Origin of the sequence: Glaciecola sp. 1036 (genome assembly GCF_050306235.1) — a bacterium.
Taxonomy (GTDB): Bacteria; Pseudomonadota; Gammaproteobacteria; order Enterobacterales; family Alteromonadaceae; genus Glaciecola.
This window is the reverse complement of the sequence record NZ_JBLWFH010000004.1, coordinates 230,687-288,357: the sequence shown is the minus strand read 5'-3', so window position 1 is coordinate 288,357 and position 57,671 is coordinate 230,687. Positions and strand designations below refer to the sequence as shown.

Below are 57,671 nucleotides of genomic sequence, written 5' to 3'. Positions count from 1 at the left end.
CTTTTGGGGTGGGCAAGAAGGTGTTGAAGACTTAGATCAGCTCTTCAGCTATGGGGTGGTAGATATTACCTTTGAGCAAAATGGTGAGATATTACAACTTGCCGACGGGGCGACTGCTGATCTTAAGTTGCCTTTGTTTGCCACCCAACGTATCGATGATCAACCTTTGGTTGAAGGCGATACTATGCCTGTTTGGTATCTAGATGAGGATACCGGAATTTGGATGTACGAAAGTCTAGGAACTGTTGTCGCCGATGCACTAGCACCTAACGGGTTAGCGCTACAAGGCACCACCTCACACTTCACCTCTTTTAATGCCGATATCAATCCTCCTGGATTAGGTTCTGGTGGCGGCGGTGGTAGCGGTGTCGGTAATGGTAACAATTTCCAAAACAGAACCTGTGTGGTCAATATCGATTTATTAGGCGCCGAGCCAGGTGAGCAGTACCTTTATATTTTGCGTTATTTCTTTGGCTCCATGCCCAGTTCTTCAAGACCTAGAATCTGGGATTATGATGGGTCAACATTGACTCATCCAATTCTCCGTGGAATGCCGATCAACGCAACCGTAATAGGACTCCAGAGTGGTTTGCAAGGTGACACCAATTTCATGTGTACAAATCAGGATGAAGTGAGTGCCCTTATTAACCTTGGTGATGCTCCTGCTGAAATTAAGCACATGGATTTTCAGATAGAACCTGTATTTACACGAAACGCGAATAATCTTTACGAAATAACAAGCAATATTGTCTATATTGGCGCCTACTTCCTTGGCGCGGACACCGCGTTATTTACTTCAGAAATTTTTGAGGAACCTTATATTTTGGGTTCAAGTATATACGTTGAATTTGATTATACTCCAGAACTGGCTACTCCTGCTGATATTACCGCACATGTAAGCAATGAATTTGGCGGTGATGAACAAACTCAAACCATCAATTATTTACATGAAAGCCCGCCGATTTTAGGTTACACCTACGGATATTTTAGCGAAACAACTTTCGAAACTATCATCGGCTGGGATAATCTTGAGGGGGCTGATTCTGTAAGAGTATATTTTCTTGGGGAAGATATAAACGCAGAAGGGCAATTCATAGGTGAAGTACAAACTATTAATCTGCTGGAACCTCAAGTACAAATGGCTGGAGAAAATTATGGTTTGTTTAGGGTGGAGTATTCCAATCAGTATGGCACAGTGGTTGAATATATCAGAATAGGCGAAGAATCTTGCCCACCCTTCTCTGATTTATGTGTTGTACCGGTTTAAATTGGGCAGTGTGCTTGAGTTTCATACTCAAGCACACTTTATTCGATGGTTTGTCTTCGTTTGTGTTTATCTAATAACTTTATGACACGATAGTCTAAGTCTTTTGGGGTAAAAGGTTTGGCAAGGTAATCATCAACGCCATGAGATAAAGCCTGCTTCACTCTAGATTTTTCGGTTGAAGAGGTTACTAACAGAAACGGCGTTGCTTTATGTTCGGTTGAACCTCTGACCTTTTTTAGCAACTCAAGCCCATTAAGTTTGGGCATATCCCAATCGCTGATAATTATATCAATATTCTTACTGGTAAGTAGATTCCAAGCATCATAGCCGTCTCGGCACTGAAGAATTTTTTCTGCTCCGAGTTTGCGCAAACAACTTACAATAACGCTGCGCAATGATTCCATATCATCAGCTATTAAAAAAGTTACTTTTTTAATTAAATCACTGTTTGGCAAAACTACACTACCTTATAAACCAAAAAGAACGGAATTAAGCATCCAGTTTTTCTATAAAATATGTACCCCAACCGTCGTAATGCACCTTGTGCTTAGAAGCTACGGCAACTAATTTTTCTGTATCGGTATTAAAGGTTGCAACATCCAATTTTTTTTCGACAACGGCGTCAAAACAAAACAGTACACCGCCATCATCAAGGACGAGTTCTTCGGCATCGCCAACTTCAAAACCTAATTTGAACACATCGACAGCTGCTTTCTCTAATCTATCAAAATCTTGGCTAGCAAAATGATGTTCTATTTGATGGGGTTTATTACTGTCTGTACCATCTTCAATAAGAGCATTGATGGTTTCTTCATTAAAGGCAAACCAATCTTGTAATTCGTCAGACACTTAAACCTCACTTGTCATTTGGCTGATTTCGTCGTTTAATTCTTTATACTTGATTTTCATTAATTCTTCAAAATAGTTCGCCATTTGACGAGGGTTTTGTTGTCCCTCCATTTCGATGGGATCTAAAATGCTCACTAGCACCACACCATTGTCCCATTTGTTCATTTTTATCTGGCTTAAATCACTGCAAATAACGGGTACTATCGGTTGCTTAGTTTGCTGAGCTAATCGAAAAGCCCCTGTTTTAAATGGCAATATCCCGCGACCTCTGCTACGAGTACCTTCTGGGAACATGAAAATCGATAAGCCGCTTCTTTTTACTTTTTCTGCTGTAATATCTAAGGTGTCTTTGGCTCGCGATGTGTTTTTTCGATCGATCATTATATTGCCGGATAACCAATAAATTAGCCCGAAGACCGGTATCCATTTTAGGCTCTTCTTACCAATAGTTACTACGCCGGGCCTAGCAGCTGCAGCAACTGTCATTAAGTCATAACTGTTTTGATGATTGGCAATGTAAAGATAGGATTTTTTAAAATCTAATTTATCTGTAGCTCTTACTTCAAGTGAAATACCCATAATTTTGGCCATAGTTGAATACACTTGCCCGCCTAAATACACGTTATTTTTATGCATTGGGCGCAGGATAAACACCAGCAATAACCCAGTATTAATTAAAATAAAATAGACAAGCAGTACAACAAATCGAGCGGCGGCTAACACTAAATTTCCCAGATAAATATAAATTCGCACGATTATACCTGACTGCATTTAAAGTCATAGAGTAAGTGTAAATTAATTCTGTAATTGGTCGATATAATTTTACCTAAGCAAATAACACAATAGGCATTATGGCTGTATTTACTCCAGATGATATTGATGGTGATATTCTTCATGATTTACGCGAAGAAATTGTTGAGCTGTATGAAGCCAGTGAACAATACTTAGTTGAACTTGAATTAACACCAAACGACAATGAGTTACAACGGGCTTTGTTCCGTTCTGTGCATACCATAAAAGGCGATTTGGGCCTCGTGGGTTTTATCCCTATGATACAGGTATTGCAACATTTAGAAGATATTTTAGACTTGATGCGAAAAGGCGAGGCCGATTATTCAAGTCAATTAAGTGATCTCGTCCTAAAGTTACTAGACACTGTTAGTAAGTTCGTTGAAACCTGTATCAGCACGGGCAGTGCTGAATATGATAAAGAAGCTATAGATGCAACCATTGAAGTTATCAAACAAATCAATGGTGGGAATAGAGAAGATCACGAACAGCTACTTAAAAAAGCACTGAATAAGCTATGTCATAAAGAAGATGACGTGCCACAAGTGCAACTTGCTAAAACGGGTATTCCCAAGAATCTATCAGCAGAAAAACAGGTTGATCTGCTGTTTTTCCGCGAACTTATGCGACCAATTGAAAAAAGAGCTGGATACAAAGAAGGTCGCGGCGACCGTCTTGCCATCTTAGCATTCTATATTAATGGATTAAGTGACAATCCATTGCCAGAAGAACAGTTGGCTGTGGCTTGTTACGTCCATGACTTCGGCATGGCATTTATGCCACATGAAGTGGTCAGTAAACAAGGTAAATTATCGGCATTGGAATCCAATCTTCTGCGCTCTCATGTATACAAAAGTACTCGTCTAATTGAACATTTGAAAGAATGGGATATGGCAAGAAAAATCGTGATGCAACATCACGAAAATATAGATGGTAGTGGATATCCTTTGGGTATTAAAGGAGATGAAATTTGTGAGGGTGCTAAATTATTAGCAATACTCGATCGCTACGACAATTTAACCAACAAGTCACAAAATGGTGAGGAACCACTTTCACCGAAGGATGCGGTAATTGCACTTAATAGGGATTATAAAGGTCAATTAAGTGGGCATTGGCTACGTCATTTCAATCAAGGAATGACCCAATACTTAATGCAATAGGACTTTTATCTCGTGGCTAAATTGGCTATGAGACATCCAAAGGGTTGTCATTTACATGTAGATGATAGCCAAACAGAATCAATTACTGGAGTAGCTGTAGAATGTACGAGTTTACCCTTAAAGGCTCATTAAACGCAGATATTCAATCAATCTATCAAGCGTTTGTAAATCCTACGCTGATTAAAAAATGGTGCGCTCCCAATAATTTGGTGGCTACCCAATTTGTCGGGCAAGTGCTACCGGGAGAGCATTTTAGATTACATTTAGAAAGCGAAGATGGGTTTCAACAAACCGTCTTTGGCGCTTATCAAGAAGTCATTCCTAATCAGAAGATTAGTTTTACTTGGCGCTGGGAAGATACCAATGATATTTCTATGGTAGAAGTATGCTTAGAAAATACCCACAATGACAACACTAAGTTTCTATTGTCGCAAAAAGGGTTTCGCCAAAAGTCAGATATGTTGCAACAACAATTTGCTTGGATTGACTGTTTAGAAAATTTAAGTCTTTATTTACCAGACTTTCCTAAACCCGTTCAACCTGACCCAAAAACCATGTCTTCAGTGGCGGCTTAACGCCACTGTGATTGGCTTAACGCATTGCAAGCATAATCCGTTTATTGTTTTCCAGCATAGCGGTATGTTCTTGAGCAATCAGCATGAATGCCGATTTTTCTTTAGCATCAATAGGTTTAGCTTTTGGTAACGAGACTGTTCTAGGGTTGCGATGTACGCCATCTACTAAGAATTCATAATGCAGATGGGCACCAGTCACCATGCCTGAACTTCCCAAAGTACCAACGGTTTGTCCTTGTTTTACCCATTGTCCGCGTTTTACTGATTTGCGTTTAAGATGCAAATACTTGGTGGTATAGCGCTCACCATGTTGGATAAACACATAATTACCATTGAATTTGTTATAGCCTGATTCCGTTACTTTACCATCTCCAGCGGCAACTACAGGCGTTCCTGTCGGCGCAACATAGTCAACGCCACGATGGGGTTTGATACGTTTTTGCACAGGGTGGAAACGTTTAGGATTAAAATTAGAACTTACATATCTAAAGTTAATAGGCGCACGAAGAAAGCTTTTGCGCATACTTCGACCTTCAGGGGTGTAGTAATTCCCATCGGTATAGCGAATCGCCGTAAAGGCTTCGCCTTGGTTAACAAATTCTGCAGCCAAGATATCACCGTACCCAATAAATTCACCGTCAACATAGAGTTCCTCGAACGCCATATTGAATGAATCACCAGACCGAATTTCTTGAGCGAAGTCGATATCCCAACCAAAAATGCCCGCTAAGCGCATAATTTGGTTATCAGTTAAGCCTGCAGACATGCCTGCATTCCAAAAACTACTGGTAATAGTGCCTTGAGCAAAATTAATCAGTTTTTCGACCTGCTTGGTACTTACTGAACTTACCAGCTTGTCATCTTGCTGGGTAATTTCTAATGTTTCAGTGGACGATAAAGGGTATTTTAAAGACGCTAATTGACCAGCTTCATCCAATTGTAAATAAAGCACATCGCCCGGCTTAATCTTTTTTAATGTTTGATTGAAGTTTTCAAGTTTACTTACTCGATACGTCAATTGTGGTGAAAGCTTATGTTTAGAAAAAATTTGAGCAATTGTATCGCCGTTTCTCACCTTGTGAGTGATAAAATCTTCAGCTTCAAATAACGAAGGATGAACTTCTGAAGTACTGACTAACTTTGGTACAGGCAGGTCGTACTGGATACCAGGTTGCAGTACCATAACTTGAATATTTCGCGAGGCTTTTACTTCATCTGTCGGTACAATGAGTAGCACTAGCATCAAAACGATTATGGACGCTAGGGTAACGCGATGAGCTTTTGGCATTTGTTTTATTGTATTGTGTATCATAGGCTCGTAAAATAGCGACAACATTGAGCAGAATATAATGCTTTTAGTCTAATTTCCAGTACAAAGGTTCAGTACTACCATTAATGTATTATCGACCTTAGCATTAATAAGCATTAAAAAGTTATATAAAATCGCATTCTGTTAATGAAATAAATCACTTAAGAATAAACGTCACACACAAAATAACACTAGTAGGAAAACATTAATGAGCAGTTGGGAGTCAGCTTTCGCTGAAATTAAGCGCGGTTCAGACGAGATTTTAATAGAAGAAGAACTCATTGAACGGCTAAAAACAAATAAACCGCTAAAAATCAAAGCTGGGTTTGATCCTACTGCACCTGATTTACATTTGGGCCATACGGTACTTATTAATAAACTGAGAACTTTTCAACAACTTGGGCACGAAGTTATCTTTTTGATTGGTGACTTTACTGGGTTAATCGGCGATCCCACAGGTAAAAATGTCACAAGAAAGCCATTGACTAGAGAACAAGTGCTAGAAAATGCTAAAACTTATCAGGAGCAGGTATTTAAAATTCTTGAACCTGAAAAAACCACAATTCGCTTTAATTCCGAGTGGATGGAAAAATTAGGCGCGTCTGGCATGATTAAATTAGCGGCAAGTCAAACCGTAGCTAGAATGTTAGAGCGTGACGACTTTAAAAAGCGCTATGCCAATGGACAGCCAATTGCGATTCATGAATTTTTATACCCGTTAGTGCAAGGTTGGGACTCGGTTGCTTTAGAAGCTGACGTAGAGCTCGGTGGAACGGATCAGCGCTTTAACCTTCTCATGGGAAGAGAATTACAAAAATCTCAAGGGCAATCTCAGCAAACGGTATTGATGATGCCATTATTAGAAGGTTTAGATGGCGTCCAAAAGATGTCAAAGTCTTTGAATAATTATATCGGCATTACCGATGCGCCAAATGACATGTTTGGTAAAGTGATGTCTATTTCAGACGAGTTAATGTGGCGCTACTATGATCTGTTAAGTTTCAGACCTCTTGAAGAAATAGCGCAACTGAAGCAGAAAGTAGCTGATGGTACTAATCCACGAGATGTAAAAATCGAACTAGCAAAAGAGCTTATTGCTCGTTTTCATGATGATGACGCTGCCCAAAAAGCCCATGAAGATTTCATTCAGCGTTTCCAGAAAAACGCCATACCTGATGACATGCCAGAAGTTACAGTGGCACTAGAAGATGGCGGTATTGGCATAGCGAATTTGTTAAAAGAAGCTGATTTAGTAGCCTCAACTTCTGATGCTATGCGAATGATTAAACAAGGCGCTGTTAAAGTTGACGGAGAAAAAATCTCTGATACTAAACTGCGCCTAACCGAAAGCTCTACTGCGGTTTATCAGGTGGGTAAACGTAAATTTGCCAAAGTAACCTTGAAGTAATAGTTATTGGCTTGCCTGTGTTTTAGCAGGCATAGCCACTGGCATATCCGCTTTAATCCAGCCTTGCATATCCCCGTCTAGGTGGTACAAATCACTGAAACCATTTTGTTGCAAAATATCCAGCGCCTTGCCTGCACGTTTACCCGAACGGCAATACATCAAAATGGGTTTATCCTTATCTTCAAACATTGAAATGTCGTTCTGAATAGTCCCTAAAGGAATATTTACGGCACCTGGGACATGACCTTCTGCGTATTCTTCAGGCGTTCTTACATCTACGATAAGCAAAGATGATTTTTCCATTTTTTGAAAGCTAACGGGATCTACATCTTTAACATCCTTGGCGGAAGCGGCCCCGGACAGAAGTACACTAAACAGGATTAAGAAGAATAGGGGTAAACGATGCATATAGGTATCAATTTTCATTTTTATATTGTCCTTGGTCGATGATCGAAGCACATAGATTGATAGTTGCATATACGGCTCTAGGCGTAAATCGGTGCATTTCGTCAGGATTTAAAATGATTATAGAAGATTTCAAATAACTTGCATGATCAGACCAAAACGATTGGTGAAAGGCTTTATCACGACCATCAGCAGCAAGTAATAGTTGCGGTTGCCGACGCAAAATTTCAGACAAGGACAACTGTGGATAAGGACTTGAGGATTCTTGAAACAGATTTTGAATATTGCAGGTAGATAACAGACTATTTAGCCATGGATCACTGCCTAATCCTACAAGCGGGGAGGTATTTAGGTAATAAACTGCCGACACTGGGGATGATGGGGTGTCTACTCCAGCTAATGCCTTTTTAAGCTTAGAGGTTAAAGCCCTAGCCTTATCTTTTGCCTCTATAAATTTACCAATTTGGTTAATTTCCGAGAACAAATTATCGATGGTTAATATCGAGGACTGATAAACATTCAATCCCAAAGATTCAAGTTTGGCAATATCCGCACTTTTATTGCCGCCTTGCCATACCAGGACATGGGTGGGGGCTAATCGTACTATTTCGGCGATATCAGCACCTTGATAACCTGCGACCTGGGGCAAATTCAACAAACTTTTTGGATAGTCGCTATAGGCGCTGACAGCAACTAAAGCGTCAGATTTATCCAGTTCAAACACAATTTCAGCCAAATGGGGTGACAAGGTCACTATTCTTTGAGTTTCGTTGGAAGCATAAAGCTTAGAACTAAAGCCTAAGCATATAAAAGTCCAAATCAATAAGCGATGGAGAAAAACTGAAAACACCGATGAAAAATCCTTGTTTAATATCCAATTAGCCAAACAGACATGGCAAGCATTAAGAATAACATAATAGTGTTTAGGTGGCAGAGGGTTACAACCCTTTGGATGTCTTCTACATTAGGTTCTGATGCGCCGATAAATTTTGAGCGACGATATTTAATGCCATCTCGGAAAACCGCGCCGCTTAGATGTCGATTTAGCGCCAGTCCCATTGAAAATAAAATACTTACGCCACCGAAGCTCCAAGCTTTTGCACTAAACCAAAATGTTATTACCGCTTTTAAACCGGACGAGGTTAATGCTAGCAATGACAAAGGCACTAATGAGAGTTTAACAGGAAAATACTGGATTATTTGAGTGACAAAGAATGCGGGCTTACCAAAAGCAGTGTAAGTATTTTTTTTAATATTCCATGCATGACTTGCTTCATACACTAATCGATAGCAAAAAGCGCCAATGGGCCCTAGAACCAGGAAGCAAAACATGACCACATACTGTTGGTAAAAAATTCGCAACACATAGGTTTCAATGAGCGCCTTGCATATACCTACGTCAGATAACTTCTCGGTTTCTCGCTGCACCAGTTTATCAAGGGTTTGTCTGGCGAGTTGTTTCTTATTATTTTGCAGTGCAATGGCGATTTTTTTCCGCCACTGGTCTATATGGCTAAATTGCAAAGATAGATACAACAACATGATATCAATAAGAGATTGGTAATAAGCCAGTTCATATATCAGGTATAAGATAATCAGAAACGGCAATGCCAACACGATAAAGGCGAGGCTGCCTGAAATATAAAACTGGGTGCTATCTTCGTGTCGCGGCATGACCTTTTGCCCAATGCGAAGACAAAGCAGTCGCCAAATACTTAAGGGATCTACCTTTGGCGGTAAAGGAAAAAAACGCTCCAGAAGGAGCGCTATTAGAAGAATGATTAAAGGTATGAAGGCTTGAGGAATATTAAGGCTTTCAGATATCATTAAGCTTCTATCTTTTCGAGCATTTTCATTACTAGCGTCGCTGAATTCTTAGCGGCTTTTTCTAAATACTGTTCAAATGAAACGGTCGAGGTTTTACCCGCAATATCAGATAAGCTTCTGATCACTACTATAGGCGTATTTAACATGTGACAACATTGGGCTATTGCAGCGCCTTCCATTTCTACGGCCTTCATTGCTGGAAACTTTTCTTTTATTAGTAGCGCTTGTTCATCACTGCCAATAAAACTGTCACCACTACAAATTAACCCGGTTTTTACTTTGATATCTGGCAAATCGTTGGCTGCATTAAACGCCAACTGGCTAATTTCAGCTTGGGTAACATATTGCGCTGGCATTGAGGGGACTTGTCCAAGGGCATAGCCAAAATGGGTAACATCAACGTCATGATGGACTAAGGCATCGGCGATGACCACATCTCCCACATTCAAATCGGGGTCAAATCCACCCGCAGAGCCAGTGTTGATTACCAAATCAGGGGCAAATTTCTGAATGATAAGGGCGCAAGCAACGCTAGATGCAACTTTGCCAATACCGCTTTGAATTAGTAATACCTGATGTTTTCCATAGTCTCCGGAGACCAAGTCAAAGTCAAAAAGATCCTGAGGTTGAGGGTTAGCCAATTGACTTTTCAATAAGGCGACTTCCTCTTGCATGGCGCCAATAATCGCAATTTTCATGTAGGTAAGGTTCTCATTAATTGAATCTATTGCGCCATGATAGCGGTTCAAGCATCAAACGCAATAGCTTAGGCAGCAATTGCGTTTCTGCTTGGAGATAATGGTCGAGTAGGTTTGTTAGTGCGTTTAATAAGTTCAGGTTTGTCTTGGGAGGTGCCAAAAGGAATTTTGCCTTGCTTTCTGCGTAAGGGGACGAGTTTAGTTTCGATACACTCGCGAATTTCAGTTACCGTATAACCCGCTTTCGCTTTAATTCTTGCATGAGGGATGGCAACTGTATCCAGTGCGCCACTGACAAAATAGTCTCGTTTTAGTTTATGTCCGTCTTTGCCTTGACCATAGACTAAATCAATCGCCAGAACAGGGGTGAAGTCTTTGCGGTCACACAAAACAAAATCTACATGCTTTTTACCCGCTTGTAGCAACGCTGAGTTGGCCATTTTTTTACTCGTGTTGTTCTTCAAACTAAGTAGATCGATAAGTTTGATTCGACACATGACACGAAATTCATCGCCTACGGCTGTTTCGATTAAGTGTAAAAACTGACGTTCAGCTTCTGTGAATAGTTGTTTCTTTGATGCAAATGGAAAGGTAATGCTCGTATCGCTAAGTTTAATCGCGACGACTGCAACTGTGATTAACAATACCATTAAAACGATTGCGATTTCCATGATGACTCCGCTCAAGGTTAAATAATTGACACTCAAGGGAGGGATAGCAATCCATGTGCCAAGCATTAAATTTTTAATACCTGGCAGGGGGAGAAAAGAAATTAAGCTTGGCTTTTAACTAAGATGTCTACTTGGGTGCCGCCGCCGTCTTTAGAGATAATTAGGGTGGTGTTCTTATCTTCAGACTGGAGCATAAATCGATCTTTAACCTGAGTTGCATTTTTAAATGATTCGTTTTGCTGGTAATAAGAGACCACTTCTTCAGGCGTTTTAGGGACAAAAAATATCATAGATGCCGGGTAATCGGCGGCAAAAACCTGACAAAGTTTGCCGTCTTGGGGGATATTTACCGCATTAAACACTGACGGACAATGGGCAGTTTCAACCTCAGGCATTTTTGCTTCTTGTGCACATACCTTAGCGGCGATAAAAATTAGCGCAATGAGTAATAAGTGTTTACCAAATTCAAAACCACTTTTAAGCATTTTGATCAATCCAACACCTGGTGCTTTAACTTTCGCAGAAATTTGATTAGTACTTTGCATAAAACCCCCTCAACAATGGTATTTAAGGAACAGCCAATTCAATTAGCTTGATTGCTTCCTATGACCTTAGCCTATAGCTATATAGCGGGTCTTACAATGATTTAAGGGTCTTGCTAATTCATCTTAGTTATTAAAATTAAGACGTAAAAAAACGCCTTCTAATCAATAAGGTTTGCTAGATCTTTCAACAAATCACTTACTTTTCAAAGACGTTTACTTTTCAGTTGAGTTTAGACTTCTAAGAAATCAAGTATACCTTCAGCTGCCTTTCTACCTTCGTCAATCGCGGTAACGACTAAATCAGAACCTCTTACCATATCACCGCCAGAGAATATTTTGGGGTTACTGGTTTGAAATGCAAATTTGCCGTTCGCTGGCGCTCTTACACGACCTTTTTCGTCCAAGATAATGCCGTAGTCTGCAAACCAGTTTGCAGGGCTTGGAGAGAATCCAAACGCAATAATAACTGCATCCGCTTCTAGTACATGGGCTGAGCCAGGCACTTCGACTGGACGTCTTCGGCCAGCGGCATCAGGTTCACCCATTTCGGTTTTCACCATGCGAACGCCAATGGCTTTACCATTTTCATCCACCGCAATATCGATAGGTTGCATGTTGAATTTGAAGTCTACACCTTCTTCTTTGGCATTAATGACTTCTCTGCGTGATCCTGGCATGCTTTCTTCATCACGACGATAAGCACAAACCACAGAATCAGCACCTTGACGAATAGAGGTTCGCACGCAGTCCATGGTTGTGTCACCACCACCAAGTACCACAACACGCTTTCCTTTCATGTCGATAAACTCGCCGTCAGCTTGTTCTGTGCCCATCACTTTTCGTGTATTGGCAATTAAGAAAGGCAAAGCATCATAAACCCCTGGTGCTTCTTCATTAGCAAACCCACCTTTCATCGAGGTATAGGTGCCCATGCCTAAAAATACCGCGTCGTAGTTATCTAACAACTCTTTAAAGTCGACATCTTTGCCGATTTCAGTATTTAGCTTAAATTCAATGCCCATTTCAGTGAAAATTTGACGGCGCAATTGCACAATCTCTTTTTCCAACTTAAAAGACGGAATACCAAAGGTAAGCAATCCACCAATTTCTTCGTATTTATCAAATACGACAGGTTTTATTCCATTGCGAACCAAAATATCAGCACAAGCAAGACCTGCAGGTCCAGCGCCTACTATGGCGACTTTCTTATCTGTCCAATCAACATCAGACATATCCGGACGCCAGCCCATTTTAAATGCTGTATCGGTAATATATTTTTCGATACTGCCAATGGTTACCGCACCAAAATCATCGTTCAGGGTACAAGCGCCTTCACACAATCTATCTTGGGGGCACACTCTGCCGCATACTTCAGGTAAGCTATTGGTTTTGTGACACAAATCTGCTGCTTCAAGAATTTTCCCTTCGTTGGCTAAGGCTAGCCACTGGGGAATATAATTGTGCACTGGGCATTTCCATTCACAATAAGGGTTACCACAATCCAGACATCTGTCTGCTTGACCTTCTGCTTGCGATGCTGTCATTGGCTGATAAATTTCGCCAAACTCTTCTCTTCGCATCACAATTGGCTTTTTAGGTGGATCTATACGGGCTACATCCACAAATTGATAAACATTCTTTGCCATAAATACTGCTTCTCCCTCTTACTGTGCCTGAATTCTTAACTCTGCACTGGAACGGCTTATGTGGCCGAGCAAGTTTTTCACATCAGAGGTTTTTGGTTTAATCAGTTTAAAGCGTTTGATTTCTTCTGAGAAGTTAGTCAAAAGCGCTAATGAATGCGCACTGCCGGTGGACTCATAATGTTCGTTAATAAGGCCACGTAAATGCTCTGATAAAATAACTTTATCATCAATGTTCAATGCTTCAACAAGCTCGAAGTTCACTCTGTGCTCTAAGTCGTCAAACTCATCATACAGATAAGCGAAACCACCTGTCATACCGGCACCGAAATTCACTCCGACACTTCCTAATACAGCAACAATACCGCCGGTCATGTATTCACAGCCATTGTCGCCCATGCCTTCGATCACAGCGATTGCGCCTGAGTTACGTACTGCAAAACGTTCACCAGCGCGACCTGCCGCCAATAATTTTCCGCCAGTAGCACCATACAAACAAGTGTTACCCATAATGGCACTGTTGTGAGCGTCAAAGCTGACGCCAAGTGGTGGATGAATTACCAGCTTACCACCAGTCATTCCTTTACCAACGTAATCGTTGGCGTCACCGACTAAGGTCATTTCTACGCCGCCTGCATTCCAAACGCCGAAGCTTTGACCTATGGTACCTTTAAGGAAAATTTCGATGGGTGTATCAGATACGCCTGGGTTACCGTAAAGTGACGCAATATAACCAGATAAAGTAGCACCTATAGAGCGATGAGTATTACGCACTTCATAAGCTAACTTAATCGATTTTTCATTGTCCACAGCGTACTTAGCATCTTTTAAAATTTGTCGGTTTAACTCACCTTTATCAATAGGAGAATTTGTGGTCTCTGAACAGAATAATTGCGTATGCGAACCCGCTTTAGGTCTTTCCAATAAGGGGGAAAGATCTAATTTAGTTTGCTTAGCTGTTAAACCATCGACTAACTCAAGTAAATCCGTTCGACCAATTAGCTCGTCGAACTTGCGGATCCCCATGGCGGCCATAATTTCGCGTACTTCTTCGGCTACAAATCTGAAGTAGTTCATTACCATTTCAGGCAAGCCAATAAAATACTCGTCTCTTAGCTTGGCATCTTGAGTTGCAACACCTGTTGCGCAATTGTTCAAATGACATATTCGTAGATATTTACAGCCAAGTGCTACCATTGGGCCTGTACCGAAACCAAAGGATTCAGCACCTAAAAGCGCAGCTTTGATTACATCTAAGCCAGTTTTTAAGCCACCGTCAGTCTGGACTCTAACTTTATGTCGTAAACCATTTTCAACTAATGCTTGCTGAGTCTCTGCCAAGCCGAGTTCAAAAGGGCTACCCGCATACTTAACAGATGTTAATGGGCTTGCACCTGTGCCGCCGTCATAACCAGAAATAGTGATTAAATCGGCATAAGCTTTTGCCACACCCGTTGCGATGGTGCCTACACCAGGCTCTGAAACCAGTTTTACTGAGATTAAGGCGGTTGGGTTGACTTCTTTTAAGTCAAATATCAACTGGGCTAAATCTTCAATAGAATAAATATCATGGTGCGGTGGTGGTGAAATTAAGGTTACGCCAGGTACAGAGAATCTAAGTTCAGCGATGTATTTATTCACTTTATCACCGGGTAGCTGACCACCTTCGCCAGGCTTAGCACCTTGTGCTACTTTGATCTGAATTACCTTAGCATTCACCAAATAATGAGGCGTAACACCAAAACGACCCGAAGCAACTTGTTTAATTTTGGAGTTTTTCTCGGTGTTAAAGCGTTTAGGATCTTCACCACCTTCACCCGAATTTGATTGACCGCCAAGTCGGTTCATCGCAATTGCTAGGGCTTCATGCGCTTCTGGGCTTAATGCACCAATTGACATGGCTGCTGTATCAAAGCGAGGAAATAGGTGGGTTGCATCTTCCACTTCGTCAATATCAATCGCTTTATCAGCTAACTTAATGCGCATAAGGTCACGAAGGTGACTAGGCGCTCTGTCATTAACCAAATCAGCATAAACCATGTAATCGTCTTTGTTCCCACTAACCACGGCTTTTTGCAGTGATTTAACCACATCTGGATTATAAGCGTGATATTCGCCACCGTGAACGTACTTCAATAGTCCACCATGACCCAAAGATTTACGTTTTAACCATGCAACCCGAGCAAGGTTAATCAGGTCTTGATGGAAATCATCGAATCCTGCACCTTGAATACGGCTTGGTACGCCGGAAAAACATAGGTCCATGATGTCTTTGCTGATACCAATAGCTTCAAACAGTTTTGAGCTACGATAACTGGCAACGGTACTGATACCCATCTTAGACATGATTTTATATAAGCCTTTGTTTATCCCTTTGCGGTAATTCAACATGGCTTGTGTTGGCGAAATATCTAGGTCACCTTTTTCAACCAACTGCTCAATAGTTTCATAGGCTAAGAATGGATATATAGCTGTTGCACCTAATCCAATAAGCACAGCAAAATGATGTGGGTCACGGGCAGACGCTGTTTCAATTACTATATTAGCGTCACAGCGCAAATGCTCATCCACAAGGCGTTTTTGCACCGCACCTACAGCCATAGCCGCAGGAATAGGTAGCTTACCTTTTTCAATATGGCGGTCTGATAAAATCAAGAAAGCCGCATTTTTTTCTTTTACCGCGATCACAGCATCGTCACAAATTCGACGAATGGCCGACTCTAAATCTTCCTCAGCAGGATAGTTTAGATTGATGGTTTCGTGATGATAATACTTAGGATCATACTCGCGCAGCTGTTTTAAATCTGTATATACCAAAATAGGGGATTCAAAAAGTACCCGATGAGCATAACCACTGGTTTCATTGAACACGTTTTGTTCACGGCCGATACAGGTTGCCAGCGACATCACGTGATTTTCTCTTAAGGGATCAATCGGTGGATTGGTGACCTGAGCAAACTGCTGACGGAAATAATCGTACAAGGTGCGATGACGAGATGACAAAACTGCCATTGGGGTATCATCACCCATAGAGCCAACAGCTTCTTGTCCATCTTTCGCTAAGACTTTGACTACTTGCTGAATTTCTTCATAACTGTAGTTAAACATCTTGTGCATGATGGCCATTTTATCGTCATCAAATGCACGAACGCCGATCAAACTTGAATCGCATTCCTCGATGGGCTTTAAACGTTTAATGTATTCACCAATCCATTCTGAGTAAGGATGACGAGCCATTAAATCTTCATCAATTTCAGTTGAGCGCCAAATTTTCCCAGTATGAGTATCTACCGCTAACATTTCGCCAGGACCTACACGTCCTTTTTCCACCACATCATGTTGAGAATAGTCCCATATGCCAATCTCTGACGCTAAAGTAATGGTACCGTCATTGGTGAGTACATAACGAGCAGGGCGAAGACCATTTCTATCAAGGTTACAGGCTACATGACGACCATTGGTCATTACTATGCCTGCAGGGCCATCCCAAGGTTCCATGTGCATGGAGTTAAACTCATAAAATGCACGTAGTTTAGGATCCATGGTTTTGTTGTTTTGATAAGCGGGTGGCACTAATAAACGCATAGCACGGAATAAGTCCATGCCGCCGGCCAAGAACAATTCCAACATGTTATCTAGTGAGCTAGAGTCTGAGCCTTCTGTATTCACATAAGGTGCAGCATCTTTCATATCTGGAATTAGCGGAGTAGCAAATTTGCTTGTTCGAGCAATAGCCCATTCTCGGTTGCCTTTGATGGTGTTAATTTCACCATTATGCGCCAAGAATCTAAATGGCTGCGCTAGTGGCCATTTAGGTAATGTATTGGTTGAGAATCGTTGGTGGAATACACAAATAGACGATTTTAATTCTGGGTCCGCTAAATCAAGATAAAAAGCAGGCAAGTCTTTCGGCATTACCAAGCCTTTATAAATATGTACAAAGGCAGATAAGCAAGCAACATAAAAGTCAGGATCTTCAGCGACTACTTTTTCAGCGCGACGGCGCGCCATATATAGCCGACGTTCAACGTCAGGTAAAATCCAACCGTTGGGTGCGTTGACAAACACCTGTTCAATCTGCGGCACACCTTCTAATGCTAAGTCACCCAAAATGTCTTTATTTACTGGCACTTTTCGCCAGCCAATAACATTCAGAGTTTCTCTTTGCAGTTCTTTGTTTAGTGCTTTTCTTGCTTGCTCAGCTAGCGTTTCATCCTGACTTAAAAACACCATGCCAACGGCATAGTTGTTATTCAAGGTCCAACCGTTTTCGGCTGCAACTTTGCGAAAGAAACTATCAGGCTTTTGCAATAATAACCCGCAACCGTCGCCAGTCTTGCCGTCAGATGCAACACCACCACGATGCTGCATACGGTCAAGACCTATAATAGCGGTTTTAACGAGTTCATGACTTGACTTACCATGGATGTTTGCAATTAAGCCAAATCCACAGTTGTCTTTAGAATCAGTTTGGTGATACAAACCCATATAATACTCCTATCCACCAAGCCTAGTTACAGCTAGCTTAGTGACTATGTTGAGCTGTTGTCAGCAACAATATATTCCCAATCGGAAACGATGTCCGAGGCACAATTTTATTTTTATTTTGTCGTCAGCGTGCAATCTGAGAGTATTTTGCTCAATGCATAAGCATCGAATTATTATTCATTCCTCTAAGCGGGAAGTTGAAAATACCGATTTCACCAAAAGAAATCAATTATCACTCTGTATAATATTATCATTGATTTTATGAATAATAGCTATCCTTTTGTTTTGCATGATAATATTTTAATGCTGTTTTATTTGAAGATTTTGTAAATAAAACGAAACAAAGTTAATTACTTGTGAAAATTAGTTGTCGCTACAACTTTATGCGCTACATATTTATTCACTTTGATTTTTTTAATTTTCCATTTCCTCAATAGCACTATGTTAAAAGTTGAATTCTTGTTAGCATTTGAGATCTTGTATCTGGAGTAGAAAGCGTTATGTTAATCAAACAACCAGCCAATTCCTGGGCTATCAAATTCGCAAAGTTTGTAGATAAATGGGGCACCATTAAGGTCAGTGTTCTATTTGTGCTATTGCTACTGGTATTTTCATTGGTTGGAAGTTATATCATTAGAACGGCGATGGGCAGTGACATTGAAACCGCCGACTTTATTAGTGCATTTGTATTAACGCTCGTAAGCGCACCATTGTTGGTTTATTTCTTTAGTAAATTGATTAAGCAATTAGAACATTCGCGCATTAATTTAGAAGAAGCAGTGTCGCAACTGGAACGTTTACGCCGCCACGATGTAATTTTGAATCGTGAACTTCAAAACAATATTCGCCAATTGAATTATGAAATTGAACAGCGAAAAAATGCTCAGCTCGAACGGGAAAAAATGTTTACCGAGCTAGAAAGGCAAATTAAAGAAAAATCGGATCAGGAATTACAAGCAAGACGCCTTTCAACACTCACACGCTCTATAATAGACGCATCGCCTGATTTAATATACTACCGCAACGAAGAGGGACGGTTTGCTGGCTGTAATAAGGTAGCCGAAGCCTTAACAGGTAAAACTGAAGAGGAATTATTTGGGTTAACCCCCCACGAGGTTTATGACGAAGACTTAGCCAGCCAAGTAGTAGCTTCAGATCATGAAGTATTAGAAAAAAATACCAGTATTACAGAAGAGCTTTGGTTGCGATTCGCTGACGGTAAAAAACGCTATTACGAAATGCGCAAAGTGCCTTTTTACGATGCCGATGGCCATCGATTAGGACTCTTAGCTTTTGGGCGAGATATGACCGACCGCATGCGTTCTCAACAAGCTATCGAGCGTGCTAGCCAAGATAAAACCAAGTTCATTGCCACCATTTCCCATGAATTGCGTACTCCCTTAAACGGCATTGTTGGGTTAAGTCGAATGCTCAGAGACACAGAACTCAGCAATGAGCAATTTGAGTGGGTCAGCACCATTTATGCTAGTGCCATCACCTTGGGTAACATTTTCAACGATATTATTGATCTTGATAAGTTAGATAGAGATAAAGTCGAAATTCAACTTAAATCCGTTAATACTAAGAATTTTGTCAATGAAATAGCCAGCATTATCAAGTTATTGGCAGTTGATAAAAATCTTAAATTCCATCACGAAATCGTTGAGCCTGTGCCCGTAGGTTTTGAAGCTGATGGCACTCGCTTACGCCAAGTATTATGGAACATGCTTTACAATGCTGTGAAGTTTACCCCAAAAGGTTCGGTGTCTTTAACCATGAAGTCAGAGATGACGAGTGATACAACGGCTGACATCACCTTTACCATTCAGGATACGGGAATAGGCATTGCGAAAAGCGAATTAGATAAAATTTTCGCTATGTATTACCAAGTGCAAAGAGACGATTTTCAAGCTGCCACAGGCACAGGTATTGGATTGGCTATCTGTAAGCAAATGGTGGATAAAATGGGTGGTCGTATCCAAGTTAACAGTGAATTGAATAAAGGTACTGTATTTGAGATTACTCTACCGGTAAAAATATCTACCTCTCACATGAATTTGGAAGAACTAAGAGTATCAGGATTAAATATTCTTTTGGTTGAAGACATTGAACTCAATGTCATGGTGGCCAAAGCCTTACTTGAAAAGTTAGGACAGCATGTAAGTGTGGCAATGACAGGGCAGGAGGCGATTGATCAAGTAAAAGAGCATGATTTTGATTTGATATTACTCGACATTCAATTACCTGATATGACAGGCTTCGACGTGGCCAGAACCTTGTTAGAAGAAGATTTGGTGTTACATACACCTATAGTTGCGTTAACGGCTAACGTAATAAAAACCCGCGAAGAGTATCTGAAAAATGGCATGGATGATGTCATTGCCAAACCTATAAAGAAAAGTCGCGTCATACAAGTATTCAACGAGTTGTTTGCCTCAGACGATTTATTAGATGGACCTGATTCTGTAGTGGATAGAATCGAAATTAAACAGTCTTCACCGAAAGTCATTGATTCTGAAATGTTGACCATGTTGCTCGATACCATTGGCGAGTCAATGGTGTTTACCAGCTTGCAAGTATTCAACGAAAAAATTCCAGAGTACATGGAGCACTTGAAAGATTCTTTAGCCGCTGAAGATAAAGACGAAGTATGCTCACAAGCACATAAAATTAAAGGTGCTGCAGGTTCAGTTGGGCTTAGTCGTGTACAGGCAAGTGCTAATCAGATACAGCAGGGCGACCATCCAACTTGGTGGGAAAACGTCCATGACTGGGTTGAGCAACTCGATATGGCCATAGAGCAGGATACAAAAGTTTTATCCAAGTGGTTAAACGAACAGCAGATTGATGATTAAAAGATAACCAAGCTTTAATCTTGTTAAACCAAGAATAAAGTTGCTGTACCAAGGAAGGTGAAAATCCCCACAACATCTGTGATTGTGGTCAAAATGACGCTTCCAGCTAAGGCCGGATCGATTTTTAGTTTCTTCATGATGATGGGCAAGGTCGCACCAGATAAACCTGCGGCTAACATGTTCATCATCATGGCAAAAGCAATCACACCACCAAGAGCGAAATCTTGCTTCCATATGGCTATTACTCCGGCTATTAAAACGGCCCAAATTAAACCGTTCAAAAAGCCTATAGCAAGCTCTTTGCGTACTAACCATAAGGAGTTAGATGCGCTAACATGGCCTAACGCCATACCACGGATTACCAAGGTTAATGTTTGATTTCCTGCCACGCCGCCCATGCTTGGTACTATGGTGTTAAGTATAGCCAAAACGGCTAATTGGCTTAAGGTAGATTCAAACAAATCACTCACGGCCGCAGCCAATAACGCGGTAAGTAGATTAACGCCTAACCATACCGAACGGCGTTTGGTACTTTGACCAACTGGTGCAAAGGTATCTTCTTCATCATCAAGACCGGCCATACTCATCATGGAGTGTTCAGCGTCTTCACGAATAATGTCGACCACGTCATCAATGGTTATACGTCCAACGAGTATATTTTCATCATCGACAACGGGCGCAGAAAGCCAATTGTAACGCTCGAACATACTGGCTACTTCACTCTCTGGCATATCCACTAGGATTGCTTCAGCTTCATCATCCATTATCTCCTCGACAGTGACGTCAGGGTGGGTGGTTAGCAAACGAGAAAGTGGCACTGTACCTAACAAGTGGTCTTGTCGACTGACTACATAGAGTGTATCTGTGTTTTCGGGTAATTCGGATTTCAATCGTAAATAGCGAAGCACCACGTCAATGGTAACGTCTGAGCGCAACGTAATGGTGTCGGTATTCATGATGAAACCGGCAGTATCTTCGCCGTAAGATAGGGCCTTCTCAGCGCGCAGACGATCTTGAGCGTCCATAGACGCCAAAATGGATTGTAAGACGTCTTCTGGCAAGGTACTTAAAGTTTCTGCCAGATCATCGGTGTCCATGTCTTCTAGTGCGTCCACTACACTAGCAGGCATCATTTTCGAAATGATACCGTTACGAACATCCTCGGAAAGCTCTTCTAATACTTCACCATGAAAGTCAGCATCAATTAATTGCCATAAGTCATCACGGGTTTTGGTTGGACTAGATTCTAATAAGTGAGCAACATCACTGGCGGGTAATTCAAGGAGTACTCTGCGTACGCGAACAAAAGCGCCAGCAGATAAGGCTTGAGATATGTAGTCGAGTCGTTCTTGCGTATTTGACAACGCTTCTACTGTCTCAGACATACAATCTCCCCTTGATTATTTTTCCAAGATTATACCATTAATTATTAAAAATGTGCTGTGAATCTTTGATTTCTTTAGATTTATTCTTGTTCGTCAAATTTATTCTGAATAAGCGAAACTATGGCTTCCATAGCCTCTTCAGCGTCATCTCCGTCACATAAAACTTCGACCGTTTTACCTTGACTACTTTCAAGCATCATGAGCGCTAGAACACTGTCAGCAGGCGCTGTATTATCGCCTTGTGTCAGGGTGATCTGTGATTGATGTTGATTAGCAAGTTGCACCAACTTAGTGGCGGCTCTTGCGTGCAGACCTAGTTTATTGACAATGGTGACGTTGCGTCGAATCTGCATATGTAATCCTTATACCAATTTCATGGGGTTAGTTTCACCCTTAACGCGCTTTAGTTCTCGGTGCTTTATTTGCACATCGCCATGACTGGCACTGAATGCATCAGCCAAAGATTGCGCCACAAATACGGAACGATGTTGACCACCTGTACAGCCGATAGAAATGGTTACATAACTTCTATTATTTCGCTCTAAGTGTGGTAGCCAAGTGGTGATCAAGTTTTGAACTTGCCAGATGAATTTCATCACTAAGGGTTGCCCGGCTAAAAACACTTCCACAGGACCGTCTAATCCAGTTAGCGGGCGTAAATCGGGGTCCCAATGAGGGTTAGGCAGAAATCTTACGTCGAATACATAATCTGAGTCTTTGGGTAAACCATATTTAAAGCCAAAGGATTCAAATACAATGACTAAATCTGTGGTTTTTTTACCAAGTACTCTTTCTCTGACTAATTCAGCCAGTTCATGCACCGACAAATGGTCTGTATTAATGGTTAAATCTGCACTTTCAGCAACAGGGGCTAATATTTCTCGTTCTGTTTGAATAGCTTCGGTCAAACTGTTACTGAGTTTAAACAATGGATGTAAACGACGAGTCTCGCTGTAACGTTTAATCAATACGTCATCACTGGCATCTAAAAAGATTATGGTGACTTCCCAAAAAGACGGTAAGTAATCAAGTACGTCGCCAACCTCTTCTTGTACTCTAGGAAGGTTGCGCACATCAATACTCACTGCGACCTGGTCATATTCGTCGGTGATGGCGTTTACTAATGTTGGGAGAAGGTTGACGGGAATATTGTCAACACAGTAGTAACCCAAATCTTCGAGCGCTCGCAGCGCGATTGATTTTCCTGACCCTGAGCGGCCACTGATGATAAGTAATTTCATTACTGCTAGTCCACTTTGCCAGTTGCAACTTTTTCCTAGCTTACCACAAAGAAATGAAATGTTAGGCTAATGCGGCAATTATTTGATTTTTATTTTCAGCACTGCGTATCGCTTTAACAATATCTTTATTACCTAATTTTCTAGCAATAGCGGCTAAAGATGCGAGGTGTTTTTCGGCTTGTTCCTTGGGGACTAAAATAGCGAAGAAAATATCCACCGGGCGATTATCGATAGCATCAAAGTCTATGCCTGAATCACTGGTCACAATAATGGCCATTACATTGTCGATTCCGCTTATGCGACCATGAGGAATTGCAATGCCGTTGCCAATGCCTGTGCTGCCCATTTTTTCGCGGCTTAATAAACTATTAAGCACATCAACTTGATCGAGTGAGGGATTTTGTTTTACCGCAATCTCGCTGATGATTTCTAAAATTCGTTTTTTGCTTTGGCACTCAACCGCACATTTGGTGCGGTCAAGTGAAATTATGTCTGAAATTATCATACAACACTTAGTGGCGTTTTAGTTTCTCTTTGTGTTTGATGACTTGTCGATCCAATTTATCTATCAGCGAGTCAATGGCTGCATACATGTCGGTATGCTCTGAATCAGCAAATATTTGACCACCGTTCAAGTGTAACGTGGCTTCTGCTTTTTGATTCAACTTTTCCACATTTAAAATCACATGAACATTATTGATGTGATCAAAATGACGTTCCAACTTTTCAAACTTAGTATCTACATAATTACGAAGAGAATCAGTGATTTCAACGTGATGACCAGTTAGGTTAATTTGCATAATGCTAGGCCCTCTTTTGTTGTATAAGTCTTAGATCAGACTCTTACGTTGGTTTGATGGGGGAATGTTTAACGATTCCCGGTATTTTGCAATGGTTCGCCGAGCAACTTGAATTCCTTGCTCTGCGAGCAACTGCGCAATTTTGCTATCACTCAGTGGCTTAGCCGCAGGCTCTGCAGCCACTAATTTCTTAATCAAAGCTCTAATTGCAGTAGATGAGGCGTTTTCGCCAGAGTCCGTTGCAACATGACTTGAGAAGAAATATTTCAGTTCGAAAATACCTCTAGGTGTATGCATATATTTCTGGGTGGTAACACGTGAAATTGTCGATTCATGCATATCCACCATCTCTGCTACATCGTTGAGTACCATGGGCACCATTTTTTCAGGTCCCTTTTCGAAAAACTCTTTTTGTCTTGTCACTATACAATGTGACACTTTTAATAAGGTTTCGTTTCGTGATTCTAAACTTTTTATAAACCACTTTGCTTCTTGCAGGTGGGATTTTATAAATTGAGACTCAGTTGGGTTTTTTGTGGTTTTCGCTAAACTGGCGTAAGTGTCATTGACCGAAAGGGCAGGAAGGGCGTCGTTGTTTAATTCAACCATCCACACGCCTTTGCTTTTGTACACATTTACATCAGGGATGACATATTCTGGTTCTTTGGTTGAAATGGCTGTACCAGGTCGCGGATTTAGCGTTTTAAGCAACTTCATAACTTCACGCAGTTGCTCCTCTTTCAATTTAGTTTTTCGCATTAAGGTGCGATAGTCTTTACCACCAAGCAAGTCTGAATATTCTTGAATTAAGTCTCTTGCTTCTTTCAACCAAGGTGTGTCCACAGGAAATTGATTTAGCTGTATCAGCAAACATTCTTGTACGTTTCTGGCACCTGAGCCTACAGGGTCACAGTGTTGAATGCGTTTTAATACACATTCAACTTCATCAAGTTCAATTTCTTCGTTGTCTAACGATTCTAAAATCTCTTCACAACTTACGGTGAGGTAGCCAGCTTCGTCAATGGAATCAATGATAGCGATAGCGATACTTTTGTCGTTATCTGAAAAATGACTCATTTCAATTTGCCAAAGCAGGTGGTCTTGAATGGAGTCGCTGGTTTCACCTTGATATACGTAATCATCGTCAGGATTTGAACCCACCATTTTGATAGGAGCCGAACTAGAACCTAAATACTCATCCCAAGAAGTATCCACGGGTAAATCATCAGGAATATCACCTTTCTCTAGGGCATCATGGCTATCAAGGGTTTCTTCCCTGGCAGAAGCTGATTCAGTGAGCTTTTCTCCATTGTTATCAACATTTTTGTCGATATTGTTATCTAGCTGTTGTTTGCCGTCTTGCTCGGGATTGTGTTCGGTAAGTTCTAAAAGCGGGTTAGATTCTAATGCTTCTTGAATTTCTTGTTGAAGATCCAAAGTGGATAACTGCAATAACTTAATTGCCTGCTGCAATTGCGGCGTCATGGTGAGCTGCTGACTGAATTTAAGCTGTAACGAAGGTTTCATTACTATTTTACACTTCCACTAAAAATTGCGATTTCATTAAGTTCGCTAAAAAGTTGTTAACCACTTTATCACAAAGAGAACTGCTCTCCTAGATAAACGTCTCTAACTTCTTGATTTGCTAATACTTCTTCTGCTGTACCAGCAGCAATCAAAGAGCCATGGCTTACAATGTATGCAGTTTCACACACATCTAAGGTTTCTTTTACATTATGATCGGTGATTAAGACACCAATCCCTCTTTCTTTCAACTGATAAATTATTTTCTTTATATCACTAACAGAAATAGGATCAACACCTGCGAAGGGCTCATCTAATAAAATAAACTTGGGGTTTGCGGCTAAAGCTCTTGCTATTTCTACTCTGCGGCGCTCGCCACCGGATAAACTCATGCCTAAATTATTTCGGATATGATTGATGTTAAAATCGTCTAAAAGCTCATCGGCTTTCTGTTCTCGCTGCTCAGCACTAAGCTCTTTTCTAGTTTGCAAAATCGCCATGATATTTTCAAACACAGAAAGTTTTCTAAAAATGGATGCTTCTTGGGGAAGATAACCAATGCCATGTCTGGCTCTTTCATGCATAGGTTGATAAGTGAGCTCATTTTGGTCGATGGAAATTTCGCCTTTGTCTAGCGGGACTAGGCCGACAATCATATAGAAGGTAGTGGTTTTTCCTGCGCCGTTAGGGCCCAAGAGACCAACAATCTGCCCCGTGGACACTTCCAAACTAACGTCTCTAACAACCTGTCTAGACTTATAGGATTTCGCTAAATGTTTTGCACACAGGGTACTACTCAATTTACACCTTCGTCGTTTTCGTCTTGGTCACCAAAGCTTATAACAGTATTTACTTTGCCTTCATTGTTACCATCAGAGCTTGCATTGATTTTATCATTTAACATGTCGTAAGTTATAGAAGAGGCTGTTACTTTTGATTGATCTTTGGTTATCTCAGCATTGCCGGTTAAAGTTATGGTCTTGGTCGCGACATTGTATACAATAGCATTTGCCAGCGCACTTACATAGGAGCCATCTTCAAGCCTTTGACGATAGCTGGCTGGTTTGCCGGTGGCGGTAATAACCTCGTTACCTTTAGATGCATCGGCTTCTACTCGGTCTGCTTTGATTTCCAGACTACCTTGTTGAATCACCACGTTATCGATCAAAATAGAGGTTTTTGCTTTACCATCCAGTTCTTGATCATCCGAGCGAATATTCATGTCTTTTTGAAAATCTGTCACTATGGAATCAAAGCTAGTGCTATCTTGCTGCTCTTGACTGGTCTCTTGGGCATTCAGCATAAAACTAAGACAAAGCCCAAGACAGATCACTGGTACGCATTTGACCAAGCGTTTACCACTAGCTTTGAGGAGAATAAAAAGTGCGTACATGTTGTTTAAGCTCATATTTTTGAGTTGCTAGATTACCTATAATGCCAATGCTCTTAACGTTAAAATTTTCACCAACAATTTCAACAGGTTCGTCAGATAATAAGGTTTTGTCATTTAAATTAATTTCAATGTATTGAGTATTAATTTCTTTGACATACTCTTGCTCATTGAGATTTAGTATTTTGACGTTGCGTTCTAGTTGAATGCGACTGTTCTCGTATAAGGTACCTTGTTCAGCGGTGACTTGCCAAGGCTCACCAGTTTCCATGTATACAGTGTAAGTCGGGTTATCAAATACCATAAATCCCAAAGGCTGGTAGTGCTCCATTTTGGTTGCTGCTACCTGATGACTCAAAATACCATTATCATCAAATATTTTACTATTCAAATTGACGACTTGATAGGTTGGGACAACGATTAAATCTTCATTCGCTTTGGTTTTTGCTTCTTCTTCATCAAAAAGAATCACTAGATACAGACCAATAACAGCTGAAAATATTAACGCTATGCTCCAGCCAATTCTGTTCATATACTAGCACCATGTATTTTATCAAGCAGCCCTTTCGATTGTAACACTAAATCACAAAACTCTCTCACAGCACCTTTACCGCCCGGCAGAGAGGTTACGAAGTTTGCTTGCTGTTTAACACTAGGGTGAGCATCTGCTACGGCTACTTTAATTGCGCTACAAGAAAACAAACCAAGATCTGGTACATCATCACCTATACTGGCTATTTCATGTTGCGAAATTCCGTGAGTTTGCATCAATGATTGTAGTGCCTGATATTTTTCTTCTTCGCCTTGTATAATAAATCTGGCGCGCAGTGATGTCATTCTTTTTTCGACGATTTGTGACTGACGGCCGGTAATGACAGCAATATCTACTCCGTTATTTGCAAGTGCTTTTACGCCGTAACCATCCTTGCTATTAAAGGCTTTCAATTCTTCGTTTTGGTTACCCAAATAGATAAAGCCGTCAGACAGAACTCCATCCACATCTAGCACAAGTAGTCGAATATCCTTACACATCGCAAAGATATCAGCATCAACTGGGCCATAAAGTGTATCAACAGTGTTTTTAGAAAACTGTGCCATTTACACTACTCCCGCTCTCAACAACATATTGATGTTGAGTGCGCCAACGGGTTGATGATTTTCATTCACAACAATGAGCGCGTTAACTTTTTTCTCTTGCATAATATTTAAGGCGTCCACTGCAAGTGCATCTGGGGTAGTTGTTATGCCTTTGGCGGTCATAACTTGATTGACGTTAGCAACTCGAATATCAATATTTTTATCCAGGGCTCGCCTTAAATCGCCGTCCGTGAAAACACCAATCATAACGTCATTTTCAACGATTGTGGTTAAGCCTAAACCTTTTGAAGATATCTCTAACAGCGCGTCACTTAACAGGTCTTGAGGATTCGATTTGGGCACGTCTTCAGGACCGACCATAATATCTTCGACTGTCAATAACAAGCGCTTACCCAGAGCGCCACCAGGATGAGAAAAGGCAAAGTCTTCAGCCGTAAACCCTTTAGCTTCGAGCAAAGCGATAGCTAGTGCATCGCCCAAAACTAAGGTTGCTGTAGTACTGGTAGTCGGCGCTAATCCTAACGCACAGGCTTCTTGCTTTACATGCAGTGCCAGCGTAGTTTGTGCAAATTTAGACAGTGTTGAAGAGGGATTGTTCGTAATGGCGACTATGGGCACCTTGATGCGTTTAATCGCGGGTAACAATGCTATGAGTTCAGAGGTTTCTCCGCTATTGGATATCGCAATAAGAACATCATTTTCAGCCAACATACCAAAATCGCCATGGTTAGCTTCACCTGGGTGCATAAAAAAAGCAGGTGAACCTGTGCTGGCCAACGTAGCTGCAATTTTATTGGCGATATGCCCGGATTTCCCCATTCCAGTGACAACAATTTTTCCAGCACATGAAAGTAAAAGATCACAGGCTTGGTTGAAAGGCGCTCCTAGATGTTGGGAAAGGTGAGTAAGCGCCTCTATTTGATTTTCAAATGTTCGTTTAGCAGATTCTAAATATGGCATTTTTACATAAACAACATATATTGATAAGCAAGGAAGAATAAAAGGAAAACGCCTCCCTCTATTCGATTTATTTGGCTCGTACCGCGCAATTTAAAGCTAAACACAAATAGCAATATAGTAAGCCCTAACATGACTAAAGAGTCTCTATTGGCAGCGGAACCATCCAACTCAGATGGCATTATTAAACCTGGCATAGCTAAAACAGCCAAAATGTTAAATATATTAGATCCGATAATATTGCCTAATGCAAGATCATCTTCACCCTTAGCGACACCTGCAATACTTGCTGCGAGTTCTGGTAAGCTCGTGCCAATAGCAATAATGGTTAAGCCTATAACCAAGTCACTGATGCCAAAATATTTTGCGATATAAACCGCTGAATCAACTAAAAAACTAGCACTTGTAGGTAACAAAATTAATCCTACGACGACCCAAAATACGGCGGTTGATGTAGGTACATTGTTGGGGATTTCAGCATCCGTTTCAGCTACCAAAGGGTCGCCTTTATCCACTTTAAATGATAAGACACCCATGCAAGCTATGACCAAAACGAAAAGCGTAATTAAAACAATCCCTTCTATTCTAGTTAAATGGCTGTCGGCGACGAAATACACGGCTAACAAGGTCACAAGTAGCAGAACAGGTAATTCTCTTTTGAGTGTGGTTGAAGAAACCAACAAGGGTTTAATTATCGCAGTTAGACCAAGTACCAAAGCGATATTGGTAATGTTGGAGCCTAACGCGTTACCCACTGCGGTGTCCGGTTTTCCAACCATGGATGAGGTTGCACTTACTACGATTTCTGGGGCTGATGAGCCCATAGCAACGATAGTTAAGCCTATCATCATTGGCGATACACCAATATTTTTTGCTAAAGCTGAGGCGCCATAAACGAAGCGATCTGCACTCCAGCTTAATATCGCTAATCCAATAATAAAAATAGTTATGTTTAGTAACACGAGACCTCTAGTGTCAGAATTGCTTGGTTATTCGATAAATTAATTCAATCAAATATTCGTTGTTAGTTATTGTTTTGCGGTGTTTTTAACCCGCACACATAGTATGTATACTAGCATAAGTTGAAAAACGATGATTAAATTTTGACATTTCTTCTATCCCTAGGTTCATTTGATTTCAACCCTATTGCGGGTGCGAATTTTTACATACAAGTTAGAAAATCCCTAATGGTTTCAAAAAATCGAACATTCTCTTACAAAAATTAACAATTAATTTTAACTTTAGTTCATTGAAATAAGGTAAAATAGCGTTATATTGAAACTTTGTGATTAAGCGCATTGGGTACCAAAACGTTGTCTATAAAATAGTCAATGTTGAACTTCCTTCTCAGTAAAGACTCATTCTAGGCACAAAAGTTAAGATTTTTGAGATTCCCTTTTTTATTAATTTAAGGACTTCGCAAGCAACATGGCAGAATCAATAGTCACCGTCGATAAAATGCACTTCTCTCGGGGAGAGCGCGTGATTTATGACGATATTTCACTGAATGTGCGAAAGGGGGCTATCACTGCAATCATGGGGCCGAGTGGAATAGGCAAGACGACACTTCTAAAACTTATTGGTGGTCAGCTTGCTCCAGATAGCGGTTCGGTGCTTTTTCAGGGTAGCAATGTGCATAAAGTCTCCCGACATAAACTCTACGAATTGCGTAGGCGCATGAGCATGTTGTTTCAAAGTGGTGCTCTTTTCACCAATATGACGGTGTTTGATAATGTTGCTTTTCCATTACGCGAGCATACTCATCTAAATGAAGATATTATACGTACAATAGTGTATCTAAAGTTAGAAGCTGTGGGTTTACGTGGTGCTTATGATTTAATGCCGAGTGAACTTTCAGGTGGTATGGCGAGAAGAGCAGCTTTAGCAAGAGCTATCGCATTAGATCCAGATTTGATCATGTACGATGAGCCTTTTGCTGGACAAGACCCAATATCTATGGGGGTTCTTGTGTCTTTGATTAAGTCGTTAAATAAAGCGCTTAATTTGACCAGCATAGTGGTAACGCACGATGTGACAGAAGTATTGAGTATTGCTGACTATGTGTATATTTTGGCGAACAAAAAAATCATTGGTGAGGGTACGCCTAATGAAATTCGCCAATCTGATTCGGATTTAGTACAACAGTTTTTGGAAGGAAAAGCGGACGGGCCCGTTCCATTTCATTATCCAGCGCAAGATTTACGTACTGCATTAATTGGTGAGTAAGGAACAAATAATTCGATATGCAAAAATTGATTAATCTAGGGCGCGGAACACTTGATTACATTGCCGCTATAGGCAGCGCCAGCATGATGTTGTTTGGCGCATTATTTGCCTTTCCCACCTGGAAAAACACCAGATTGATGGTGCACCAAATGTATGTGGTAGGCGTACAGTCCTTGCTTATTATTATAGTGTCAGGTTTGTTTATTGGTATGGTAATGGCGCTTCAAGGCTACACTATCTTGGTGAGTTATGGAGCAGAAGGCAGTTTGGGGCCCATGGTTGCTTTATCTCTGCTTAGAGAATTAGGACCTGTGGTTACTGCATTATTATTTGCAGGCAGAGCTGGTTCAGCCCTTACCGCAGAAATCGGGTTGATGAAAGCCACTGAACAGCTAAGCAGTTTAGAAATGATGGCAGTAGATCCTCTTAGACGGGTATTGTCACCTCGCTTTTGGGCGGGTGTTTACAGTATGCCTATGCTGGCGCTGATATTTTCAGCGGTAGGTATACTAGGTGGCCATCTGGTTGGGGTCGATTGGCTAGGCGTTGATAGCGGAAGTTACTGGTCAATCATGCAATCTACAGTGGAATGGAATGAAGATGTGGTTAACGGCGTAATCAAAGCGTTGGTATTTGCTTTGGTGGTTGTTTGGATAGCGCTTTATAAAGGATACCATTGTATCCCTACATCGGAAGGAATAAGTAAAGCGACGACTGAGACGGTAGTGTACTCATCGTTGACAATTTTAGGGTTAGATTTTGTGTTAACAGCGTTAATGTTTGGAATAAGTTAGGAAAGCCATGACCAGCAGAAAAACAGAATTATTAGTCGGAATCTTTGTTGCGTTAGCCATAGCAGCAACGTTACTTTTGGCGCTTAGAGTTGCCAATCAAGGTATGGCTGGTGGTGGTGAAACTTATACACTTACTGCTCGCTTTGATAACATTGGTGGTCTAAAAGCTCGTTCATCGGTGAAAGTTGGTGGCGTTATTGTCGGTCGTGTAAGTCGAATTTATTTAAACGAAAGAGACTTAGTACCCATGGTTGAGATGGAAATTTCTACTGAATATGCAAATACTTTTCCTGATACCAGTTCGTTATCTATCTTAACTTCTGGTTTGTTGGGTGAACAGTTTATTGGTTTGAAGCCGGGGTTTATTTTCCCAGAAGATTTGGAAATGATTGAAGAAGATAAAGTTTGTGAAACTAGTCCTTATGAAAATTGTCCATACCTCACAGAAGGTGAAGAAATTATGGATACTAAGTCGGCACTAGTATTGGAAGATTTAATCGGACAGTTTTTATTTAACCAAGGAAACGAATAGCTATGAGAACCCTAATGATAAAAGTACATAAACAATTGGCAAGTTTGGTCGTTGTACTATTGTTGTCGGTTGGTGTTTCTGGGCTGGCAAACGCGGCTGAAGTTGATAAAACTGATCCCTATAAAATGGTGCAAGATGTAGCTTCTGTTACTTTTGAGCGAATCAAAAATGAAAAACAGGACATTAAGAATGATCCTGAACGTTTAAGAGTGATCATGGAAGAAGAGTTACTTCCCTTTATTGATTACCGTTTTTCAGCCTATAAAGTACTTGGAAAATACGTTAACACAGTAGAAAGAAAAGATTTGCTCGAATTTATCAGTGTATTTCGTCAATATCTAATCACCAGCTATGCTGTAGCTATGGGTTATTATGATGATCAAACGGTTGAATTTGAACCCGGTAGAGATTTTTCAGATCGAAGCGATGTAACAGTACGTGCTGTCATTAAAGACGATGATCGTCCAGACATTAAAGTTGCTTTTAAAGTCCGTAAAAACAGAAAAACCAACGAGTGGGAAGCTTACGATATGATTGCCGAAGGCATTAGTTTGTTATCTAGCAAACAAACTGAATTCGAAGCGATTATTCGTAAAAACGGTATTCAAGAAGCAATATCACTTATGCGTGATAGCATTGAGCAACCGATTCAACTTCAACAAAGTGAAGAGCAAGCAAATAACAGTGAAAATTGATATTTCAACTGACGGCGCTAACAAGACCGTTCATATTCTAGAAAACTTGACACAACAGACGCTGAACGTTAACTTTTTCGAAATGGCTCAAGGCCGAGATTTAAAAAAGCAGGGCGTTCAGCATCTAGATATCTCTCTAGCCAAAGTAGATCGCGCTGATACAGCTGGTTTAGCTTGGTTGCTTAACCTCAAACGAGACGCAAAAGCGAATGGAATAGACGTTTTATTGCACGACATGCCGAGTAAATTGGTTGATCTTGCAAGACTTAGTGGCGTCGAAACGCTTTTAGAGGCAGAACATAATAATGACAAATGAAGAAGTTGCAGATCTAGTTAAATCCTCCCTCGAACTTTTTGACGTAAAAGTGAAAAGTGAAGGCACTCACTACCAAATCATCGCCATAGATGACAGGTTCGAGTCCATGACCCGAGTAAAAAAACAGCAAATGATATATGCGCCGTTGTCAGATAAGATTGCAGATGGCACTATACACGCGATTTCTATAAAAACATTCACACAGTCTCAATGGCAACGCGAAAAGCTGTTTAATTAAAAGGTTAAAAATGGACAAACTGGTCATCAAAAAAAGCCCGCCTCTGTCGGGCTCAGTTGTAATTTCTGGTGCAAAAAACGCTGCATTACCCCTATTGATTGCAAGTTTGTTAGCTGAAGATGCCTGTACCTTTAGTAATGTCCCAAACCTAAGAGATATTAAAACCACACTTCTATTGCTCAAAGATTTAGGTGCTACAACGAGTCATATTGATCAAAGCACTGTGGTCATTGACGCCAGTGAGCTTGAAAGTGTGACAGCGACCTATGAGCTTGTGAAAACTATGCGCGCGTCTATTTTGGTGTTAGGGCCTTTATTGGCAAAACACGGAAGAGCGAATGTGTCATTACCTGGTGGATGTGCTATCGGCGCTCGACCAGTCAATCTGCACCTTTCTGGTTTAGAAAAAATGGGCGCAACTATCGATGTTGAAGAAGGCTATGTTAGAGCTTCTGTAAACGGCCGCTTAAAAGGCGCACGTATATTTATGGATATCGTAAGTGTAGGTGCTACAGAAAACCTCATGATGGCAGCTGCTCTTGCTGATGGTATCACTGTTATTGAAAATGCCGCCAGAGAACCTGAAATTGTTGATTTAGCAAACTGCTTAAACAGTATGGGCGCCAAAGTTTCGGGTGCTGGTACTGATAATGTCACCATCGAAGGCGTTGAAAAATTACATGGCTGTGATTACAGCATTTTGCCTGACCGAATAGAAACCGGCACATTTTTAGTCGCAGCGGCGGTAAGTCGTGGAAAAATTCGTTGTGAAAAAGCCGCGCCTCACACCCTTGATGCAGTGTTAAGTAAACTAGAGCAGGCGGGGGCTAAAATCACTTTGGGTGATGATTGGATTGAGCTTGATATGCAAGGCCAAGCACCAAAAGCTGTTAATGTAAAAACAGTGCCACACCCAGGCTTCCCAACAGATATGCAAGCGCAGTTCCTCACCTTAAATACGGTAGCTGAAGGTGCAGGTGTAGTCACTGAAACCATTTTCGAAAATCGATTTATGCATGTGCCTGAATTACAGCGCATGGGAGCAGAAATAGAACTTCAGGGTAATTCAGCGATGACCACAGGCGAATCTAAGTTAAAGGGCGCTCAAGTCATGGCGACCGACTTACGTGCGTCAGCTAGCTTGGTTATCGCAGGTTTGGTAGCCGAAGGAGCAACCACAGTGTCTAGAATTTACCATCTAGATAGAGGCTATGAAAATATTGAAACTAAGCTGAGTAATTTAGGGGCAAATATTGAACGGTTAGCGGAGTAAGCTAACCTCTGATATCAGATTGAGGTGAGCGGTTAAGGTCAAGCTTTCCAATAACGACGTCCACTTCAAATATTCTGCCGTTTCTATTTACTTGCACAGTGACCACTGAGCCGGGCTTTGTTTCAGCTACCATATCGAGCATTTCGGAAGCCGTAGAGGAAGTGCCTAGCTCACCGTCAATGGAGAGTAAAATATCATATTCTCTGATACCGGCTCTTTCTGCAGGCCCCTCATTGGTAACAGATGTGACGATTAACCCGGGTCCATGAAGATTTTCACCGCCACCAACGCCTAATTGACCTCTTGTGACTGTGCCACTGTCGATAATTTCATTCATTACGCGTTTAGCGAGTTCATAAGGCACCGCAAAGTTTACCCCATCGACTGGCTGTAGTTGACGTCTAGAATAATCAACTGTACTAAAACGAGCATTTGTAATGCCGACCAAATATCCATTGCTGTCGATTAATGCACCACCAGAATTACCTTGGTTTAATGCGGCATCTGTTTGAATGAAATCAAAATAGTTGGCTAATCCTGTTCGACCTGTTCGACTTACAATACCCGATGTAATGGTTTGTCCTAGGCCTAAGGGATTACCCACTGCCATGACAATATCACCGATACGTAAGTTGGAGTTTTCCATTTGTGGGATCACAGGGAGGTCGGTGGCGTCGATTTTTAATACTGCTAAATCTGTAACGTTATCAAAGCCAACGAGTTCAGCACTATAAATTCTGTCATCTTGTAACTGCACAGAAATACTAGTGGCATCTTTAATAACGTGATAACAGGTAATGATGTAACCTTCAGAGGACATAACAACCCCTGAACCTAGTGAACGCCTTTCTGTTGAGCGATTTCTGAAAACGCCGGTACCAGTATCGATACTGATGCTATAAATATTCGCTACGGCGGGTGCACTTTGTGCTAATGCTTCGTAGTGAGACAAGCGAGGAGGTACTTTATTCTCGCGGGTTAACCAATCGAAGCTTAACCCTTCACCTTGACGAAATTCTGGAAAAAACAATAGCAAAACCCCCGCAACGGTCACACCGAGCAAAACGGGTTTTAAAATGGCTATAAATATTTTTCCGAAAAGTGACATCTGTTTGATTTCTAGTTGAATGAAACAAAAGTATACCAAGATTTGTATTTTATATGTAGTTCTAGCTACTTAAGTCAAGGAATAAACATAAAAAATAACCCAACACATTGCTGCATTGGGTTATTTCTTTAGTGTAAAAGACTATCTTATTACAATAAACAGGTTGCTTGATCCGCGTTGAATGCTAAGTGCAATCACACCTTCGCTGTCTTCAATTTCTTTCCCTAGCTCGACTGTGGTGTTAACGCGTTTACGGTTAACTGCTAGTAGGATATCGCCTTCGCGAAGCCCTGTTCTGGCTGCAGGAGATCGTTCAATGACTTCTTCAACCAAAACACCTCTAATGCCTTCGCGATCGTAATTTTGTAAGCTAGCGCCTTCTAGGGCAGGGTGCATGTCTTTGGCTTCTGCTACAAGATCATCAGCTGCACCTAAGACTACGTCAACCGACATTTCTTCACCGTTTCTAAACAGCGTTAGGTTAACTTTAGTGCCGGCACCCAAACTACCAATCTTACCTCGAAGTTCTGAGAAGCTATTAATACTGTTACCGTCGATAGCAGTAATAATATCACCTGACTGAATACCTGCTTTTTCAGCCGCAGAATCAGCAGTAACTTCATTTACAAAGGCACCTTGATTGGTTGGAGAATTCATTGCTTCCGCTAAACCTGCGTCCAGGTCACCGCCGAGAATGCCTAATAACCCACGTCTAACTTCACCAAACTCAATAATCTGATCAACCAAGTTTTTCATCATATTGCTTGGAATGGCAAAGCCTATGCCCACGTTGCCGCCGTTCGGACCGAAGATGGCAGTATTAATTCCCACTAACTCGCCTTTTAGATTTACTAGTGCACCACCAGAGTTACCGCGGTTGATGGCAGCATCGGTTTGGATGAAATCCTCGTAACCACCTATATTTAAACCACTGCGACCAAGGGCACTTACAATCCCAGAAGTAACCGTTTGGCTAAGACCAAAAGGATTGCCTATAGCAACTACGAAATCGCCTACACGAATCGTGTCGGAATTAGCCAATGGTAATTCTGCCAGCCCTTTAGGCTCAACTTTTAATAAAGCAATATCACTTTGCGCGTCAGCACCGAGTTTTTCTGCTTCAAGTTCACGACCATCGGTTAATTTAACGATAATTTTGTCAGCATTATCAACCACGTGATTGTTAGTAACTACATAACCCTTTTCTGCATCAATAATAACGCCCGAACCTAAACCTCTAAACGGTCGTTCACGTACCTGCTCTTCAGGCATACCAAAGAAGTACTTAAACATTTCTGGTACTTGTTGCCTTGAAGATTGTGTCCCCTCAACTGCAATGCTGACAACTGCGGGAGTTGCTTTTTCCAGCATTGGTGCGAGCGATGGGGTTTCTTCTTTTGAAAAGAACGGGATACCTGCATGTGCAGATGCAATTACAAAACAAGAAACTGCCACTGAAAACGTGATCGTAATACGTTTAAGCATTTTATTCATTTAATCTCTTACTCCTGATATTAACTACCCCTTACAGACCTAAAGTAGGGGTCATTAGTTCAGAATCCAAGTGCTTATTTTGTTAATTTTTCTTCATTTGAGTTGCCAACAAACAAACCCGAGCCAGAATTAGAAAAATCTAAGGGTTGGGCTTCTGTAGTTTGGGCAGAACGTTCAACGGCACTCAAGTCTTTACTGTTACGCAAAAATAAGCTTGTGTGCTCACCGAAAAAGGCGTTTGAAGAATCAGCGTTGTTGCTTTCTTGAAGGTTGGCTTCAAATGCATTTAGTTTATTTTGCATGTTTTGTAACTGCACTTGCATGCTTTCAATCGCTTCTCTGCTAGATGCAATGTGTACCTGTGCTTTTTGCGCAACTAATTGTTTTATTTCGGTTTCAGTTTCTGCAATTTGTGCAGATTTGTTATTTGCTTTACCGGCTGCTACTTTATATCCTGCGATACCGCCCACAGCTAAACCAACCAAAATACCAACAACAATACTTATGGGTTCCATTTTTTACTCCGGAAAATCTTTATGGCTAGATCATTGAACAATAACGGGGACTATGCAAGCCAATATTGCTTAATTTTGTGTTAAGTGAGTATAATCTGGCATCTTTCGCAACGCCAGAATTAGAAAACAAGGTTTACTTAATGACCCCGTGGGAAAAGTATCAAGATGACTTGACACTTATCGAGTTTCAACACGATCCAGCGCAAGAATACGCAGTTAAAGAGCTTCAGCGTTTATACGACGAGTTGACTCAGCCAAGAAAAAAAATCACATGGCGAGTGAAATTAGCTGAAAAGTTTGGAAAAGGTATGACGCGTCCAAGTATTCAAGGGATATACTTCTATGGCGGCGTTGGTAGAGGCAAAACTTACTTGGTAGACACTTTCTATGAATGTTTACCATTTAAGAAAAAAATGCGCGTGCATTTCCATCGATTTATGCACCGAATTCATCAAGAATTGAAAGCCCTTGATAAGCAATCTGATCCGTTAAAAATAATCGCTAGAAAAATAGCCTCAGAAACTAAAATAATTTGTTTCGATGAATTCTTCGTGTCGGATATTACCGATGCCATGATTTTAGGTACTTTGCTGCAAGAGCTTTTTGCACAAGGCATAGTGTTGGTGGCGACTTCTAACATAGTACCAGATGATTTGTATAAAAACGGATTACAACGAGCCAGATTTCTTCCGGCGATTGAGCTAATTAACCAAAATACCCGAGTGATTAATGTCGACAGCGGTGTTGATTATCGCTTGAGAACCTTAGAACAGGCTGAGATTTATCACTATCCATTAGACGATGATGCTCAAAAGAATCTGGACAAATATTTCGAATTGTTGGCCGCTGAAAAGTGCTCAGATGAAAACCATATTGAAGTAGAAGGACGTAAAATTCCGGTTATAAAAAAATCGGAAAATGTCATTATGTTTGAGTTCAGGGCGTTATGTGACGGTCCTAGAAGTCAAACTGATTATATTGAGCTAAGTCGAGAGTTTAATACTGTATTAGTGGCCAATGTTGAGCAGATGAGCGAAAACATTGATGATGTGGCTCGCCGATTTATTGCCATGGTAGATGAGTTCTACGAACGAAAAGTAAAGTTGATTATCTCCAGTGAAGTACCTATGGAAAAACTGTATAGCAAGGGACGATTGAATTTTGAATTTCAGCGTTGTTTAAGCCGTCTTCAAGAAATGCAATCGCACGCATATTTAGCATTACCGCATTTAGCATGATAATCACTTCATAGTATTCAAACTAATTTGTATAATACGCGCAACTAAAGGTGAATTAGCACCTTACCGCTTTAAAAAGAAAAGAAGAGAATAAGATGGGACGAAGTTTCGAAGTAAGAAAGGTAGCGATGGCCAAGACGGCTGCGCAGAAAACCAAAGTTTATTCCAAATATGGAAAAGAAATTTATGTGATTGCCAAGAATGGCGGACCAGATCCTGAAGCAAATTTGTCATTAAAACGTATGATAGAGAAAGCGAAAAAAGATCAGGTACCAAGTCACGTTATTGATAAGGCAATTGATAAAGCAGTGGGCGGTGCCGGTGAAGACTTTACCCCGAGCCGCTATGAAGGCTTTGGACCTGGTGGTTGTATGGTTATTGTCGACTGTTTAACTGACAATGCTAACCGCACAATTACCGATGTACGTAATTGTTTTACTAAAACTGATAGTAAATTAGGTGCACCTGGCTCAGCCTCTCACATGTTTGATCATTTGGCTATCTTCCGCTTTGCTGGCGATGATGATGAAGAAGTACTAGAAGCGCTTATGGAAGCCGATGTAGATGTGCAAGACGTCGAAGTAGAAGACGGAGCTGTAACTGTATTTGTTCCACATACTGAATTTTTCAAAGCGAAAACCGCATTAACAGATGCCTTTGAAGGTATTGAGTTCGACGTAGAAGAAATCAGTTTCGTGCCACAAACCCAAACCGAAATCTCAGAAGAAGATAGACCAACCTTCGATAAATTTATGGATATGCTAGAAGATTGTGACGACGTACAAAACGTCTACCACAACGCAATTTTATCCGAATAATGGAGCCGTAGTTCATTCTCCAAAAACAATGGAGCCGTAGTTCATTTTTTCAACTTCTTCGGCGCCCCCGGCGTAAGCTTGCCAAACTTGATCCCAAGTTTGGCACTTATCCGAGCGATAAAATCATCACTCCCAATGGGATAATTGTGTTTTGTAAACAAAGTAAACTTTTTAATTTCCTCAGATGATAAGCCCTCTGTAAACAAGGCTTTGTAATTGTTTAACCTAGTTTCTTGGCTTTTACCCAAAGCTAAATACTTTTCATGCGGCGTAATGCACTTTATCTCTTTACCTAGAGCGTTGGCGTGATAGCTAGACCAGGTGTAATTTGCTGGATTCCCAACTATATTTGCCCGCACAGGGTTTAGCTCAATATATCTGTAGCAGTTCAACAGATATAATTCAGAATCGATAAGACTTGCAAAGTGTCGGCCTCCCCATAGCGCGCCAGTTCTTTCGTATTTTTGATTAAAATAGTAGACATACTTTTTACCCATAAGCTGCATTACTCTTGAAATGCCAATTTTTGTTGATGGCGTCATGAGAAAATGCACATGATTTCCCATTAGAACATAGGCATTTAACGCTACTTCGTATCTTTCTATAGCTTCCGATAACAATGACATGTAATAGGCACAATCGCTATTATCTAAAAAAACGCGTTGTTTATTATTTCCCCTTTGCACTACGTGTGTTGGGACGTCCGGTACATAAACCCTTTGTCTTCTTGGCATAACTTTCTCCTTATTAAAGCCTTAAGCGTACTGGAACTAAAGGAGGTAATCTCATGTACTTTGATACAGAAAATGAACTACGGCTCCATTATTTTTGGAAAATGTACTACGACTCCATTGTTGTTGGGTGGTATACTGTCAGGGAAGTCAGCCAGACAATCGCTGCTTAGATAGCTTGCTAGATAAGGGGAGGAAAGTCCGGGCTCCATAGGGCAGAGTGCCAGATAACGTCTGGGCGGCGTGAGCCGACGACAAGTGCAGCAGAGAGAAGACCGCCAAGCTTGCTTGGTAAGGGTGAAAGGGTGCGGTAAGAGCGCACCGCGTCACTGGTAACAGTTGATGGCGAGGTAAACTCCACTCGGAGCAAGACCAAATAGGTTTCCATAAGGTGCGGCCCGCATTGGAAACGGGTAGGTTGCTTGAACAAATCAGCGATGATTTGTCTAGAGGAATGATTGTCCGCGACAGAACCCGGCTTACCGGCTGACTTCAATTTTCCCTTTTATCTTTAAATCGCAAGCCCCCATCCGTTAATCTCATACAAGATTGCATTCTACCTGTTAATATTGCATAAATTAGAACTGTAACAGCATTTCCAACGTTTACTGTTAAGTAATCTTTTAAAGCTATAAAACATATATGAGGTTTGTAAGTGGGATACGACAAAAATAACGAAGATGGCGAACATTTACTCGAGCTTAGGCATTTAACGCTTGATGATTTCCAACAAATTAAACAACTAATGAACATTGTTTATGAAAAAGACGGAGGCGCGTTTAGTAAGCGCAACTATCATTCGCAAATCAATACGTTTCCCGACGGCCAAATCTGCATTGAAGATAAGGGAACGATTGTAGCGGCTGCCTTCGCCGTTATCGTCGATTACGACAAATTTGGTGATAAGCACACGTATGAAGAAATCACTGGAGATGCCTACATCACAACTCACGATCCAAATGGAGATGTTTTATACGGTGTAGATTTCTTTGTACATCCTGATTATCGAGGCTTGCGACTGGGTCGAAGGCTTTATGAGGCGAGAAAAGAACTCTGCCGAAATCTTAATCTGAAATCTATTATGGCAGGTGGAAGAATTCCCAATTATTCAAAATATGCGGATGAAATGACGCCATACGAATATATTCAGCAGGTGAGAGAAAAAGAAATTTACGATCCAACGTTGTCATTTCAAATGGCTAATGGATTTGAAGTGAAACAGGTATTAAAAGGTTATTTGCCCGAAGACAAAGCGTCCTTGGGGTTTGCAACCTTGTTGCAGTGGCACAATATTTATTACGAGGCGGAAAAACCGGATTTGTTAGGAGGGGACAAATCCACGGCTCGAATCGGCTGTATTCAATGGCAAATGCGATATTTCCATGATGTAGAAGAATTGCTGCAACAGGTTGAGTATTTCATAGATGCATTATCAGATTATAAATGTGATCTTGCAATCTTCCCTGAGTTCTTTAACGCGCCGCTGATGGGGCTGCGTCCGACAGAATCTTCCATTGACGCAATTTGGCATTTAGCTGAATACACTGAAGAAATTCTAAGCGCAATGTCCAAATTGGCAGTGAGTTACAACATTAACATAGTAGCAGGCTCTATGCCGGTTATCGAAGAGAACGATGATCTGACCAATGTCGCTTATCTTTGTCACCGCGATGGTCGAATTGAAAGCCAACATAAGCTGCACCCAACGCCACATGAAAAGCAAGAGTGGCTTATGAAAGGGGGCGATAAACTTACTGCTTTTGATACAGACTTCGGCAAAATAGGTATTCTAATTTGTTACGACGTTGAATTCCCAGAATTGGGGCGTCTTCTATCAGAAGAAGAAATTCAAATACTCTGTGTGCCCTTCTGGACTGATACTAAAAATGGCTATTTGCGTGTTCGCCGATGTGCGCAGGCTAGAGCGATTGAAAATGAGTGTTACGTGGCAATTGCAGGAAGTGTGGGGAATTTGCCAAAAGTTGACAACGTCGATATTCAATATGGTCATAGCGCAGTATTTTCTCCATCTGATTTTTCATTTCCGCATGATGCCATAGTGTCTGAAACCACGCCTAACACTGAAATGACACTTATCGTAGATTTAGATTTTGATAAGTTGAAAAAGCTCCAGAATGAAGGGTCTGTGCGCAACTATTTAGATAAAAGACGTGATTTGTATAGAGTGCAGTGGATAGGTGAGCGGGAAACCAAGTTAGTTTGATTAAGTTGGTTGGATAATGAACTACGGCTCCATTGTTGGTGGGGGTGTGGAGGCTAATGGATACGTGGGGTGTGTGGGCATGGAAAAATGAACTACGGCTCCATTATTTTTTTTAGATGATGCCGAGTTCTATGGCTTTTAGGACAGCTCGGGTGCGGTCACGCACGCCGAGTTTGGCTAAAATACTAGAGACTTGATTTTTAATCGTCCCTTCTGAGCGAAATAGGCTTTCCGCCATCTCTTTGTTGCTGCAACCTGCGGCCATAAGCCGTAATATTTCGGTTTCTCGTTTACTTAAGGCTTCTGGCATTTCTGCAGATTCAAAATTGGACGTTTTGCCTTGTAACCCTTGCAGTAATCGTTCAGTAATCGCCGGTTGTATTAAGGTGTTACCAGCATGAACGGTTTCAATGCTTTCAACCAAGGTTTCCAAGGAAACATCTTTAAGTAAATAGCCTTTTGCTCCGGCTTTAATGGCTTGCATCACTGACTCATGGTCATCAAAGGTGGTAAGCATAATCACTGGGATGTCTAAGCCTTTTTGATTCATTGCTACTACGGTTTCTATGCCATTTTTTACTGGCATACGAATATCCATTAATACAATGTCTATCTCCGGTGTTTGTTCAATGAGATCTAGGGCTAACTGGCCGTTTTCGGCTTCTCCGACGATTTCAATTTTATCGGAAAGGCTTAAAAGACTGTTAATGCCCTGACGCACCAACATTTGATCGTCAACGAGAAGTACTTTAATCATTTTGTACCTTAGGAATTTGGATGCTCGTTAAAAAATGGTCATTTTCTAGATGGAAACTGACGTTACCCGCGAGGGCTTTGATACGTTCTTGGATTCCCTTCAAACCATTGCCTAGATGGATTTTATCCGGCAAATTACCGTCATTCGTAATCACAACTTCAAGGCCGGAATTCATCTTGGTTATTTTAACCTTGAGGTGCTTACCATGTGCATGCTTTAAGGTATTGGTAATCGATTCTTGAATGCACTTGATTAAGGCATCGGCAACTTCCATATCATTTATTTTAATCTCTTCTTCAATATCAATGTCTATTTCAATTTGAGGCAATTTGTTACGGATTGTCTCAATGGTGGATGCTAGATCAATACTGCCTTTTGTACGAATATCGCTCACCGCTTCTCTTACGTCGCTTAACAAAAGTTTTGATAATTGGTGGCATTTTTCAATAGTTTCTTTGACTTCTCCTTGAGATTGGCGACTTGCTACTTGCAAGTGAATACTCAAGGCCGTTAAGTGATGACCTAATAAATCATGAATATTACGTGCGATTCTTACTCGTTCGCCTTGTTTTACTGCCTGTTCTAACAAAGACTGTGTGCTGACCAAACGCAAATTTGCAGCTTCGGCTTCTTCTCTAGCTTCTTGCTCCTTGCGAACGGAACTCACCATAATGAAAGCGAAAATATTGAAGGTCCAAAATAGCAATGAAGACACCATAGTAGAATTTTGGTGCCAATAAAATTCGTAAACAAAATAGAGGGGTAAAGAGCACAATGAAACAAAGACTAACCCCGTTTTCTTGGGAAAATAATAAGCAAAGATGCCACAAGCAATGCCCATGAGAATGCTTGCAAATGAAAATGGCGATACGAAGTAAATACCTATCACAATTGAAATTAATACAGCGACCGAAATTATTTTCCCTTTTAGGCTGGCTAATAATTTATTTTTGGAGGTGCTTAACAACCATACAATTATGTAAACGACAAATAGCACTGTCGCAATGATGATATGTAATGTTGGACTATTAGCAACATCAATCATCAAATAAATAGTAAGCGCGGCCACTACGAACCAAGTGATAACGGCTGATATGTTGTCAGCTCTAAAAAAAGATTTCACGGATGCACTACCTGATGTTTTTTATTAAGCCTAGCATGGAAAAAATTTTCTTGGCATAGGTAAAAAGTCATAAAAATAATCGTGACTTTTGCCACTGATGCGAACCCTTTCGTTTTATTACTATGATAACTCGAATCAAATGTCACGAGGACAATATCATGGTTTTCTTACACACGGGTTTATTTTGGATGCACATAACCGCTGGTGCAATTGCGCTAATACTCTTTTGGGTGCCTTTATTTACCCAAAAAGGAAAACTCAATCACGTACGTTACGGGCATTATTTTAAAACCTGTATGTACATAGTCGCGGTAGCTGGATTTCTCATGGCCGCGTTAGTCATTTATGACCCTCTGGCAATAAAGTACGAATATGCGAATAGGGAAAACGCCCAAGACATAGCGGCATACCTGCGGGTATTTTGGGGATTTCTTGGTCTGCTGGCGATTCTAACCTTTGTGACAACTCGCCATGGAATAAAAGTGCTAGAAGTCAAAGACGACAGAAGTTCTTTAAAAGCAATTAATTACTTAATCGCACCTGTTTTTCTATTTATCGGCGGTGTCATTTATTTTTATTTTGGTATTAGCAAAAGCTTCCCTTTGTACACAGTGTTTGGTGTTATCAGTATATTACTGGCGATAAACGTGCTTAGATACTGCTTAAAAAAACAGGTAGCAAAGCGTAGCTGGATTCTAGAACACATAGGTTCACTTTTGGGCTCAGGTATAGGTGCTTACACCGCATTTTTAACCTTCGGTAGCCGCAGATTACTCGACCTAGGAGAGTATCAACTTGTGGTCTGGATTGCACCAGGCGTTATAGGAAGCATAGCTTCGTACATCTTATGCAAAAAATACAAGGGATTGTTCAGAGTTCAAGTGGCTACTTAAACACCAAGAAGCATATTTATGGGCTAGCTCTCTGCGACTAGCCCTCTTGCTAATATCTTGTTTGATAACAAGGACAAGAGTTCTAACTCCTCATCACTTCGTTTGCCATCCACCGCTGTAATCGACATAGCAACTTCAAATGCGGTTGCCGCGTCAATATTAAGTTCATTGGCTAACCCTTTTAAATAGTCTGCACCTAATTGACTATCCAGGGCTTGGCGGGCGTCATGAATGACTTGGTTAATAAATGCAGGTAGGGCAATACCACTGTACCAGTGCATTTCTTCAATTGTGTCATTAAAAAAATCTTGTTCCGTTAATGTGACCTTTCCGTCTGCTTGATACAAAAGCACCATCATGCGGATAAGTGCTTCGTTGAACTGTTGTTGACTAACTAAATCTCTTAAAATCGAGTTTTCTACTTCCACTGTTCGATCTCCTAAAATATCGACTACTGCGACTCGGCTTATGCATAATAGTTCAAAAGTTAACAAATTGTTAATTTATTTTGCGCCGGGGGCGAGCATGGGGTTTTCAATATCCTGTAAAACCGAATGATTTTTTAATGCCAGTTGGCAACCTTGGTTGAGTATTCTGTGGCCTTCCGAGCAATCTACTTGCCATTGGCGAAGCACATAAGCAGCTAAGGCAGCTCGTACACGCATAACTTTTTGTCCATTTTGCATAGCAAAATCCATTTCTATTGCTCTAGAATTAGTAACACTAGGGTGGGGAATAAGCACCAAATCGACCATTTTGTTGAATTGTTGATCTGCAGACGCCAATTCGTGCTTTTCGCAAGGTAATCCAAGTTCCTTCACTTCAGTAAACCGTGTGCACACAAAATCTCTAAAACTTTTGGTTTTTCCATCAAAACCGCGTACATGCCATCTATGCCCATTATTTATAATGGCGTGGGGCACTAATCGACGCTGGCTTTCACCTGACGAAATTGACACGTATTTAACTGAACAGGCTTGTCGATTATGAATAGCACGCATAAGCGAAGCAATAATATTAATGTCTGGATGTATCAACTTCACCGCTTCAAAACAATGCTCGGAGGGCACGACCTCTGCAGTTATACCGTCACTAAAGCCTTTACTAACAGACTGTAAAATAGCATCAGCCGAGAAGCGAAAAATAGGTTTGAAAATAGCGGTTCTTAAATACTGCTTAGTAGAATGATCCAATATCAAATTATCAGGCGCTAACTCTTTATAGCTGGCGAAATCTCGCGTACTAGCTGCTAAGCCAGTCTGGAATCGATTAATCAGATCATTTCGTGAAAGACGACCAAAAAATTGCAGATTAAAATCGATAAAGGCCAGCCTTTCTCGTTGGGCACTAGAAAGCTCGGATAATCGCTGTTCTATTAAATGATGTGATGCTTTGGTACTCATTATGATTTTCTGTGCTGTATAAATAACAATGTGTATTTGTACAGATTCTAGAAGACCTTTGCCAGCATTTCAAATAAATTTAGCAAAATTAGCAATATAAAAAGCTGCTAAAACAGGTCGTTTCATTAATGGTGAATTTAAAGCAATGAAGAAGGAGGCAGTTAGCAAAGTAAAATAATAAAGAAGTGTTAACTCACGACAAAACACCAGCCGCTTTAAATAATTGAAAATGCACTTCTACCAAGGCATCAATGTCTCTTTGATAGCCACCACCAATTACCGCTGCAACTGGCAAACCTAATTTATCACACTGATCAAATACAAAGGCATCTCTGTCGTAAACACCTGCAGTACTTATGTCCAGGTGACCTAAATCATCATCAACATGAATGTCGACGCCAGCGTCGTAAATAACAGCGTCTGGATTGGCTACGTTTACCGCTAGTTGAAAGGCTTGCTCAAGGGTTTCTATATATTCATCATCCTGAGTCCCTTTTGCTAAGGGGAAATCCATGTCAGAAACTTGCTTACGGTGGGGAAAGTTTTTTTCACCATGCAAAGAAACGGTAAAGACCCTTGGGTTGTTCTCTGCCAATTTTGCTGTGCCATCGCCCTGATGCACATCACAATCAAATATAAGTACTTTATCAATCCCAGAGGCTTGCAGCATTTGCAATGCGGCGAGATAAAGGTCGTTAATCATGCAAAAGCCAGAGCCAAAATTTGCAAAGGCATGGTGATAGCCGCCAGTTAAGTTGATCGCCTTGCCGTGCTGTAAAGCCAATTCGGCGGTCAATACAGTGCCGCCAGCTGCTGTTAAGGTACGTTTCACCAATTGTTCAGACCAAGGAAAGCCTATCCGACGCATTGCTTTAGGATCTAAGGCGCCAGAGGTCAATAAATCAATATAACTAGGATCTAATACGCTAACTAATTGCGTTCTGGTTAAAGAGCAAGGGGTAACAAAGCGATTCTCCACAACACCTTCTTTCAACAATCTATCTTTGATTGCTTGGTATTTTTGAATAGGAAATCTGTGCCGCACGGGCAAGTCAAGCTGACTATAAATAGGGTGAAATACCAGTGGAAACTCGCGCATATTAAAATAAATTAATATGCGTTTTTACCGATAAAACCTTTAAAAACAGTAGCAAATATGATTTTAACATCTAGCCAAACCGACCATCTATGGATGTAATCTAAATCATATTCTACACGTTTTACCATTTTATTGATGGTTTCAGTTTCGCCTCTAAAGCCGTTAATTTGCGCCCAGCCGGTAATGCCAGGTTTTACTTTATGGCGCAACATGTAACCTTCAATCAATTTACGATACTGCTCGTTGTGAGCCACGGCGTGCGGGCGAGGACCAACAATTGACATGCGGCCTTGTAGAACATTAATAAACTGTGGTAACTCATCCAAAGAAGTGCGTCTTAAAAATGCACCAAAAGGTGTGATGCGTGCATCGTTCTTTGTGGCTTGCTTAACTTCTGGCCCATTATCTTCAACTGTCATACTTCTAAATTTGTAGACTTTTATTTTGCGTCCATCTAGCCCATAACGGAACTGTTTAAATATGACAGGACCTTTCGAAGTTAACTTAATGCCAATAGCGATACCTAACATAATAGGCGCTATCATAGTCAAAATAATGGTCGAAAAAACTAAATCTTCGGTGCGTTTCAATACGTTGTTAGCACCTTGGAATGGTGTATCAAACACACTCAGGGTTTGCACGGCACCTATCGTCTGCCAGCGAGCGTTAAGTAGGTTGTAAATAAAGAAGTTTGGAATAATATACACATTACAAGTTGTATCGCTGCACTGATTGAGAATTTCCATAATGCGGCTTTCAGCACTCATGGGCATTGCCACATAGATATAATCGATTTTTCCTGCTTTTGCAGCAATGATGGCATCTTCAATGGTGCCTGCCACTTGATTTTGCCATTCATGGGTTAATCGTTTTTCGTCGCGATCATCATAAACACCGTACAATTGAATACCCAATTGCTCGTTATTAATAATTTGTGTCATCAGGTTATAACCTGAAGCGGTTGCTCCAATGATGGCTGCAGAACGGCTATTGCGTCCTTGTTTACGGACAGTAAATAACACTTCTCTAAAAATTAAGCGCCAGATGGTGAGTGCAGGAAGACATAAAAATTGCCAAATAAAAACAATGTTCTCTGGTACTTCAAAGTTGTCACCGAAGAAATAAGCAAAAAGAATCAAGGCAAGTAAGGTGATGACCCAAGTAACAGCGGTCATTCTAATTAATGCAGTGGTACTTTGAGTACGCCAAGAACGATAGAGATCTAAGCCTTCAGCACTGATATTGAATACAATAATACCGACCAGCAAAATGATAGAGTTTTCGGTATTGATGGCAATGTCGTTGGCATGCAATACGAAGTAGAATAAAAAGGTAATAGCCACTAAATCGATCAACCGATAAACGGTTGCAAAGCTACTTTTGTTGGATTGAATAATGCCACCGCGATTATTCTTGTTAACCTTTTCTTTCATAAATTCCTTAAATAAGTCTTCCCTGAACTAAAAATTGCACCTTTTAGGTGAAACTTTTTCCACCTTTTTAACTACTAACATTAGAAACGCAATAAAAATGCCATTTTTAATAATTGTATAGGTGATGCGATCTAAAAATAAAGCAGTATCTGACAAGATTCACAAAACTTTTATACTTTTTACAAATCTGTTGCTAATCATAGACACTTAATATGAATTTATAATGAAACTTTTGAAATCAATTGGTTAACTTGCTTTACCTAGGATATACTTGGACAATTGTTCAATTTGCAATGCACTGGCATGTAAACTGCAACCTACTTTTTAATATTCACCACCTCATTATTTTAGTGGTGGTAAATTTTAAATTTATAGTTGGATTGGTCAAGACGACATGCAGTAATCCAATTAACTTCAAGATGAAAGGAAATCATGAAAAATTTACCCAAAAAAATCATACTTACATCTACCTTGGTCGCTTGTACAACGGCGTACGCACAGCAATTTGAAGATGCAGCCAGCATGGAATTTGGCGGGTTTGACTTCACTCCAACAGTAGATCTTGGTCTGGAATATGATGATAACGTAACCCAATCTAACACTGACGAGATTGATAGTTGGTCTCGTACTATTGCACCACAATTGAACTTATTTACCACCTATGGTGCAAGTGATGTTGAGTTTTCATATCGTTTAGTAAACAGAGATTATTTTAGCAGCGACACTGATAATTTTACCGACCATTTTCTGCGTGCGGCAACAAACTTGGAATTAAATGCTAGAAACCGAATTCGCGCTTCTTTGAATTATGAAGATGGTCATGATGCTCGTGGTACAAACTTTTCGATTGGTCAAGGGCAAACGTTAAGCGAACCGGACCAATATAAGCAGAGCGAGCTAGATTTTGAGTATTCTTATGGTGCGTTTAACGCTGATGGACGTCTTGATCTAAATGTTAATCTGTTAGACAAAAACTATGATTCCGATAGCATTATTTATCAGGCTAGAGACCGCAAATACTCAACGCTTGGCGGTACATTCTATTACCGAGTTGGCGCAAATACAGATTTAACCTTTGACGCATACAGAACCTATGTCGATTATGATATAGCTTTAGATAACGCCAACCCTTTAGACAGTGTTCAAGACTCATTCTTAGTAGGTGTGGATTGGGAAGCAACAGCAAAAACTTCAGGTTTTGCTAAAATCGGTTATCAGACGAAGGATTTTGACTCCGCTTTTAGAGAAGATTTTAGTGGTGTTGATTGGGCGCTCGGAGTTCAATGGGAACCTCTTGAATATTCTAGTATCGAAGTCAGTACCGAATCGAATACAAATGAAACCAATGGGGAAGGTAACTTTATTCGCGGTAACGTACATTCAATTGAGTGGAGGCATGATTGGTTGGAGAGAGTGAGATCCACAGTTGGATTTGCATATTTGAATAATAGATATGAAGGACAAATAGTAGATGGATTTGATGTCCGATCAGATAACGATGTCAGATTTAATGCCTCGGTATATTATCAGTTTCGCCGATGGTTGAATTTTGAACTAACATACAGACATAACGAAAGAGACAGTAATAGAGAACAAGTTGAGTTTGATCGAAATCGATTATTGTTAAATGCCTTCATAACGTTGTGATTTTTATAAAAGGTGGTACCAAAATTATGCGCAAATACGCTGCAAGTTTTATTTGGTGTTTTATGACACTGCTGTGTTTAGCCTCCGGTTTTGCTCAAGCTCAAGAACCGGCACAAGATGCATATTCTCTAGGCTCTGGTGACGTGATTAAAATAACAGTTTTCGGCCAGGAAGATTTAACCCTAGAAACTCGTCTATCAAATATTGGCAATATTAAATATCCTTTTCTTGGAGAAATTAAGCTTATTGGGCGAACAGTAGATGAAGTTGAACAACTAATAGACCAAGGATTGAGGGGTGACTATTTAGTCGATCCATCTGTTTCTGTGACTGTAATTGAATATCGCCCTTTCTTTATTGATGGTGAGGTTAAAAAGCCCGGTGGCTATCCTTATCAACCTGGTTTGTCATTCGATCGTGCTGTGGCATTGGCAGGTGGCTATACCGAAAGAGCCAATAAGTCGCTAGTATTTGCAAAACGAGTCGTAAACGGACAGGAAACAACGCTAGAACTTGATAGCAACTATATTGTTTATCCTGGTGATATTATCACTATCCCATCCCGGTTTTTTTAATTCATTTCGAGCCAATTAATGTCAAAGCAATCTCAAGAACAACTAGAAGCCAAGCTGTTTGACAGCGATGTAATTGACTTCGGTCAATACGTACAAACTATCAAGCGCTATTTATGGAGAATAATAGGGTTAGCGGTGTTTTTAACACTTCTAGTAGGGTTAATAGTGTTGTCTATGACACCAATTTACTCGGCAAAGGTATCGCTACTTATTGAATCCGAACAAACTAACATTTCGCCCGTTCAGGAACTTATTGGGCTCGACTCGAGTAGAAAAGAATATTTCGAAACCCAATACCAAATTCTTCGTTCGCGTCAAATCGCAAGTAGAGTCGTGGAACGCATGCAACTGCAGGATAACCCGCATTTCGACAAAGACGTGTATGAAGCGAATAAAGGTACTTTCGAACAATTAACCAGCTCTATTAAAGAGTCTGTTCGAGAAAGTCTACCTTTCTTACCGCAAAAGGAAGAGTCAGTAAAAACTGAAGAAGAGTTATTGGAATCTAGAAAGAGTTTTGCAATTTCGAAACTTATGCAAAGTACTAGTGTTTCACCAATAAAAAATACTCAAGTGGTTGAAGTTACTGTTGAGTCGCCTAGTGCGTCATTAAGTGCTGAAATCGCAAACAATATAGCAGACGTGTACATTGAAAATTATCTTGAAGCCAAGTTAGAAATGACGGAAAAGGCTACATCTTGGTTAAACGAAAGCTTGCAAGGTCTGCGAGATAAACTTGACGAAGCGGAAGGCAAGTTGTCTGAGTTCTATGAGAAAAATCAAGTGGTTAATATTGACGGTGTCGTAGGCTTAACATCTGATCAAGTGCAGCAGTTAAGTGACCAACTACTGGATGCACAGATTAAATTACAACGAGATAGAGCCGTATTTGAACAAATTAATCGAGGGGACGTTTCTCTCAATGAGTTGGCAACATTACCAGAAATTCTAAATCATCCTTCTATTCAGAATGTGAAAAGAGAAGAAGTTGTAATGCAGTCGAAGGTGTCTGAATTACGAGAAGTTTACGGTCCTAAACACCCTAAAATGATTTCTGCTAATGCTGAACTAAGTTCTTTAAGAAGCAGCCTAAGACAACAGATTGATAACTTAGTGTCCGGTATTAATAGCGAATTTAGAACTACTCAAGGTAAGGTTGAAGCCTTACAGCGAGATTTGGAAACAGCAAAAAGCGAATTAAGAAAGTTATCAAGTTTGGATAACCAAAGAAGAGCGCTTCAACGCGATGTTGATATCAATCAGCAACTTTATGATTCCTTTTTTACTCGATTAAAAGAAACAGATCAAATCGGCGGTTTCGAAACAGCTAATGCTCGTATTTTAGATGAAGCGAAACCACCAATTGCACCGTCTAAGCCCAAAAAGGCACTGATAATTGCTGCTGCATTTGTTCTTAGTTTTGGATTTGGAGCCTTCATGGCCCTTGTTCTAGAAGCACTGAACAGTGGGATAAGATCTACAGATGACGTTGAAAGAAAATTATCTCAACGCATGTTGGGAATTATTCCTTGGGAACCCCATAAACGTAAAGAGAACCTACCTGTAAAGCACTTTTTCGATCCTGCACATCACATGTTCAGCGAATCAGTTAGAACGCTTAGAACCAGTTTGCAATTACTTAATCTCGATAAGCCTTCTAAATCGATATTGGTTACCTCAAGCGTGCCAAAAGAGGGCAAAAGTACAGTTTCAATTAACCTCGCCTTTGCGTTAGGACAATTAAACAAAGTACTGCTATTAGATACTGATTTAAGAAAACCCTCCATTGGAAAACTATTCAAATTGCCAGGATTTCAGCCTGGTTTAGCGAACGTGGTTGCGGGTACGCACAAGCTTGAAGAATGTATTGTACATGACGAAGATGCCAATATTGATATTCTAGCGGCCGGTACTTTACCACCTAATCCTCAAGAACTTTTGGCCTCTGAAAAATTCAGCGCGCTTATGGATCACTTGAAACGCAAATACGATCATATCGTTATTGATAGTGCACCTACACAAGCTGTCAGTGACGCTATTGTGGTATCAAAACAGTGTGATTCACTTGTGTACGTGGTAAAAGCTGATAGTACTAGTTCTAAGATAATCAACAATGGTTTGTCTCGGTTTATTGAAATCGGTCATCGAATTGACGGTGTGGTGCTTAACCAAGTGGATTTGAAAAAGGCGCGTAAAACAGGCGAATATGCAGGGTTTTACGACCAGTACGGATACAATAGTTATCAGCAAAACGACGCTAAAACTTGATAGATTTACACAGTCATATATTGCCAGGGATCGATGATGGCGCTAGTTCAATTGAGGAAACCTTAGCGCTAGCTAGACAATCAGTAGACGCTGGCGTTACTCATATGATGTGCACGCCACATGTCAATCTAGGCATATTCGACAATGATAAGTCATCAATTGAAGCTGCTTTTGAAGTAGCCTGTAGAGAAATAGCAGCAGCTAAAATTCCGTTGAAACTAGCATATGCAGCTGAAGTCCGAATTTGTCCTGAAGTGACTACTTTATTAGGCCAAGATAAACTTATGTTTATTGGCGAATATGAAGGAAAACGAGCACTATTGTTAGAGCTACCCCACAGCCATATTCCCGCGGGCACTGATACATTAGTGAGATGGCTGTTAAAACAAAATATTCAACCAATCATTCCACATCCCGAAAGGAATCGAGAAATTCTCGAACAGTACGAAAAAGTGATCTGGTTAAAAAAATTGGGATGTATTTTTCAATTGACAGCTGGAGCCCTGACAGGAAGTTTTCGAAATATTGTCCGAGAAGCAGCGTGGCAAATGCTAGAGGATAAACTTATTTGTTATATAGCGTCGGATATACATAATTTACATAAAAGGCCCAATGACATGGGGCTGGCCTATACAGAAGTAAAGAATGAATATGGGGAATCTACAGCGCAAAATTTATTTGTTAATATTCCCAGAAAACTAACTGAGAGAATTCAATGGAAATGAGTACTCGTAAAAGAAGATCTTCAAGACAAAATAAGTCCAAAAACCGCTTTTTGAAATTGAGAGATAAAGCAACTGCTGATATTGGCATTCCTAATGGCTTGAACTATTTCTTAATGTTTATTTGCGTAGTGGGTTTTATTAGCGCTTTTCGATTTGGAACAGCCAGTTTAGATTTTTATTCAGTTCAAAACAGCATCGATATATGGAACAAGCAAAAGAATGTCCAAAGTGAAGAAGATTTTTTAAAAGCAAAGTCGTCGATACTCACAGCAAAATTTATACATTTTTCTCACCCGCTTTATGCTGACATCACTGGACAAGTATTAGAATGGGGAGTCGTCGCTGGTTATTTAAAACCCGAAAGCCTAAATGACGCTAAATCTGCTTATCTAAAAGCAACTAAGTTAAGACCTTCATGGCCGGTAACCTGGGCATCATTGGCAATGATTAAATGGCGGCTACAGCAGTTTGATGATGAAATGCTCCAGTATTTAAATAATGCGAATACTCTTGGACCTGTAAAACCTGAAGTGCATAGATTGTATGTTGAGCTTGGATTATCTCTTTACAATGCAAACCATCCATTTTTTATATCTATTCGAGATAGTGTAAAAGAGCGGCTAGTCTTAGGTTTGCGGAATAAAGAAAGTCGGCCATATATAATAGATTTTATTCAACGCACTAAGAGTAAAAAAACGGCTTGTCGTTGGATTGCTGACAAAGATACCTTCGTTAAAAAGCAGGTACTTAGTTGTGAATAATCTTATTTATACCCATTCTCAATTTTAAGCCGTTGGAAATCATTGCCAAACCGATAAAGACAACGAAATAGCAAGCATTAGCGTATCCTTGGAGCGGAAAATCTACGGTCATATGCAGTCCCATGCCTAAAATAGCCATACAAGAAGCAAAGCCAACCCCTTTGAAAATTGAATTCTTTCGTTTGTACATTGCTCTTAGGCTTTTATATAAAGCAAAAGCGGTAATACCACAAAGAATTAATGTACCTAAAAGACCGTATTCAATCACAAATTGCAGATAGTCATTGTGAGCATGGTCATAGAATAAGGAAAAGTTCGACTGTTGATATCCTGGAAAAACAGAATAAAAACTCCCGCCTCCGGTACCAAACCAAGGAAAGTCTTGAACAATAGGCATAGCTTCTCGAATAATTTCATCGCGAGTTTCTTGGTCAAGACTTGTCTGTTCAAGTCGCTGCTTAACTCTTTCTAAGCCAAAGTATGCGCTAACAATCAATAGATCTATGATAAACATACTCACAACTAAAATAAATAACCCTTGACTGCGATTGCGAATGAGTACTAGCGCCAATAGCCCTGTAATTGCCATAGAAGCAAAAAATGCAGTATTGCCCATTCTTGAGCGTGACATTACGAGACCAATAACCATTACTGCAAGGCAAATTCTAATAATAGCCTTGCTACTTAACATGCTAATGGCAAAACTGCGCATAAAATCTTTAGGCGATGAGGATTTCTCTTTTTCCAACGCTGTAACAATTAGCCCCACGCCAGCTGCCAAGCATAGCATTAAAAAGTTAGCAAAATGATTGTGATATACAAAGCTACCACTCGCTCTGTTATCAATCTCTAAGCCAAATATTAAACTGCTATCAAGCCCTAATAAAATTTCCAAGCTGCCATAAATAGCTTGAAATGTTCCACTTGCTACTATTGTTAGAAGAAGAAGGCGTAATCGATTTTCTGAATTAATTAATTGTAGTATAAGACAGAGTAAACAAAACAAGCTTAATAACTTTATGAAATTTATTGTGCTCTGACCAACATCGATGGACAAGTATTTGGATGTGGCGTTAGCCATCGCATAAAACTCATATGATTGGGGAGATAAAGTAGAAACTAAAACGTCAGGTAAACTAACGATCTGAATAACGGCAATTCCAATAAAAACCATCCACATGATTAACATGCTGACATATTTGTGCATGCCAGCGAACTTGTTGCCTCGGAGTTTCCAGGCAACTAAGAAGCTAAGTGCAAAAATGGCTAACTCAAAAAAACTCCATGCCCAGGGTCTGTTTGCGCCTAAAGGGATAGGGAGTAAGAATAGAATAGCGAGTAAAAAATAAAACGGTAGTTTTAAAAAGTCGTCCGATGAATTTGTGTTAGCTACCACGTAAATGTATGTCCAAAAAAAAGCCCCTATTCGTAGGGGCTTAGTTTACATTATCTTATTAATTAGTCGAGGCTGTTGTATCTCCGCCTCCGGTTCCACCAGCGCCAACGCCCGCTCCTAGGGGAGTAACTGCTACATCAGGACCTGCTGCCGGACCTGCTGCCGTGGCATCAGACACGTTCGCAGGATTTGCGCCAGCTTGAATGGCGGCAATCAAAATATCTTCAGGTGACATTACGCCAGCGAGTGCCGCACCATCATAAACTTCTTGTGCATAGTCAGGGTACAAGGTCACACCTAAGGTGATTGTTTGTACCGCTTTCTCAGGAAATTCCTCAGTAACGACTTTAATTACTTCCAACAGGCTATTAGACTCGATCATTTCAAGAAAAAAGGCCTGAGCGTGAGGCAAGTCAAATGCTAAAATAGACTTTGATTCTGCATCAACTATGGTCGCAGTTTCTTCAAGAGATGAGGCGATAGCGTCATTGACTGCAGGTTGGGC

57 protein-coding genes and 1 other RNA gene (2 of these 58 running past the window's edge) are annotated in these 57,671 nt (G+C 40.6%); 22 read left to right on the top strand and 36 right to left on the bottom strand.

Going from position 1 to position 57,671, the window contains the following annotated elements; genetic code table 11:
• Window positions 1-1,267, top strand: the 3' portion of a protein-coding gene (locus ACNKW3_RS08515) for a PKD domain-containing protein (RefSeq protein ID WP_427398860.1). Its footprint begins 860 nt before the window's first position; 1,267 of the gene's 2,127 nt are visible here — the last part of the coding sequence; its start codon lies beyond the left edge, outside the window; it ends in the stop codon at window positions 1,265-1,267.
• Between the two features lie 38 nt (window positions 1,268-1,305).
• Here ACNKW3_RS08515 and ACNKW3_RS08510 read toward each other — a convergent pair whose 3' ends face one another.
• From ACNKW3_RS08510 to ACNKW3_RS08500, 3 genes are read right to left on the bottom strand one after another with little or no spacing between them, the layout of a single operon-like run.
• Window positions 1,306-1,722: a response regulator gene (locus ACNKW3_RS08510; protein ID WP_427398859.1), complete on the bottom strand. Its 417-nt coding sequence runs from the start codon at window positions 1,720-1,722 to the stop codon at window positions 1,306-1,308.
• A 34-nt stretch (window positions 1,723-1,756) separates the two neighbouring features.
• Window positions 1,757-2,116: a ribonuclease E inhibitor RraB gene (gene rraB, locus ACNKW3_RS08505; RefSeq protein ID WP_427398858.1), complete on the bottom strand. Its 360-nt coding sequence runs from the start codon at window positions 2,114-2,116 to the stop codon at window positions 1,757-1,759.
• Complete coding sequence (locus ACNKW3_RS08500) at window positions 2,117-2,887, bottom strand: 1-acylglycerol-3-phosphate O-acyltransferase (protein ID WP_427398857.1); 771 nt, start codon at window positions 2,885-2,887, stop codon at window positions 2,117-2,119.
• An 80-nt stretch (window positions 2,888-2,967) separates the two neighbouring features.
• Between ACNKW3_RS08500 and ACNKW3_RS08495 the strand changes: the two genes are divergently transcribed.
• Both ACNKW3_RS08495 and ACNKW3_RS08490 read left to right on the top strand, forming a co-directional pair.
• On the top strand, window positions 2,968-4,065 hold the full coding sequence (locus tag ACNKW3_RS08495; RefSeq protein ID WP_427398856.1) for an HD domain-containing phosphohydrolase: 1,098 nt from the start codon (window positions 2,968-2,970) through the stop codon (window positions 4,063-4,065).
• Between the two features lie 101 nt (window positions 4,066-4,166).
• On the top strand, window positions 4,167-4,640 hold the full coding sequence (locus ACNKW3_RS08490; protein ID WP_427398855.1) for an SRPBCC family protein: 474 nt from the start codon (window positions 4,167-4,169) through the stop codon (window positions 4,638-4,640).
• 16 nt (window positions 4,641-4,656) lie between these two features.
• On the opposite strand, the gene ACNKW3_RS08485 is transcribed toward ACNKW3_RS08490, so the two are convergent.
• Window positions 4,657-5,952, bottom strand: a complete 1,296-nt coding sequence (locus ACNKW3_RS08485) for a peptidoglycan DD-metalloendopeptidase family protein (protein WP_427398897.1) — start codon at window positions 5,950-5,952, stop codon at window positions 4,657-4,659.
• Window positions 5,953-6,157: 205 nt separating this feature from the next.
• Here ACNKW3_RS08485 and tyrS point away from each other — a divergent pair, with 205 nt between their 5' ends.
• On the top strand, window positions 6,158-7,357 hold the full coding sequence (gene tyrS / locus ACNKW3_RS08480; RefSeq protein WP_427398854.1) for a tyrosine--tRNA ligase: 1,200 nt from the start codon (window positions 6,158-6,160) through the stop codon (window positions 7,355-7,357).
• A 3-nt stretch (window positions 7,358-7,360) separates the two neighbouring features.
• On the opposite strand, the gene ACNKW3_RS08475 is transcribed toward tyrS, so the two are convergent.
• The 8 genes from ACNKW3_RS08475 to gltB all read right to left on the bottom strand — a co-directional run bounded on the left by ACNKW3_RS08475 (window position 7,361) and on the right by gltB (window position 17,634).
• Entirely contained in the window at window positions 7,361-7,783 is a 423-nt protein-coding gene (locus tag ACNKW3_RS08475) for a rhodanese-like domain-containing protein (protein ID WP_427398853.1), read from the bottom strand.
• Window positions 7,773-8,612: a helical backbone metal receptor gene (locus tag ACNKW3_RS08470; protein WP_427398852.1), complete on the bottom strand. Its 840-nt coding sequence runs from the start codon at window positions 8,610-8,612 to the stop codon at window positions 7,773-7,775. Before ACNKW3_RS08470 ends, ACNKW3_RS08475 begins: the two co-directional genes overlap by 11 nt.
• A 17-nt stretch (window positions 8,613-8,629) precedes the next feature.
• Window positions 8,630-9,589 (bottom strand): cobalamin biosynthesis protein CobD/CbiB, encoded by a 960-nt coding sequence (locus ACNKW3_RS08465; protein WP_427398851.1) that lies wholly within the window; start codon window positions 9,587-9,589, stop codon window positions 8,630-8,632.
• Complete coding sequence (locus tag ACNKW3_RS08460; protein ID WP_427398850.1) at window positions 9,589-10,287, bottom strand: 5'-methylthioadenosine/adenosylhomocysteine nucleosidase; 699 nt, start codon at window positions 10,285-10,287, stop codon at window positions 9,589-9,591. Before ACNKW3_RS08460 ends, ACNKW3_RS08465 begins: the two co-directional genes overlap by 1 nt.
• A gap of 68 nt (window positions 10,288-10,355) precedes the next feature.
• Window positions 10,356-10,958: a DUF2726 domain-containing protein gene (locus ACNKW3_RS08455; RefSeq protein ID WP_427398849.1), complete on the bottom strand. Its 603-nt coding sequence runs from the start codon at window positions 10,956-10,958 to the stop codon at window positions 10,356-10,358.
• 101 nt (window positions 10,959-11,059) lie between these two features.
• Window positions 11,060-11,503 carry a hypothetical protein gene (locus ACNKW3_RS08450; protein WP_427398848.1) on the bottom strand — a complete coding sequence of 148 codons (444 nt, stop codon included), beginning with the start codon at window positions 11,501-11,503 and terminating at the stop codon, window positions 11,060-11,062.
• A gap of 230 nt (window positions 11,504-11,733) precedes the next feature.
• A complete protein-coding gene (locus ACNKW3_RS08445; protein WP_427398847.1) occupies window positions 11,734-13,149 on the bottom strand; it encodes an FAD-dependent oxidoreductase in 1,416 nt (471 codons plus the stop codon).
• An 18-nt stretch (window positions 13,150-13,167) separates the two neighbouring features.
• Window positions 13,168-17,634, bottom strand: coding sequence for a glutamate synthase large subunit (gene gltB, locus ACNKW3_RS08440; RefSeq protein WP_427398846.1), 4,467 nt, complete (start codon window positions 17,632-17,634; stop codon window positions 13,168-13,170).
• A gap of 500 nt (window positions 17,635-18,134) precedes the next feature.
• Between gltB and arcB the strand changes: the two genes are divergently transcribed.
• The gene (gene arcB / locus ACNKW3_RS08435) at window positions 18,135-20,489 is read left to right on the top strand and encodes an aerobic respiration two-component sensor histidine kinase ArcB (RefSeq protein WP_427398845.1); all 2,355 of its coding nucleotides are present in this window, start codon (window positions 18,135-18,137) and stop codon (window positions 20,487-20,489) included.
• A gap of 23 nt (window positions 20,490-20,512) precedes the next feature.
• Here the strand turns inward: arcB and mgtE are convergent, their stop codons facing one another.
• From mgtE to ACNKW3_RS08375, 12 genes are all read right to left on the bottom strand, one after another.
• The gene (mgtE, locus tag ACNKW3_RS08430) at window positions 20,513-21,874 is read right to left on the bottom strand and encodes a magnesium transporter (protein WP_427398844.1); all 1,362 of its coding nucleotides are present in this window, start codon (window positions 21,872-21,874) and stop codon (window positions 20,513-20,515) included.
• A gap of 80 nt (window positions 21,875-21,954) precedes the next feature.
• Window positions 21,955-22,227, bottom strand: a complete 273-nt coding sequence (locus ACNKW3_RS08425; RefSeq protein ID WP_427398843.1) for an HPr family phosphocarrier protein — start codon at window positions 22,225-22,227, stop codon at window positions 21,955-21,957.
• Window positions 22,228-22,236: 9 nt separating this feature from the next.
• The gene (gene rapZ, locus ACNKW3_RS08420; RefSeq protein ID WP_427398842.1) at window positions 22,237-23,115 is read right to left on the bottom strand and encodes an RNase adapter RapZ; all 879 of its coding nucleotides are present in this window, start codon (window positions 23,113-23,115) and stop codon (window positions 22,237-22,239) included.
• Between the two features lie 61 nt (window positions 23,116-23,176).
• Window positions 23,177-23,620, bottom strand: coding sequence for a PTS IIA-like nitrogen regulatory protein PtsN (gene ptsN, locus ACNKW3_RS08415; protein WP_427398841.1), 444 nt, complete (start codon window positions 23,618-23,620; stop codon window positions 23,177-23,179).
• A 7-nt stretch (window positions 23,621-23,627) separates the two neighbouring features.
• Complete coding sequence (gene hpf, locus ACNKW3_RS08410) at window positions 23,628-23,915, bottom strand: ribosome hibernation promoting factor (protein ID WP_427398840.1); 288 nt, start codon at window positions 23,913-23,915, stop codon at window positions 23,628-23,630.
• A 30-nt stretch (window positions 23,916-23,945) separates the two neighbouring features.
• Entirely contained in the window at window positions 23,946-25,442 is a 1,497-nt protein-coding gene (locus ACNKW3_RS08405) for an RNA polymerase factor sigma-54 (protein ID WP_427398839.1), read from the bottom strand.
• Window positions 25,443-25,510: 68 nt separating this feature from the next.
• Complete coding sequence (gene lptB, locus ACNKW3_RS08400; RefSeq protein WP_427398838.1) at window positions 25,511-26,239, bottom strand: LPS export ABC transporter ATP-binding protein; 729 nt, start codon at window positions 26,237-26,239, stop codon at window positions 25,511-25,513.
• The gene (lptA, locus tag ACNKW3_RS08395) at window positions 26,236-26,847 is read right to left on the bottom strand and encodes a lipopolysaccharide transport periplasmic protein LptA (protein ID WP_427398837.1); all 612 of its coding nucleotides are present in this window, start codon (window positions 26,845-26,847) and stop codon (window positions 26,236-26,238) included. Before lptA ends, lptB begins: the two co-directional genes overlap by 4 nt.
• A complete protein-coding gene (gene lptC, locus ACNKW3_RS08390) occupies window positions 26,801-27,361 on the bottom strand; it encodes an LPS export ABC transporter periplasmic protein LptC (protein WP_427398836.1) in 561 nt (186 codons plus the stop codon). The genes lptA and lptC overlap by 47 nt, the downstream gene beginning before the upstream one ends.
• Complete coding sequence (kdsC, locus tag ACNKW3_RS08385; RefSeq protein WP_427398835.1) at window positions 27,358-27,927, bottom strand: 3-deoxy-manno-octulosonate-8-phosphatase KdsC; 570 nt, start codon at window positions 27,925-27,927, stop codon at window positions 27,358-27,360. The genes lptC and kdsC overlap by 4 nt, the downstream gene beginning before the upstream one ends.
• Entirely contained in the window at window positions 27,928-28,887 is a 960-nt protein-coding gene (locus ACNKW3_RS08380; RefSeq protein ID WP_427398834.1) for a KpsF/GutQ family sugar-phosphate isomerase, read from the bottom strand.
• Between the two features lie 2 nt (window positions 28,888-28,889).
• Window positions 28,890-29,846 (bottom strand): calcium/sodium antiporter, encoded by a 957-nt coding sequence (locus tag ACNKW3_RS08375; RefSeq protein ID WP_427398833.1) that lies wholly within the window; start codon window positions 29,844-29,846, stop codon window positions 28,890-28,892.
• Between the two features lie 466 nt (window positions 29,847-30,312).
• Here ACNKW3_RS08375 and ACNKW3_RS08370 point away from each other — a divergent pair, with 466 nt between their 5' ends.
• The 7 genes from ACNKW3_RS08370 to murA are packed head-to-tail and all read left to right on the top strand — an operon-like array spanning window position 30,313 to window position 34,958.
• The gene (locus ACNKW3_RS08370) at window positions 30,313-31,110 is read left to right on the top strand and encodes an ATP-binding cassette domain-containing protein (protein WP_427398832.1); all 798 of its coding nucleotides are present in this window, start codon (window positions 30,313-30,315) and stop codon (window positions 31,108-31,110) included.
• 17 nt (window positions 31,111-31,127) lie between these two features.
• Entirely contained in the window at window positions 31,128-31,904 is a 777-nt protein-coding gene (gene mlaE, locus ACNKW3_RS08365) for a lipid asymmetry maintenance ABC transporter permease subunit MlaE (protein WP_427398831.1), read from the top strand.
• Window positions 31,905-31,911: 7 nt separating this feature from the next.
• Window positions 31,912-32,436, top strand: a complete 525-nt coding sequence (mlaD, locus tag ACNKW3_RS08360) for an outer membrane lipid asymmetry maintenance protein MlaD (protein ID WP_427398830.1) — start codon at window positions 31,912-31,914, stop codon at window positions 32,434-32,436.
• A 14-nt stretch (window positions 32,437-32,450) separates the two neighbouring features.
• Window positions 32,451-33,131, top strand: coding sequence for an ABC transporter substrate-binding protein (locus tag ACNKW3_RS08355; protein WP_427398829.1), 681 nt, complete (start codon window positions 32,451-32,453; stop codon window positions 33,129-33,131).
• A complete protein-coding gene (locus ACNKW3_RS08350; RefSeq protein WP_427398828.1) occupies window positions 33,121-33,447 on the top strand; it encodes an STAS domain-containing protein in 327 nt (108 codons plus the stop codon). The genes ACNKW3_RS08355 and ACNKW3_RS08350 overlap by 11 nt, the downstream gene beginning before the upstream one ends.
• Window positions 33,437-33,685, top strand: a complete 249-nt coding sequence (locus ACNKW3_RS08345) for a BolA family protein (protein WP_427398827.1) — start codon at window positions 33,437-33,439, stop codon at window positions 33,683-33,685. The genes ACNKW3_RS08350 and ACNKW3_RS08345 overlap by 11 nt, the downstream gene beginning before the upstream one ends.
• Before the next feature lie 10 nt (window positions 33,686-33,695).
• On the top strand, window positions 33,696-34,958 hold the full coding sequence (gene murA, locus ACNKW3_RS08340; protein ID WP_427398826.1) for a UDP-N-acetylglucosamine 1-carboxyvinyltransferase: 1,263 nt from the start codon (window positions 33,696-33,698) through the stop codon (window positions 34,956-34,958).
• Between the two features lies 1 nt (window position 34,959).
• On the opposite strand, the gene ACNKW3_RS08335 is transcribed toward murA, so the two are convergent.
• From ACNKW3_RS08335 to ACNKW3_RS08325, 3 genes are all read right to left on the bottom strand, one after another.
• On the bottom strand, window positions 34,960-36,066 hold the full coding sequence (locus ACNKW3_RS08335) for a trypsin-like peptidase domain-containing protein (RefSeq protein ID WP_427398825.1): 1,107 nt from the start codon (window positions 36,064-36,066) through the stop codon (window positions 34,960-34,962).
• 141 nt (window positions 36,067-36,207) lie between these two features.
• Window positions 36,208-37,560, bottom strand: a complete 1,353-nt coding sequence (locus ACNKW3_RS08330; protein WP_427398824.1) for a DegQ family serine endoprotease — start codon at window positions 37,558-37,560, stop codon at window positions 36,208-36,210.
• A 74-nt stretch (window positions 37,561-37,634) separates the two neighbouring features.
• Window positions 37,635-38,075, bottom strand: a complete 441-nt coding sequence (locus ACNKW3_RS08325; RefSeq protein WP_427398823.1) for a ZapG family protein — start codon at window positions 38,073-38,075, stop codon at window positions 37,635-37,637.
• Window positions 38,076-38,215: 140 nt separating this feature from the next.
• Here ACNKW3_RS08325 and zapE point away from each other — a divergent pair, with 140 nt between their 5' ends.
• Complete coding sequence (zapE, locus tag ACNKW3_RS08320; RefSeq protein WP_427398822.1) at window positions 38,216-39,313, top strand: cell division protein ZapE; 1,098 nt, start codon at window positions 38,216-38,218, stop codon at window positions 39,311-39,313.
• 95 nt (window positions 39,314-39,408) lie between these two features.
• On the top strand, window positions 39,409-40,131 hold the full coding sequence (locus tag ACNKW3_RS08315; RefSeq protein WP_427398821.1) for a YebC/PmpR family DNA-binding transcriptional regulator: 723 nt from the start codon (window positions 39,409-39,411) through the stop codon (window positions 40,129-40,131).
• A gap of 41 nt (window positions 40,132-40,172) precedes the next feature.
• Here ACNKW3_RS08315 and ACNKW3_RS08310 read toward each other — a convergent pair whose 3' ends face one another.
• The gene (locus ACNKW3_RS08310; protein WP_427398820.1) at window positions 40,173-40,865 is read right to left on the bottom strand and encodes a transposase; all 693 of its coding nucleotides are present in this window, start codon (window positions 40,863-40,865) and stop codon (window positions 40,173-40,175) included.
• Between the two features lie 143 nt (window positions 40,866-41,008).
• On the opposite strand from ACNKW3_RS08310, the gene rnpB reads away from it, so the two are divergent.
• Window positions 41,009-41,360, top strand: an RNA gene (rnpB, locus tag ACNKW3_RS08305) — RNase P RNA component class A.
• A 157-nt stretch (window positions 41,361-41,517) separates the two neighbouring features.
• Window positions 41,518-43,086 carry a GNAT family N-acetyltransferase gene (locus ACNKW3_RS08300; RefSeq protein ID WP_427398819.1) on the top strand — a complete coding sequence of 523 codons (1,569 nt, stop codon included), beginning with the start codon at window positions 41,518-41,520 and terminating at the stop codon, window positions 43,084-43,086.
• A gap of 112 nt (window positions 43,087-43,198) precedes the next feature.
• Here the strand turns inward: ACNKW3_RS08300 and ACNKW3_RS08295 are convergent, their stop codons facing one another.
• Both ACNKW3_RS08295 and ACNKW3_RS08290 read right to left on the bottom strand, forming a co-directional pair.
• The gene (locus tag ACNKW3_RS08295) at window positions 43,199-43,843 is read right to left on the bottom strand and encodes a response regulator (protein WP_427398818.1); all 645 of its coding nucleotides are present in this window, start codon (window positions 43,841-43,843) and stop codon (window positions 43,199-43,201) included.
• On the bottom strand, window positions 43,836-44,966 hold the full coding sequence (locus ACNKW3_RS08290; protein ID WP_427398817.1) for a sensor histidine kinase: 1,131 nt from the start codon (window positions 44,964-44,966) through the stop codon (window positions 43,836-43,838). The genes ACNKW3_RS08295 and ACNKW3_RS08290 overlap by 8 nt, the downstream gene beginning before the upstream one ends.
• A 158-nt stretch (window positions 44,967-45,124) precedes the next feature.
• Here ACNKW3_RS08290 and ACNKW3_RS08285 point away from each other — a divergent pair, with 158 nt between their 5' ends.
• Complete coding sequence (locus ACNKW3_RS08285; protein WP_427398816.1) at window positions 45,125-45,859, top strand: hypothetical protein; 735 nt, start codon at window positions 45,125-45,127, stop codon at window positions 45,857-45,859.
• A 23-nt stretch (window positions 45,860-45,882) separates the two neighbouring features.
• Here ACNKW3_RS08285 and ACNKW3_RS08280 read toward each other — a convergent pair whose 3' ends face one another.
• The 4 genes from ACNKW3_RS08280 to ACNKW3_RS08265 form a co-directional block, all read right to left on the bottom strand.
• On the bottom strand, window positions 45,883-46,287 hold the full coding sequence (locus ACNKW3_RS08280; RefSeq protein WP_427398815.1) for a TerB family tellurite resistance protein: 405 nt from the start codon (window positions 46,285-46,287) through the stop codon (window positions 45,883-45,885).
• Window positions 46,288-46,362: 75 nt separating this feature from the next.
• Complete coding sequence (locus tag ACNKW3_RS08275) at window positions 46,363-47,262, bottom strand: WYL domain-containing protein (RefSeq protein ID WP_427398814.1); 900 nt, start codon at window positions 47,260-47,262, stop codon at window positions 46,363-46,365.
• A 193-nt stretch (window positions 47,263-47,455) separates the two neighbouring features.
• Window positions 47,456-48,361, bottom strand: a complete 906-nt coding sequence (locus ACNKW3_RS08270; protein ID WP_427398813.1) for a histone deacetylase family protein — start codon at window positions 48,359-48,361, stop codon at window positions 47,456-47,458.
• 11 nt (window positions 48,362-48,372) lie between these two features.
• Window positions 48,373-49,794 carry an undecaprenyl-phosphate glucose phosphotransferase gene (locus ACNKW3_RS08265; protein ID WP_427398812.1) on the bottom strand — a complete coding sequence of 474 codons (1,422 nt, stop codon included), beginning with the start codon at window positions 49,792-49,794 and terminating at the stop codon, window positions 48,373-48,375.
• Window positions 49,795-50,226: 432 nt separating this feature from the next.
• Here ACNKW3_RS08265 and ACNKW3_RS08260 point away from each other — a divergent pair, with 432 nt between their 5' ends.
• The 5 genes from ACNKW3_RS08260 to ACNKW3_RS08240 all read left to right on the top strand — a co-directional run bounded on the left by ACNKW3_RS08260 (window position 50,227) and on the right by ACNKW3_RS08240 (window position 55,770).
• Complete coding sequence (locus tag ACNKW3_RS08260; protein ID WP_427398811.1) at window positions 50,227-51,441, top strand: outer membrane beta-barrel protein; 1,215 nt, start codon at window positions 50,227-50,229, stop codon at window positions 51,439-51,441.
• A gap of 62 nt (window positions 51,442-51,503) precedes the next feature.
• Entirely contained in the window at window positions 51,504-52,016 is a 513-nt protein-coding gene (locus tag ACNKW3_RS08255) for a polysaccharide biosynthesis/export family protein (protein ID WP_427398896.1), read from the top strand.
• Between the two features lie 18 nt (window positions 52,017-52,034).
• Window positions 52,035-54,284 carry a GumC family protein gene (locus ACNKW3_RS08250; protein WP_427398810.1) on the top strand — a complete coding sequence of 750 codons (2,250 nt, stop codon included), beginning with the start codon at window positions 52,035-52,037 and terminating at the stop codon, window positions 54,282-54,284.
• Entirely contained in the window at window positions 54,281-55,009 is a 729-nt protein-coding gene (locus tag ACNKW3_RS08245; protein ID WP_427398809.1) for a tyrosine-protein phosphatase, read from the top strand. The genes ACNKW3_RS08250 and ACNKW3_RS08245 overlap by 4 nt, the downstream gene beginning before the upstream one ends.
• Window positions 55,006-55,770 (top strand): VpsP family polysaccharide biosynthesis protein, encoded by a 765-nt coding sequence (locus tag ACNKW3_RS08240; RefSeq protein WP_427398808.1) that lies wholly within the window; start codon window positions 55,006-55,008, stop codon window positions 55,768-55,770. Before ACNKW3_RS08245 ends, ACNKW3_RS08240 begins: the two co-directional genes overlap by 4 nt.
• On the opposite strand, the gene ACNKW3_RS08235 is transcribed toward ACNKW3_RS08240, so the two are convergent.
• Together ACNKW3_RS08235 and ACNKW3_RS08230 are read right to left on the bottom strand one after the other, a co-directional pair.
• Complete coding sequence (locus ACNKW3_RS08235; protein ID WP_427398807.1) at window positions 55,757-57,166, bottom strand: O-antigen ligase family protein; 1,410 nt, start codon at window positions 57,164-57,166, stop codon at window positions 55,757-55,759. The genes ACNKW3_RS08240 and ACNKW3_RS08235 overlap by 14 nt on opposite strands.
• 58 nt (window positions 57,167-57,224) lie before the next feature.
• On the bottom strand, window positions 57,225-57,671 hold the 3' portion of the coding sequence (locus ACNKW3_RS08230) for a hypothetical protein (RefSeq protein ID WP_427398806.1). The gene runs 153 nt beyond the window's last position; the window shows 447 of its 600 coding nt (coding positions 154-600); its start codon lies beyond the right edge, outside the window; its stop codon occupies window positions 57,225-57,227.

Bases quoted from the DNA above. Each gene is read 5' to 3' on its own strand.
- ACNKW3_RS08450 (WP_427398848.1), bottom strand. From the start codon at position 11,503: ATGCAAAGTACTAATCAAATTTCTGCGAAAGTTAAAGCACCAGGTGTT.
- lptA (WP_427398837.1), bottom strand. From the start codon at position 26,847: ATGAGCTTAAACAACATGTACGCACTTTTTATTCTCCTCAAAGCTAGT.
- gltB (WP_427398846.1), bottom strand. From the start codon at position 17,634: ATGGGTTTGTATCACCAAACTGATTCTAAAGACAACTGTGGATTTGGC.
- ACNKW3_RS08275 (WP_427398814.1), bottom strand. From the start codon at position 47,262: ATGAGTACCAAAGCATCACATCATTTAATAGAACAGCGATTATCCGAG.
- ACNKW3_RS08465 (WP_427398851.1), bottom strand. From the start codon at position 9,589: ATGATATCTGAAAGCCTTAATATTCCTCAAGCCTTCATACCTTTAATC.
- tyrS (WP_427398854.1), top strand. From the start codon at position 6,158: ATGAGCAGTTGGGAGTCAGCTTTCGCTGAAATTAAGCGCGGTTCAGAC.
- ACNKW3_RS08270 (WP_427398813.1), bottom strand. From the start codon at position 48,361: ATGCGCGAGTTTCCACTGGTATTTCACCCTATTTATAGTCAGCTTGAC.
- ACNKW3_RS08495 (WP_427398856.1), top strand. From the start codon at position 2,968: ATGGCTGTATTTACTCCAGATGATATTGATGGTGATATTCTTCATGAT.
- ACNKW3_RS08240 (WP_427398808.1), top strand. From the start codon at position 55,006: ATGAGTACTCGTAAAAGAAGATCTTCAAGACAAAATAAGTCCAAAAAC.
- ACNKW3_RS08310 (WP_427398820.1), bottom strand. From the start codon at position 40,865: ATGCCAAGAAGACAAAGGGTTTATGTACCGGACGTCCCAACACACGTA.
- mlaE (WP_427398831.1), top strand. From the start codon at position 31,128: ATGCAAAAATTGATTAATCTAGGGCGCGGAACACTTGATTACATTGCC.
- ACNKW3_RS08355 (WP_427398829.1), top strand. From the start codon at position 32,451: ATGATAAAAGTACATAAACAATTGGCAAGTTTGGTCGTTGTACTATTG.
- mlaD (WP_427398830.1), top strand. From the start codon at position 31,912: ATGACCAGCAGAAAAACAGAATTATTAGTCGGAATCTTTGTTGCGTTA.
- rapZ (WP_427398842.1), bottom strand. From the start codon at position 23,115: ATGAAATTACTTATCATCAGTGGCCGCTCAGGGTCAGGAAAATCAATC.
- ACNKW3_RS08380 (WP_427398834.1), bottom strand. From the start codon at position 28,887: ATGCCATATTTAGAATCTGCTAAACGAACATTTGAAAATCAAATAGAG.
- ACNKW3_RS08485 (WP_427398897.1), bottom strand. From the start codon at position 5,952: ATGATACACAATACAATAAAACAAATGCCAAAAGCTCATCGCGTTACC.
- ACNKW3_RS08295 (WP_427398818.1), bottom strand. From the start codon at position 43,843: ATGATTAAAGTACTTCTCGTTGACGATCAAATGTTGGTGCGTCAGGGC.
- ACNKW3_RS08445 (WP_427398847.1), bottom strand. From the start codon at position 13,149: ATGGCAAAGAATGTTTATCAATTTGTGGATGTAGCCCGTATAGATCCA.
- mgtE (WP_427398844.1), bottom strand. From the start codon at position 21,874: ATGTCTGAGACAGTAGAAGCGTTGTCAAATACGCAAGAACGACTCGAC.
- ACNKW3_RS08330 (WP_427398824.1), bottom strand. From the start codon at position 37,560: ATGAATAAAATGCTTAAACGTATTACGATCACGTTTTCAGTGGCAGTT.
- murA (WP_427398826.1), top strand. From the start codon at position 33,696: ATGGACAAACTGGTCATCAAAAAAAGCCCGCCTCTGTCGGGCTCAGTT.
- ACNKW3_RS08345 (WP_427398827.1), top strand. From the start codon at position 33,437: ATGACAAATGAAGAAGTTGCAGATCTAGTTAAATCCTCCCTCGAACTT.
- ACNKW3_RS08335 (WP_427398825.1), bottom strand. From the start codon at position 36,066: ATGTCACTTTTCGGAAAAATATTTATAGCCATTTTAAAACCCGTTTTG.
- ACNKW3_RS08315 (WP_427398821.1), top strand. From the start codon at position 39,409: ATGGGACGAAGTTTCGAAGTAAGAAAGGTAGCGATGGCCAAGACGGCT.
- lptC (WP_427398836.1), bottom strand. From the start codon at position 27,361: ATGAACAGAATTGGCTGGAGCATAGCGTTAATATTTTCAGCTGTTATT.
- ACNKW3_RS08405 (WP_427398839.1), bottom strand. From the start codon at position 25,442: ATGAAACCTTCGTTACAGCTTAAATTCAGTCAGCAGCTCACCATGACG.
- hpf (WP_427398840.1), bottom strand. From the start codon at position 23,915: ATGCAAATTAACCTAACTGGTCATCACGTTGAAATCACTGATTCTCTT.
- ACNKW3_RS08475 (WP_427398853.1), bottom strand. From the start codon at position 7,783: ATGAAAATTGATACCTATATGCATCGTTTACCCCTATTCTTCTTAATC.
- ACNKW3_RS08425 (WP_427398843.1), bottom strand. From the start codon at position 22,227: ATGCAGATTCGACGCAACGTCACCATTGTCAATAAACTAGGTCTGCAC.
- ACNKW3_RS08460 (WP_427398850.1), bottom strand. From the start codon at position 10,287: ATGAAAATTGCGATTATTGGCGCCATGCAAGAGGAAGTCGCCTTATTG.
- ACNKW3_RS08255 (WP_427398896.1), top strand. From the start codon at position 51,504: ATGACACTGCTGTGTTTAGCCTCCGGTTTTGCTCAAGCTCAAGAACCG.
- zapE (WP_427398822.1), top strand. From the start codon at position 38,216: ATGACCCCGTGGGAAAAGTATCAAGATGACTTGACACTTATCGAGTTT.
- ACNKW3_RS08490 (WP_427398855.1), top strand. From the start codon at position 4,167: ATGTACGAGTTTACCCTTAAAGGCTCATTAAACGCAGATATTCAATCA.
- ACNKW3_RS08265 (WP_427398812.1), bottom strand. From the start codon at position 49,794: ATGAAAGAAAAGGTTAACAAGAATAATCGCGGTGGCATTATTCAATCC.
- kdsC (WP_427398835.1), bottom strand. From the start codon at position 27,927: ATGGCACAGTTTTCTAAAAACACTGTTGATACACTTTATGGCCCAGTT.
- ACNKW3_RS08370 (WP_427398832.1), top strand. From the start codon at position 30,313: ATGGCAGAATCAATAGTCACCGTCGATAAAATGCACTTCTCTCGGGGA.
- ACNKW3_RS08260 (WP_427398811.1), top strand. From the start codon at position 50,227: ATGAAAAATTTACCCAAAAAAATCATACTTACATCTACCTTGGTCGCT.
- ACNKW3_RS08250 (WP_427398810.1), top strand. From the start codon at position 52,035: ATGTCAAAGCAATCTCAAGAACAACTAGAAGCCAAGCTGTTTGACAGC.
- arcB (WP_427398845.1), top strand. From the start codon at position 18,135: ATGTTAATCAAACAACCAGCCAATTCCTGGGCTATCAAATTCGCAAAG.
- ptsN (WP_427398841.1), bottom strand. From the start codon at position 23,620: ATGATAATTTCAGACATAATTTCACTTGACCGCACCAAATGTGCGGTT.
- ACNKW3_RS08500 (WP_427398857.1), bottom strand. From the start codon at position 2,887: ATGCAGTCAGGTATAATCGTGCGAATTTATATTTATCTGGGAAATTTA.
- ACNKW3_RS08285 (WP_427398816.1), top strand. From the start codon at position 45,125: ATGGTTTTCTTACACACGGGTTTATTTTGGATGCACATAACCGCTGGT.
- ACNKW3_RS08325 (WP_427398823.1), bottom strand. From the start codon at position 38,075: ATGGAACCCATAAGTATTGTTGTTGGTATTTTGGTTGGTTTAGCTGTG.
- ACNKW3_RS08455 (WP_427398849.1), bottom strand. From the start codon at position 10,958: ATGGAAATCGCAATCGTTTTAATGGTATTGTTAATCACAGTTGCAGTC.